Annotated in this window: 40 protein-coding genes and 2 pseudogenes (1 of these 42 running past the window's edge); 23 read left to right on the forward strand and 19 right to left on the reverse strand. The window is 58.2% G+C overall.

All coding sequences use genetic code 11. From position 1 onward, the window contains the following. Nucleotides 1-583, reverse strand: the 5' end (the start) of a protein-coding gene (galA, locus tag B060_RS0113245; protein WP_023447316.1) for a beta-galactosidase GalA. 1,922 nt of this gene lie to the left of the window's left edge; 583 of the gene's 2,505 nt are visible here — the first part of the coding sequence; its start codon is at nt 581-583; its stop codon lies beyond the left edge, outside the window. 370 nt (nt 584-953) lie between these two features. Between galA (B060_RS0113245) and B060_RS0113250 the strand changes: the two genes are divergently transcribed. The 4 genes from B060_RS0113250 to B060_RS24495 all read left to right on the forward strand — a co-directional run bounded on the left by B060_RS0113250 (nt 954) and on the right by B060_RS24495 (nt 7,984). Further along, nucleotides 954-1,904, forward strand: coding sequence for a family 43 glycosylhydrolase (locus B060_RS0113250; RefSeq protein ID WP_018082276.1), 951 nt, complete (start codon nt 954-956; stop codon nt 1,902-1,904). Between the two features lie 65 nt (nt 1,905-1,969). Continuing rightward, on the forward strand, nt 1,970-4,156 hold the full coding sequence (locus B060_RS0113255; RefSeq protein WP_081606850.1) for a GH92 family glycosyl hydrolase: 2,187 nt from the start codon (nt 1,970-1,972) through the stop codon (nt 4,154-4,156). A 304-nt stretch (nt 4,157-4,460) separates the two neighbouring features. Beyond that, a complete protein-coding gene (locus B060_RS0113260; protein WP_236621590.1) occupies nt 4,461-6,776 on the forward strand; it encodes a GH92 family glycosyl hydrolase in 2,316 nt (771 codons plus the stop codon). Further along, a complete protein-coding gene (locus B060_RS24495; RefSeq protein ID WP_018082279.1) occupies nt 6,773-7,984 on the forward strand; it encodes a histidine-type phosphatase in 1,212 nt (403 codons plus the stop codon). The genes B060_RS0113260 and B060_RS24495 overlap by 4 nt, the downstream gene beginning before the upstream one ends. 79 nt (nt 7,985-8,063) lie before the next feature. On the opposite strand, the gene B060_RS0113270 is transcribed toward B060_RS24495, so the two are convergent. Continuing rightward, nucleotides 8,064-9,902 carry a glycoside hydrolase family 35 protein gene (locus tag B060_RS0113270; protein WP_035423176.1) on the reverse strand — a complete coding sequence of 613 codons (1,839 nt, stop codon included), beginning with the start codon at nt 9,900-9,902 and terminating at the stop codon, nt 8,064-8,066. Nucleotides 9,903-10,170: 268 nt separating this feature from the next. Here B060_RS0113270 and B060_RS27185 point away from each other — a divergent pair, with 268 nt between their 5' ends. After that, nucleotides 10,171-10,314 carry a hypothetical protein gene (locus tag B060_RS27185; protein ID WP_155847690.1) on the forward strand — a complete coding sequence of 48 codons (144 nt, stop codon included), beginning with the start codon at nt 10,171-10,173 and terminating at the stop codon, nt 10,312-10,314. A gap of 316 nt (nt 10,315-10,630) precedes the next feature. Here the strand turns inward: B060_RS27185 and B060_RS24500 are convergent, their stop codons facing one another. Both B060_RS24500 and B060_RS0113285 read right to left on the reverse strand, forming a co-directional pair. Next, on the reverse strand, nt 10,631-12,592 hold the full coding sequence (locus B060_RS24500; protein ID WP_018082282.1) for a putative bifunctional diguanylate cyclase/phosphodiesterase: 1,962 nt from the start codon (nt 12,590-12,592) through the stop codon (nt 10,631-10,633). A 166-nt stretch (nt 12,593-12,758) separates the two neighbouring features. Beyond that, entirely contained in the window at nt 12,759-13,106 is a 348-nt protein-coding gene (locus B060_RS0113285) for an SAM-dependent methyltransferase (RefSeq protein WP_155847689.1), read from the reverse strand. 41 nt (nt 13,107-13,147) lie between these two features. On the opposite strand from B060_RS0113285, the gene B060_RS24505 reads away from it, so the two are divergent. The 4 genes from B060_RS24505 to B060_RS0113305 all read left to right on the forward strand — a co-directional run bounded on the left by B060_RS24505 (nt 13,148) and on the right by B060_RS0113305 (nt 19,859). Continuing rightward, a complete protein-coding gene (locus B060_RS24505; protein ID WP_081606851.1) occupies nt 13,148-14,137 on the forward strand; it encodes a beta-galactosidase in 990 nt (329 codons plus the stop codon). Between the two features lie 52 nt (nt 14,138-14,189). After that, nucleotides 14,190-15,773: a GH39 family glycosyl hydrolase gene (locus B060_RS0113295; protein ID WP_155847688.1), complete on the forward strand. Its 1,584-nt coding sequence runs from the start codon at nt 14,190-14,192 to the stop codon at nt 15,771-15,773. Between the two features lie 455 nt (nt 15,774-16,228). Beyond that, nucleotides 16,229-18,415: a methyl-accepting chemotaxis protein gene (locus tag B060_RS28040; RefSeq protein ID WP_018082286.1), complete on the forward strand. Its 2,187-nt coding sequence runs from the start codon at nt 16,229-16,231 to the stop codon at nt 18,413-18,415. Between the two features lie 274 nt (nt 18,416-18,689). Next, nucleotides 18,690-19,859: an alpha/beta hydrolase family protein gene (locus B060_RS0113305; protein WP_018082287.1), complete on the forward strand. Its 1,170-nt coding sequence runs from the start codon at nt 18,690-18,692 to the stop codon at nt 19,857-19,859. Here B060_RS0113305 and B060_RS0113310 read toward each other — a convergent pair. The 4 genes from B060_RS0113310 to B060_RS0113325 all read right to left on the reverse strand — a co-directional run bounded on the left by B060_RS0113310 (nt 19,856) and on the right by B060_RS0113325 (nt 24,539). After that, on the reverse strand, nt 19,856-20,536 hold the full coding sequence (locus tag B060_RS0113310) for a Fe2+-dependent dioxygenase (RefSeq protein WP_018082288.1): 681 nt from the start codon (nt 20,534-20,536) through the stop codon (nt 19,856-19,858). The two genes, B060_RS0113305 and B060_RS0113310, sit on opposite strands and share 4 nt — an antisense overlap. A 73-nt stretch (nt 20,537-20,609) precedes the next feature. Next, nucleotides 20,610-22,961, reverse strand: a complete 2,352-nt coding sequence (locus B060_RS0113315) for a catecholate siderophore receptor Fiu (protein ID WP_018082289.1) — start codon at nt 22,959-22,961, stop codon at nt 20,610-20,612. Between the two features lie 185 nt (nt 22,962-23,146). Continuing rightward, on the reverse strand, nt 23,147-23,992 hold the full coding sequence (locus B060_RS0113320) for a DUF4198 domain-containing protein (RefSeq protein ID WP_018082290.1): 846 nt from the start codon (nt 23,990-23,992) through the stop codon (nt 23,147-23,149). A 13-nt stretch (nt 23,993-24,005) separates the two neighbouring features. After that, complete coding sequence (locus tag B060_RS0113325) at nt 24,006-24,539, reverse strand: DUF2271 domain-containing protein (protein ID WP_018082291.1); 534 nt, start codon at nt 24,537-24,539, stop codon at nt 24,006-24,008. A gap of 167 nt (nt 24,540-24,706) precedes the next feature. Here B060_RS0113325 and B060_RS24510 point away from each other — a divergent pair, with 167 nt between their 5' ends. From B060_RS24510 to B060_RS0113355, 6 genes and pseudogenes are all read left to right on the forward strand, one after another. Next, on the forward strand, nt 24,707-25,483 hold the full coding sequence (locus B060_RS24510; protein ID WP_155847687.1) for a Mu transposase domain-containing protein: 777 nt from the start codon (nt 24,707-24,709) through the stop codon (nt 25,481-25,483). 18 nt (nt 25,484-25,501) lie between these two features. Further along, nucleotides 25,502-26,249 (forward strand): annotated as a pseudogene (istB, locus tag B060_RS24515) (IS21-like element helper ATPase IstB). 204 nt (nt 26,250-26,453) lie between these two features. Next, on the forward strand, nt 26,454-26,759 hold the full coding sequence (locus B060_RS0113345; protein WP_018082295.1) for a POTRA domain-containing protein: 306 nt from the start codon (nt 26,454-26,456) through the stop codon (nt 26,757-26,759). A gap of 94 nt (nt 26,760-26,853) precedes the next feature. Then, the gene (galA, locus tag B060_RS0113350) at nt 26,854-29,298 is read left to right on the forward strand and encodes a beta-galactosidase GalA (RefSeq protein ID WP_018082296.1); all 2,445 of its coding nucleotides are present in this window, start codon (nt 26,854-26,856) and stop codon (nt 29,296-29,298) included. Between the two features lie 23 nt (nt 29,299-29,321). Then, nucleotides 29,322-29,411 (forward strand): annotated as a pseudogene (locus tag B060_RS26545) (ATP-binding protein); the annotation flags it as partial. A gap of 175 nt (nt 29,412-29,586) precedes the next feature. Continuing rightward, the gene (locus tag B060_RS0113355; RefSeq protein WP_018082297.1) at nt 29,587-29,934 is read left to right on the forward strand and encodes an L-rhamnose mutarotase; all 348 of its coding nucleotides are present in this window, start codon (nt 29,587-29,589) and stop codon (nt 29,932-29,934) included. Here B060_RS0113355 and B060_RS0113360 read toward each other — a convergent pair. From B060_RS0113360 to B060_RS0113395, 7 genes are all read right to left on the reverse strand, one after another. Beyond that, nucleotides 29,925-30,749, reverse strand: a complete 825-nt coding sequence (locus tag B060_RS0113360) for a hypothetical protein (RefSeq protein WP_018082298.1) — start codon at nt 30,747-30,749, stop codon at nt 29,925-29,927. The two genes, B060_RS0113355 and B060_RS0113360, sit on opposite strands and share 10 nt — an antisense overlap. Nucleotides 30,750-30,758: 9 nt before the next feature. Then, nucleotides 30,759-31,700, reverse strand: a complete 942-nt coding sequence (locus B060_RS0113365) for a 2-hydroxyacid dehydrogenase (protein ID WP_236621589.1) — start codon at nt 31,698-31,700, stop codon at nt 30,759-30,761. Nucleotides 31,701-31,735: 35 nt separating this feature from the next. Continuing rightward, on the reverse strand, nt 31,736-33,007 hold the full coding sequence (locus B060_RS0113370; RefSeq protein ID WP_018082300.1) for an MFS transporter: 1,272 nt from the start codon (nt 33,005-33,007) through the stop codon (nt 31,736-31,738). A gap of 54 nt (nt 33,008-33,061) precedes the next feature. Then, nucleotides 33,062-33,916: an amidohydrolase family protein gene (locus B060_RS0113375; RefSeq protein ID WP_018082301.1), complete on the reverse strand. Its 855-nt coding sequence runs from the start codon at nt 33,914-33,916 to the stop codon at nt 33,062-33,064. Next, the gene (locus tag B060_RS24520) at nt 33,913-34,854 is read right to left on the reverse strand and encodes an aldo/keto reductase (protein ID WP_018082302.1); all 942 of its coding nucleotides are present in this window, start codon (nt 34,852-34,854) and stop codon (nt 33,913-33,915) included. The genes B060_RS0113375 and B060_RS24520 overlap by 4 nt, the downstream gene beginning before the upstream one ends. After that, nucleotides 34,851-36,026: a mandelate racemase/muconate lactonizing enzyme family protein gene (locus B060_RS0113390; RefSeq protein WP_018082303.1), complete on the reverse strand. Its 1,176-nt coding sequence runs from the start codon at nt 36,024-36,026 to the stop codon at nt 34,851-34,853. Before B060_RS0113390 ends, B060_RS24520 begins: the two co-directional genes overlap by 4 nt. A gap of 191 nt (nt 36,027-36,217) precedes the next feature. Further along, a complete protein-coding gene (locus B060_RS0113395) occupies nt 36,218-36,940 on the reverse strand; it encodes a FadR/GntR family transcriptional regulator (RefSeq protein ID WP_018082304.1) in 723 nt (240 codons plus the stop codon). A 480-nt stretch (nt 36,941-37,420) separates the two neighbouring features. On the opposite strand from B060_RS0113395, the gene B060_RS0113405 reads away from it, so the two are divergent. The 4 genes from B060_RS0113405 to lldD all read left to right on the forward strand — a co-directional run bounded on the left by B060_RS0113405 (nt 37,421) and on the right by lldD (nt 43,143). After that, nucleotides 37,421-40,222, forward strand: a complete 2,802-nt coding sequence (locus tag B060_RS0113405; protein WP_236621588.1) for a TonB-dependent receptor — start codon at nt 37,421-37,423, stop codon at nt 40,220-40,222. Nucleotides 40,223-40,361: 139 nt separating this feature from the next. Further along, nucleotides 40,362-41,087, forward strand: coding sequence for an SDR family oxidoreductase (locus tag B060_RS0113410; protein ID WP_018082307.1), 726 nt, complete (start codon nt 40,362-40,364; stop codon nt 41,085-41,087). Between the two features lie 57 nt (nt 41,088-41,144). Further along, entirely contained in the window at nt 41,145-41,990 is an 846-nt protein-coding gene (locus B060_RS0113415) for a fumarylacetoacetate hydrolase family protein (RefSeq protein WP_018082308.1), read from the forward strand. 13 nt (nt 41,991-42,003) lie between these two features. Beyond that, entirely contained in the window at nt 42,004-43,143 is a 1,140-nt protein-coding gene (gene lldD, locus B060_RS0113420) for an FMN-dependent L-lactate dehydrogenase LldD (protein WP_026172829.1), read from the forward strand. 106 nt (nt 43,144-43,249) lie between these two features. Here lldD and B060_RS0113425 read toward each other — a convergent pair whose 3' ends face one another. Next, nucleotides 43,250-45,379, reverse strand: coding sequence for a right-handed parallel beta-helix repeat-containing protein (locus tag B060_RS0113425; RefSeq protein ID WP_018082310.1), 2,130 nt, complete (start codon nt 45,377-45,379; stop codon nt 43,250-43,252). Nucleotides 45,380-46,160: 781 nt separating this feature from the next. On the opposite strand from B060_RS0113425, the gene B060_RS24525 reads away from it, so the two are divergent. The 3 genes from B060_RS24525 (at nt 46,161) to B060_RS28435 (ending at nt 48,287) form a co-directional block, all read left to right on the forward strand. After that, nucleotides 46,161-47,147 (forward strand): hypothetical protein, encoded by a 987-nt coding sequence (locus tag B060_RS24525; protein ID WP_018082311.1) that lies wholly within the window; start codon nt 46,161-46,163, stop codon nt 47,145-47,147. After that, nucleotides 47,141-47,896 carry a hypothetical protein gene (locus tag B060_RS0113435; RefSeq protein WP_018082312.1) on the forward strand — a complete coding sequence of 252 codons (756 nt, stop codon included), beginning with the start codon at nt 47,141-47,143 and terminating at the stop codon, nt 47,894-47,896. The genes B060_RS24525 and B060_RS0113435 overlap by 7 nt, the downstream gene beginning before the upstream one ends. Before the next feature lie 142 nt (nt 47,897-48,038). After that, nucleotides 48,039-48,287, forward strand: coding sequence for a helix-turn-helix transcriptional regulator (locus tag B060_RS28435; RefSeq protein WP_425303995.1), 249 nt, complete (start codon nt 48,039-48,041; stop codon nt 48,285-48,287). 171 nt (nt 48,288-48,458) lie between these two features. On the opposite strand, the gene B060_RS0113445 is transcribed toward B060_RS28435, so the two are convergent. From B060_RS0113445 to B060_RS24530, 3 genes are all read right to left on the reverse strand, one after another. After that, complete coding sequence (locus B060_RS0113445; protein WP_018082314.1) at nt 48,459-50,189, reverse strand: methyl-accepting chemotaxis protein; 1,731 nt, start codon at nt 50,187-50,189, stop codon at nt 48,459-48,461. A gap of 122 nt (nt 50,190-50,311) precedes the next feature. Beyond that, complete coding sequence (locus B060_RS0113450) at nt 50,312-52,273, reverse strand: TonB-dependent receptor plug domain-containing protein (RefSeq protein WP_162149148.1); 1,962 nt, start codon at nt 52,271-52,273, stop codon at nt 50,312-50,314. Between the two features lie 93 nt (nt 52,274-52,366). After that, nucleotides 52,367-52,744 carry a hypothetical protein gene (locus B060_RS24530; RefSeq protein ID WP_018082316.1) on the reverse strand — a complete coding sequence of 126 codons (378 nt, stop codon included), beginning with the start codon at nt 52,742-52,744 and terminating at the stop codon, nt 52,367-52,369. A gap of 584 nt (nt 52,745-53,328) precedes the next feature. Between B060_RS24530 and B060_RS26550 the strand changes: the two genes are divergently transcribed. Continuing rightward, the coding region (locus B060_RS26550) for a transposase (RefSeq protein ID WP_018082317.1) at nt 53,329-53,530 on the forward strand (202 nt) is incomplete at its 3' end.

The following is a 53,530-nucleotide window of genomic DNA, read 5'->3' on the forward strand; positions in this document are numbered from 1 at the left end:
TGTAACCACTTTCATGCCGCGTCAGCACGTAGCCATTGAGGATAACGAGGGAGTCTCTGAAGACGCCGTCAAATTCTAGGGTCAGAACGCGGTCGGCATCACCCGGCTGCAGTTCGAAACCCTTGCGATACCAGCCTATGCTGTTTTCCGGAAAGCGACGCCCGATGGCCTTGTAGCCATGACCCGCGCCGGGATCGCCATCTTCCGGGTTCTGCGGCGGAATGAAGTAATCGTTACGTGCGAAAGGCAGGCCCACGGCCCAATCGTGCGGTAGATCGACCGGCTGCCAGAGATGATCGTCAAAATCGGCGGTTGACGGCTCCGCAACCTGACCGTTGCCCTGTTTGGCGTAGGTTTTCTGGTCGCGGCCAAAGCCGAAATCACGGTTGACGTCAGCGGCGTGTCCCAGGGCAAAGCGCCAGTCGAAGTCAAATAAGATGCGTTCGCGCGGCGCCAGAGAAGGCGCCGATGCCGTTGTCACGGGCTGGACGACCGGCTGTTTCGGCGCGGCAAGCGCTGACACAGGCAGGGCGCTCAGGGCGGCAGCCGCGGAGAGAACAGAGCGACGATCTGGCTTTTTCATAGGCGTTTCCATTTTTTAGACCTGAACCTGCGGTGGTTGTCCGCCGCTTTTTAGACAATTGGTCTGCCAATGAGGGGAGATTACATGGCTTTTTGCGAATGAATAGCGAAAAATTGCGCGAGGAAAGCACTTTTTGCCAGACTTTCGGCGACCTTAATCCTAAATTTGCAGCCGGCCGAACCTATTGGCAGGCCAATGCGTCACGAAAGATCGCACCTTCTACAGGACAGGCAAGCTCTAGGCCCTGGCTGCCGCCTGCGGGGACTGCGCTTGATGAAGCTTGAGAATTCATTTGCCAATTCATTTTGTGCCTATAAATTAGTCGGACAATTTAAGCGGAGACAATGCGGTGGTAGTGAGAACGACAGGGATGACTTTGGCCAGGGCGGCATGCGCCGCTATCGTCGTAGGTATGATGATGGCCACTCCGGGTTCTGCGGGCCAGCCGATTTCTCCGCGCTTTAACGCAGATCCGTCGCCGCATTATTTCAAGGGGCGCTACTATCTGTACGCCACCAATGATCAGGACAATTCAGGCACCTACTGGGACTCGACCGACTGGCGTCTGTTCACGTCGAAGGATCTGGTCCATTGGAAGGATGCGGGCTCGTTCCTCTCTGTTTCGGTGTTTGCCTGGGCGCGACCAGACGCCAAGGCTTGGGCACCGGAAGCGGCGCATCGAAACGGAAAATACTATTACTATGCCCCCGTGGGTGGAGATAAGATCGGCGTGGCCGTCTCGAACGCGCCTGAGGGGCCCTTTGTCGATGCGCGTGGCGATGCCCTGATCGACAAGGCCCGTGATGGCAATGCCGGCGCAGAGCCTATTGATCCGGCGGTTTTGATTGACGATGACGGGCAGGCCTATCTGCTGTTCGGCACGCGCGTGCCGAAAATCGTCAAGCTGAAAAGCGACATGATCCACACGGAGGGGCCGATCCTGGACCTCATCGTGACCGGCTTTCCCTCGGATGATCCCAAGAAGGCCTATGGCGAGGCGCCCTTCCTGCACAAGCGCAACGGGCTCTACTATTTCAGTTTCTCGACGGGCTGGCCGGGGCAGATCGTTTACGCGACGGCGAAATCGCCCATGGGGCCCTATGCCTATCGCGGCGTGATTCTGGACTATTTGCCCATATCGACCAACCATCAGGCTATCATCGAGCGCAAGGGGCGATCCTGGCTGTTCTATCACGACAACCTCCTGCCCGGTGGCGGTGATCACAAACGCTCCATCGCCATAGAGCCCCTGACCTATAATCCGGACGGCACCATCCGGCAGGTTTATCCGACCAAACCGGCTGTTGCCCCTGCCCAATAGGGGCACGTCCGTCAGACCATAAATCCGAAGCCTGACCAGGCGCGCCTTCCTTCCAGGAGATCCACATGAAGACCATCGGACTTTGGGCGCTAGGGTTTTGCGTCTTGCCGCTCTCCCTGTCGGCCGGCGCCCAAACGCCGCTTTATCCTTACGTCAACCCCATGGTCGGGGTCGGTAACGACAATGAAGGCGATACGGTGCCGGGGCCGGCCCTGCCATCCGGCTCTATCCACCCGAGCCCCGAAACCCTGACCGGAAGCAATGCGGGCTACGACCCGGCGGCGCCGATAAGTGGTTTCGCCCAACTGCACACGCAAGGCTCAGGTGGCGTTACCACCTATGGCACGTTTCTGGTGTCGCCACAGGTCGGTGCGCCGGTGTTTGACGAGACCGATCATCTGTCGGAAAAGCGGGATGAGCGCGCGGCCGCCGATATGTACGAGGTGACGCTCAAGCGTTACCAGACCCATGTCGAGGTGACGCCTTCCCACTACGCTGCGCTCTATCGGTTCACCTTCCCCCAGGGGGATGCATCGCAACTGGTCTTTGATATCACGCGCAAGATCAAGGGCGTGACCGCCTCCGATCAGTCCGACGTCACCCTCTATCCCCTGGAGGGCAAGATCATCGGCCATGTCAAGGCGAAGGGCTACTGGAGTCCGGCTCTGGTCGATATCTGGTTCTGCGCCAAGGTCGACCAGACACCCACCAAATGGGGCGTATTCCGCGACGGCCAAACGGCTGTGGGCGAGACAACCGCCAGTGCGGGGGCGGATCAGCGCCTGGGCGCCTGGTGGACCTTCGATACGCACGCTGACACGCCGGTGATGATGAAAATCGCGGTGTCCTTTACCTCGGCCGCCACGGCTGAAGCCTTGCTCGCGCACGACATGCCCGGCTGGGATTTCGACGCCGTGCGCGGAAAGGCGCAAAATGCCTGGAACACATCGCTGGGCCAGATCGAGATTTCAGGCGTGCCCGAGCCCGACCTCAAACGCTTTTATACGGCGCTGTATCATACCGCCATTCAGCCCCGCGATCGCTCGCTCGATCAGGCCGAAGCCGATCTTGGCACGCCGCACTGGGATGACTATTACACACTGTGGGATACCTATCGCACAGAGTTTCCGCTGTTGTCGCTGATCCGCCCCAAGGACTATGCCGGCAATATCGCCTCGATCGTCCGGGCCTTTGATCGTTACGGCGCCTTCGACACCGCCTTTATCGCCGGCCACAACTATCATGTGGGTCAGGGCGGTGACGAGGTGGACAATGTGATCGGCGAAGGCCTGATCCGCGGGGTGCCCGGTGTCGACTGGGGCGAGGCCTATCGCGTCACGCATTTCAATGCGTTCCAGCGCCGCAGCCCGCGTTATCTGACGCAGTTGTATTTTGCCGTTGGTGATAAAAGCCCCGAACCGGATAATCAGCGCGCCCGTTCCGGCTCATCCACGATTGGCTTCGCCCTCAATGACTTTTATGCCGCCAGACTGGCCACTGCTGCCGGCAAGCCGGAAGAGGCGCAGCTCCTGGCATCGCGCTCGAAGATGTGGCGCCAGGTCTGGAACCCGCAGGCGCAAAGCGACGGTTATAAGGGCTTTATCCTGCCGAAATATCCGGATGGAAGCTTCCAGCCCCTTGATCCCAAGCTGGGATGGGATGGCAAGACCTACAACAATGTCGGCTTCTATGAAGGGACGTCGTGGATCTATTCCTATGACATGCTTCACGATATTCCCGGCATGGTGAAGGCCATGGGCGGGCGTGACATGTTCATTCAGCGCCTGCAGCACGCCCTGTCATCCGGCCTCATTGATATTACCAATGAACCGTCCTTCTCGACCCCCTGGCTGTTCAGCAATGTCGGGCGGCCCGATCTCAGCGCCTACTGGGCCAATGAGATCTTCAAGAAGTTCACCGTGGATACCTATCCGGGCGACGAAGACAACGGCGCCATGAGTTCGCATTATGTCTTTAATCGCATAGGTCTGTTCCCGAAGCTCGGCACCGACCAGTTTTATCTGCACGGGCCGCACCAGCCACGCACCGACCTTCATCTGGAAAACGGCAGGACCTTCACGATCCTCGCGCACCATACCGGGGCGGAGGCCATCTATATTCAGAAGGCGCTCTTGAATGGCCGGCCCCTGAACACGCCGTGGCTATCTCAGGCCGACATCATGAAGGGTGGTGTGCTGGAATTGACGCTCGGCAACCGGCCCGGCCACTGGGCCACCCGGCCTGCCAACTGATAGGCAGGGTTGCGGGCGTGTTGTAAATTTACCAACCAATCGTGAGGAAGGTGTCTAGGCGATTGACTCTGCGGGCTGTGGCTCAAAGCGGTCCATGGTCTTTATGGTTAAAAATATACGCTTAAACAGCAGCTTGCTGAATTTTTGAGCCATCCTTCGCGATTTATAGTGGGCGGCTAGATTGGGTGACCAATTGACGCTGGTGTTGAAACATGGTCCATTGAGGCCCAGCGGGTTCCGGTTTTAAGAGAGCCTTTTTACATAAGAGGATACGCACGTGCATCGGTCTCAGGTCTTGCCCCTCGTGGCGTTATTGACGGTCGCGCTCAACAGTACGGCGCTAGCGGATCCCGCCCTATCGTCCGCACCCCAACCAGGGCTGTCCGCGGCGGTCGATCCTTTCATTGGCGTAGATGGTGGTTCAACCGTCGGCGGCAACACGGTGCCCGGCGCGCAAATACCTTTCGGCTTCGTCACCTTCAGCCCGGATACCACCCGGGGTGACACCCACGGATATGACTCCGCCAGCCCCATTATGGGCCTGAGCCTGACCCATGTCAGCGGCACCGGAGGCGATGGTCAGTATGGCAATTTCCGCCTGTCGCCGACCGTGGGGCCGCTGCGCGCCAATCATCTGGTCTTTGCCAAGAGCCAGGAGACGGCCAAGCCCGGCTATTACAGCGTTGTTTTGGGTAATGCGCCAGACGAAGCCATCAAGACCGAAGTGACGGCCACCCGCATGGTCGGCTTTATGCGCCTGACCTTTCCGCAGGCCGCCGGTGAGCGCGCGTCTATGCCGGGCAATGTCATTCTGAATGTCAGTTCCATTGTTGAAATGGGCGGCAAGGGCCAGCGAGCAACCGCCTCCCATGTCGATATTCTTGACGACCACACCCTGTCCGGTTGGGCCAGTTTCGAAGGCGCCTGGAATCCGACACCTTACAAGATTTATTTTTATGCCGTCTTTGATAGGCCGGCTCAGGAGGTAGGTGCGTGGCGCGCCAGTCAGGGGGCCTTCGAAGCGCATCCCGGCACCGGCAGCATGGACGGCCTTCCGCAAAGCCTGAGCCTGGCTCATAAGCAAAGCGTGATGGTCGATTACGATGTCGATCAGGCCTTTGCCCACAAGTTGGGGGGCTATGCGCGATTTGATATTGCCAAACAACCCGTCGTCCAGGTGAAGGTCGCGGTGTCTTTTATCAGCGCGGAAAAGGCGAAGGCGCATCTGGCCGCCGAGGCGCCGGGTTGGGATTTTGACGCCGTGCGCCTGCGCGGTCAGGGGCTTTGGGATCAGGCGCTGTCAAAAATCACCGTGGACGGCGGCACAGAGGCGCAAAGACGCATCTTCTATACGGCGATGTATCACAGCGAGACTATGCCTCATGATGTGAGCGGCGACAACGCCTGGTGGGAGTCGGCAGAGCCGCATTACGAAGACTTCTACACGCTATGGGACACCTTCCGGACTCTGCATCCCTTGCTGACTCTCATAGAACCCCAAAGGCAGCGTGACATGATACGCTCCTTGCTAGACACCTATAAGCATACCGGCTGGCTGCCGGATGCCCGCATAGCCGGCGCCAATGGCATGACCCAGGGCGGATCGAACGGCGATGTGGTTGTGGCGGATGCTATCGTCAAGGATCTGGGCGGCTTTGACTATGATCTGGCCTATGCCGCGGTGAAGACCGATGGGGAGGTCGAATCCGATAAACCGCTGCTTCAGGGCCGGGTTCTAATGGACTATCTCAAGCTCGGTTATGTGTCCTTAAGCCAGCCGCGCTCGGCCTCGCGTACCCTTGAATATGTCTATAACGACTATGTCATAGCCGAGGTGGCGAGCAAGCTTGGCAAGCATGACGATGCTGCGCGTTATCTGGCGCGTTCGCAAGGATGGAAAAAACTATGGGACGACAAACTCGGCTGTATCCGCCCGCGTTATGCCAATGGAGAGGGCCTTGAGAACTATAGCTGCACCTACGACTATCCTGACAAGTCTACGCCCTGGTGGGAAGCGCCCTATTATGAGGGCAGCGGCCAGCAGTACTCAACCTATGTGCCGCATGATGTCTCCGGGCTGATCAGCAAGGTGGGTGGCGCTGAAGCCTTTACGGGCTGGCTTGATCGCCTGTTCGACACGGGCCACTATTCACAAGGTAACGAGCCGGATATTCTGGCGCCCTATCTGTATATTCACGCCGGTCGACCGGACAGGACCGCAAAACGCGTCCGCCAGATCATGGCGGATAACTACAATCTGAAACGTACAGGCCTGCCCGGCAATGATGACGCTGGCGCCATGTCGTCATGGTTTGTTTGGAACGCCATCGGCTTGTATCCCAATGCCGGACAACCCTTTTATTATATTGGCTCCCCCCTCTTTACCGCCAGCAGGATCGACCTTGAGGGGGGCAAGAGCTTCTCCATCCGCGCCCATAACACGTCTGCCGACAACCTATATGTGGTCGCCGCCCGCCTGAACGGCAAGTCGCTGGATCGCGCCTGGCTCACCCATAAGGAGATCGTCTCCGGTGGCGTGCTTGACCTCGATATGGCGCCTGTGCCCGGTACGTGGGCACAGGCTTTTACCAGCCCCCCAAGCGTTATAAGCCTCAAATGACCCCCTCCCGCATCCTGACCTTCGCTACCCTTTTCGCGTGCCTGGCCGTTGTCACGCCCTGCTCAACAGCGTCCGCAAAGGAGAATACCTTCACGCTGGAAAGGGTGGTCATCCTGATGCGTCATGGCATAAAGCGGCCGAATAACGACCCACCACTGCCGAAGCGTTTCACCGATCAGGCCTGGCCGGTATGGAGCGTGCCGCCCGCCGGACTGACCCCTCATGGCGAGCAGGCCATCGCACGCATAGCCGATTTCGATCGTTTGACGTACGCAGGCTTACTGGGTTCGGATTGCCCGCCGGCGGGCGCCGTACGCGTTATTGCGGATACGGATCAGCGCACGATAAGGACGGCTGAGGTTTATGCCAGCACGGTGTTTAAAGGCTGTGATGTACGGGTGGAGCATGCCGGCGAAGGCCATGCCGATGCGCATTTTTCACCGTTTAACGAGGATGTCGCCTCGCCGCCTCTGGATCGTAAGGCCTTTATGGATGAGGCCCTGACCTCGGGCGGCATGGCCGCCATAGATAAAGCGCATCACGTCGATTACGCGCTTTTGAGTGAGGTTTTGAACCTTAAGGACCTGCCGGGGTGTCAAATCGATAAGGTGTGTAGCCTGAGCGATATGCCCTCGGTTCTTGACGTCAGTGGCCGGGATCCAAAGGTAAGCGGCGCCTTGAAAACAGCGTCCAGTCTGTCGCAGATTCTCATGCTGGAATATGCCAATGGCTTCCCGATGGATGAGGTGGGCTGGGGCAAGGTGAGCGAAAGCCAAATTACCGCCTTGTCGGCCCTCCATGCCGAAGAATTCCGGTTGATTGCCCGCCCGAAGGCTGTGGCGACCTATGCGTCTGGCGGACTTTTGAAAGACATTGAGGCGGCCCTGTTTGGTCCGGATGCCAGTCCTTACACGCTTCTGGTCGGTCATGACGGCAATATCGCCTATGTGGGCGGTGCCTTGGGGTTGCACTGGCAGGCTCAGGGCTTTGCCGCTGATGATCCCCCGCCCGGTGGCGCGCTGATATTTGAACTCTGGCGTGATGGCGCCGGAGAGGCCTTTGTGCGTGTGCGATTCCGCTCGTCATCGCTTGAGGGTATGCGGAACCTCACCCACTTGAAGCGAGCGGCTTCCACCCGCATCCCTATGCCTTTGTGCGACGTAAAGGCCGAGTGCAGTGCGGCTACATTCAAGGCCCTTATCCCTTAGGACAGGCCGGTTGGCCCACCTCACCGTCTTCGGTGCCAAGCCAACCCAAGCGCCGAGCCCGTCAGAGGGCGTGCCCGACTTAAATCCCGGAGCCTGGCAAGTCCCATATTTGCTTGGGCGAGGCCGCGAGGCTGCGATCACTGCCGGGATGCAGATCGAGGACAATGACCTCGTTCTCTCCCGCTTTGAGCCAACTGGCGGGCACGAACAAAGCCTGCTGCGGGCCAACTGACCAGTAACGGCCCAGATTGTGCCCGTTGATCCAGACGTGACCCTTGCCCCAGCCGCGCATGTCCAGGAAGGTGTAGCCGACCTCCGTCAGGCTAAAGCGCGCGCGATAGAAGGCTGGTCCATCTGTCGGCGCGCCGGCAAAGCGTAACTGGGAAAGCGTGTCGAGCGGAAGGCAATAATGCTCCCAGTCGGTCAGGGGTGCGTCTCCGAGCCTCGCCTCGCCAATCAGGCCTTTCTGGTCCTTACCGATATTCTTACCGTAGTTACAATGGCCCATTGTATCGACCAGGATATCGAGTTTATCACCCGATCGGGCGGCAACATCCATGCCTGTCTCATTATAGCGTCTATCTAGAGCCCCCAGCGCCTTATCGTTTATTTTGACGAGGGCATAGTCACGCACATCCTCAAAGTGAAGTTGGCCGCTCGCATCGTTCTTGAGGGTATGGCGATAGAGGACTAGGCCGTTGTTTTGGCCAAGGGCTTCGAGCGTCTGCGGGTTGGCGGCCTTTATGGACGATGGCAGGAGCTGATCCAGAGACGCGCTTTCCTTCAGGCGGAAGCGTGGCAGGCTGATCGCTTTTTCCGCCGCCGGCATCGGGGCGAAGGTGTCGGCGGGCAGGTAGGCTTTGAACAAGGCCTGAACCGACATATATTTCGGCGTCGGACGACCGGCTTCGTCGAGCAGGGCGTCATAGTCGTAGCTGGAAATTTGCGGCTGATAGCCATCCTTGTTCCAGTTGGCGCCCGCGGTAAAGCCAAAGGATGTGCCCCCATGGAGCATGTAGAAGCTGATGGAATATTTGTTTTCGAGCATCCATTTCAGGCTGTCGATGAGCGGCTGCGTCGGCATGGTTTCGTGGATCCGGCCGAAGGAATCAAACCATCCGCCCCACAGCTCGGAGCACATATAAGGGCCTGTGGGCCGCACCTTGGCGCGATCAGAAAATTCCTTTTCCGCCTTGGCCATGGTGCCGAAATTGATCCCACCGACCAAGCCGGGAATGGATCCATTGGCGAAATATTCGGAAGGATCGGCGGTATAGAGCAGGCCGGAGAAGCCAGCTGCGCGCAAGGCCTTCATCTGCTGTTGCAGATAAACCTGATCCTTGCCGAAGGCGCCGTATTCGTTTTCCACCTGGGTCATTATAATCGGCCCGCCCTTGTCGATCAGCAGGGGGCTGAGTTCCTTACCCAGCCGTTTGAGCCAGGCTTCCACCGGCTTGAAATACCGTGGGTCTGTCGAGCGCGGCTGAACATCTGGTGTCGGCAACAACCAGGCGGGGAAACCGCCGCCATCCCATTCCGCGCAAACGTAGGGGCCAGGACGCAGGTTGACCCATAGTCCCTCTTCCTGGGCCATGCGGATATAGGCGGCGATATCCATATTGTCGGCGAAATCGAAATGGCCTGGTTTTGGCTCATGCGCATTCCAGAAGACATAGGTGGTCAGGGTGTTAAGGCCCATGGCTTTCAGCTTTTGCATACGGTCGCGCCAGCAGGCTCTTGGGATGCGCGGATAGTGCATTTCTCCGGCAAGGATTTGGAAGGGCTTACCATCCAGCAGGAAGTGAGTGTCATCCGACGTGAACCGGGCGTTCGCCGCCAGTGCCGGCGAAAGGGGCGAAAGGCCGCCTGCGGCTAGAACAGCGGTTGTACCTGTGAGGAATGAGCGTCTCGTTGTCATAAGATATTCCATAATAGCGAAGTCGCGGTCTGATCACCGAGACGGCAGGGCTGTACCTATTATTTTGTAATACAATTAGGTCCTTGAGCAAGATCTAATGGCACACGATCTTGATGCACTTCATGATCCAGCGCAGGAAACGGAAGAAGGTAGGGTGCCTTTGTGAGCTTATTTTGGATAACCATCTGAAAGATAATACTTTATTTCTGACAGGATAGGACCTGCACCGTATGTCAGGTCAACAGACTTTCACTATAACAAAAATGTGATGTCACGACCTTCTTCGGTGGTACCGATGGTGCCGGCCTGGGTTGGTATTTTGTTTAGGGTGATGTCGAAAGACGTGCTCTTGGCGGAGGTCGGGTTCGATAGGCCCGACACGGCCAACGACGCGGAGAAGGACGGCGACTGAGCCCGACGCTCGGGTGCTGAACGGATGGCTGCCACGGTCGATTGACGCTGTTGCTAGCATGTAATTCAACAATTCTTCGTGGTAGACCCGCTGGGTTTTTACATTGTCTGACAAGTTCGAATCCGAATTATAGTCCTTGACGCCTGCCAGAGCGATGTCACTGCCTCAGTAGCAGTATGAAGGGTTTACGATCAGTATCGCATAAAGCGCTCTCGGTTATCCAGCCAGCGTCATGCTTCTTACCGAAATCCACCACGCACTGTGACAAGACCTTCACCATCCCCGAAGGCAGAGCCCGTTTCGGGGCATCGTGATGTCAGCATGTTTCGATGCTACGCAACAGTTTTGCAGGTCGGAGCTTAAATCGGTCGGAATCGTGGCTGGACAGGTAAGCGGCGATGTCGTCAGCCGGCATCGGCTTGCCGAACATATAGCCTTGTATCATCCTCGCGCCAACCGATCGCATAACCTTGAGTTCGTGTGCGGTTTCAACGCCCTCAATGACGTGTTCCATGCCCAGATTGCCGGCCAGTTCAATCATGGACTTTATGATTTTCTTGGCATGGTCGCCCTGCTCCAGCGCCAGTACAAAGGAGCGATCTATCTTGACCGTATGGACTTTGATCTGGTTCAGGTAACTGAAATTCGTGTAGCCCGATCCGAAATCATCAAGCGCGATCCGGCAGCCTGTGTCGCTGAGACGCGAGGTGGCTTTGAGAGCCTGGGCGAAGTCGGTCAGCATGGCCGTTTCGGTGATTTCCAACTCGATACGCTCGGCCCTGACGCCGGAGGCGCGCACGACATCGAGGATCCTGTCGACCGACCTGGGCGACAGAAGATCTCGTGCCGACAGGTTGAAGGAAATGCGGAGGTCATCTGGCCATGAAGAGGCCGCGTCGAGCGCCTTGGCCAGCAAGGTCGGTGTGAGGCTGGTGATGAGGCCGGACCGCTCAGCGGCGCGTATGAACACATCGGGCGGGACCTGTCCCAGCTTTTCGCTATGCCAGCGCGCCAGCGCCTCAAACCCAACGATTTTGTTTTCTTTGAGATCGTATTGCGGCTGGAAGGCGAGGGTGAGCTCCCGGTCGCGATCGATTCCCCGAAGGGCCTGTTCAACGGCCTTTGTGGAACGAATGAGCTCTTCGTGACCCCGATCAAACAGAACGGCGATGCCGCGACTAAGCTCCTTGGCTTCATAAAGCGCGTAGTCCGAACGCTCAAGGAGCTTCGACGTGTTGCTCTCACCCCGCATCCGCTCCGTAAAGCCGATAGAGGCCGACAAAAAGGCGGTCTCATTATTCAGACTATACGGCTCGGCCAGAGCGACGCACATCGCGTCTCCGAGCGAGCGCAGAGCTGGCTCGTCCACGCCCGGAATAATGACGGCAAATTCATCGCCCCCCAGACGCGCGACGGTTGACTGATGGCCACAGCTTGCCCTGAGGCGTCTGGAGACTTCCACGAGAACCTGATCGCCATAGCTATGTCCGTAGATATCGTTGATCGGCTTGAACCCGTCGAGGTCTACCAGTCCAAGATAGAAGCCAGCGTCGTGAGCCAGATGTTCGTCGAGGGCCTTCAGGAAAGCGCGACGATTGGGGAGCCCTGTCAGGGCATCGTTGGCGGCGAGCAGGATGGCTTGATCGCGGTTCTGGTCCGAGTCGATTTTCAGCTTCACGGCGCGTAACATGGCCGACCGCGTCACACGTGAAATCCCGACCGCTATGACGAGACTGGCAAAGGCGACCCAAGCACAGTTTGTCAATTGGGTCCGATCAAGCCAATAGGTGGCGGCGAGCAGACCTGTGATGGATGCCAGTGAGGTGGAGTAGATCACGCGCGGGCGGACGCCGGAGACGGCGAAGGCCGGCACCAGCAGCACCAGGTACATCAGTTTTATCGACTGATATTGCATGACAATGTCGAGAAGTGCATTGCCGATAAAGGCAAGGCCCACAACGTGTCCGGTCATTTCCAACCTGACGACCGAAGCGCGCTGACGATTATAGGCCCAGAAGAGAACGCAAAGAACCAGGGTCGCAAGGGAAACACCTGGGATAAGGCCTGGATCACCTGGCACACGATAGAAGAGGGTGTTGATGGTGAAATATAAGCCGGCGAACACGAGAAAATAGCACATGCTTGTGCGCATGGTCGTCGCAAAGGCATCGGCAACACTTTTGGTATTGGGCAGGGCATCTTCGGAAGATGGCTCCGCACCCGTCAGACCAACACTGAGGCGGCAGTATAGACGCGATAACGCCGCGGCTGGAGACATCTTATGAACCAAATTAACAAGCCTGATGCACCCAGTTACCGCCAATTCATGAAAGCGGAGATAAGGTAAGTGGTTAACGTACGGCTTAGCATTTTACAGGCCATGACTCTCGACCAGGCTATTTGAGCTCAAGGCTCATGTAGATCGAAGAGTCCTGCGCGCAAAATCACCCCAAACCGGAGCGTGTCGCTGCGGGCAGGGCTTGACGCTGGGCCATGGTTTGGCGGGCATAGCCAAAGGCCGAACCCACGCCCAACATCACCGGACCTGAGAAGGCCGCATGATCGACAAGGCGGGCAAGTTCACCGAGGGCACCCGTTCGCATCTGTCCCTCAGGGCGGCCGGCGTTTTCGATGATGACGACCGGCGTTTGCTTTGAGCGTCCCGCCTTCAGCAGGCTTGATTCGATATGTACGGCATTGTGCGACGACATGTAGAAAACCAGTGAGACTATCGGGTCGCTGATGCTCTCATTGTGCAGGTCGATCGCGCCATCCCTGGTTCGGCCGGTCAGGAAGGAAACCGAGCGCGCCTCGCCGCGATGGGTGAGGGGGAATGAAAACTGCGCCTATGTTGGCCTGGACCTTCAACAGCCATCTGGGCGGTGAGGAGCAGGCTCTGTTTGGCCTGATCGATCACGATGATACCCCGTCGTGGAAGCTAGATGAATGGGGCGCGATGGCCGCGGACTTCAAAAAGCTGCAAAAAATGGGTTTCCCGCGCAAGCTCGAGCCGCAGGCGGCGATTGCCTATTCGTTCGAATCGAGGGTGGCGTCCAGTCCCAATGGTCCGTCCAATACGGTCAAGCAATACATCACCACGCCATACATGGAGCAAAAGCACAACGCCTTCGCCCCGCTCTATAACGACAATATCGATGTAGCCGTGATCAACATCGCCCATGAGGATCTCAGCCCGTACAAGCTCGTGGTCGTGCCGGGTGAATACCTGATGACTCAGGCCTCAGCCGATGCAATCCGTAACTATGTCAAGGCGGGCGGTACGGTCATCATGACGGCCTTCTCGGCCAAGGTGGACGAAACAAACCAGTGGTTCAACACGCCCCTGCCGGGCCGTTTAAGTGATGTTTTTGGCCTGAAAACCAATGCCTTCTATCGCAACACTGCGCCGCTGACGGGCAAGATTGGCGACAGCGCCTTCACGACCACGATCAACTTCTATGAAGTGCTCGAACCCTCGACAGCCAAGGTTATGGCGCGTTTCTCCAATATCGACGGATCGCCGCCGGTCATCACGGTCAACACGTTAGGCAAGGGGCAGGCGATCTATGTCGCCACACCGGCTCAGCCGTCGATCATGCAGCCGCTGTACCGCAGCCTGTACAAGCAACTGAAGATCGTGCCGGGACCGAAAACACCGGAGGGTGTCTATGCCCGGATCGTCGATGGCCGCACGCTTTACGTCAACGCGTCCTACGGTCCGAAGGATGTCGTTCTGGACGGGAAGGGCACCAGCGTTTTGACCGGCAAGACCTGGAACGGAACCCTCCACCTCGATGCCGATGGCGTTGATCTTCTCCAATAAAGCCTACGCTCACCATAATATCCTCTTTCGCCAACCCCCTGGATCTTTCGCCATGACACCTCATCTTTCCCGGCGCTCGCTGGTTTCCGTGATCACGCTCGGCGCGGCCTTGCCGATGACCGGCGCCTTCGCCAAACCGGCTGGTTCGCGCCTTATCGACCTGGATGTCCGCCAAGCCACCCGACCGATCGACCGCTTCTTTGATCTTTCGGTCGGCGCCGACTATTCCGGTACGACGATCCGTGACGCCAATCTGGCGCAGCTCAAAATCACGTGTGATGAGTTGGGCTTCCGCTACATCCGCCTGCACGACATCTTCCATGATGATCTGGGCACGGTGAAGATGGTCGATAACAAGCTGGTCTATGACTGGACGAAGATCGACTATCTCTACGATGCCTTCCTGAAAATGGGCGTCCGGCCGTTCGTCGAGCTGGGTTTTACGCCGTCGGCGATGAAGTCGTCCGACCAGACGATCTTCTACTGGAAGGGCAATACCTCGCATCCGCGCCTCGACCTGTGGGAACAACTGATCGACGCTTTCGCACGGCACCTGATCGCGCGTTACGGCATCGACGAAGTGCGGAGCTGGTATTTCGAGGTGTGGAACGAGCCCAATCTCGACGGTTTCTGGCAGTATGGCGATCAGGAAGCCTATTTCGCGCTTTACGGCGTCACGGCCCGCTCCCTCAAAGCGGTGGATGCGAAATTGCGCGTGGGCGGACCGTCAACGGCCGGCGCCGCCTGGGTGCCGGAGCTTCTGGCCTACGCCAAGGCGACCAACACGCCGGTCGATTTCGCTTCCACCCACACCTACGGCGTCGATTACGGCTATCTCGATGAAGAGGGCAAGATGGATCTTCAGCTATCGAAGAATCCGGACGCCATTATCGCCGATGTCCGCAAGGTCCGCGGCGAGATCGAAGCCTCGCAACTGCCGGGTATGCCTCTGTTCTTCACCGAATGGAGCACCAGCTATAATCCGCGCGACCTGACCCATGATTCCTACGTCGCGGCACCCTATATCCTCAGCAAGCTGAAAGGCACGCAGAGCCTTGCCCAGGGCATGAGCTACTGGGTTTATTCGGATCTGTTCGAGGAACCAGGCCCTCCGGGCAACGCCTTCCACGGCGGCTTTGGCCTCATGACCAAGGACGGTATCCGCAAGGCGTCGTGGTTTGCCTACAAATACCTCCACGCCCTGCGAGGCAATGAAATCCCTGCCGCCGACAAGCAGGTCTGGGCGTCCTATGATGGCATCTCGGTATCCGCCGTCGTCTGGGACTACCAGCTTCCCGATCAGAAGGGCACCAGCAACGGGACCTTCTACAGCAAGCTGGTGCCAAATGCCGCCTCTGCGCCGGTAAAGGTCAGGCTGAGCGGTCTCAAGCCGGGTACATACACGCTGACGCTTCGCCGCACGGGCTACAAACGCAATGACGCCTACAGCCATTACATCGCCATGGGGTCACCCAAGGATCTGACCGCGGCGCAACTGACGAACCTGCAGGATGTAACCCGCGATCAGCCCGAAAGCGCGCGCACCGTGACCATTGGTGCGACAGGAACGGCCGAGGTGACCCTACCGATGAACAGCAATGACATCGTTCTGATTACCCTGACGCCCTTGGCATAAAGCCTTTGTTCGACAGCAACTGCTGCAAGCGGCTGATCGTAGGTGGGGGAAGGTATCATCTTGGTGGCTAGACCGTTGAAGGTCGGGATGCCATCCGTCAGGGGCAAGAAACTAGCCATTGAAGCTGTCTACAGCAGATTGAATTGTCTTGCCGCTTTAAGATCACGGTATAATAGTACTTTGAGCAAGGTGGGACTTATTACGCTACATGTCTGTAGAATGACGAGATTTATTGTCTTTAGCTGAATTTTTTGGAGCGATTTTCACATTTTAGAGGGCGCACATATATGTGTGCGCGGCACTATATTTAAAAAGTGTCGCGCCATGCGACACTATTCTTAAAGATGTTGATTATTTCGCTACCTTTAATCTTATCCATCTAGCGCGCCTTAAGGCCCTATTAATTATATGGGAATGTCCTTCATACACGCACCTAGAGGCGGCTGGAGGAACATATGAATATCCACTCTGTTAAGACCAAGATCGTAGCCCTGTCAGCCCTGTGCCTTTTGGCGGCAACGGGTGCTCTGGTCGGCTATGGTATTTTTTCCTCCGGAAAAACGACGCATTTCGTCAATGAAAACGTGCAGGGACTGCTGGACAAAAGCAGCAGCGAATCCCTGACGCGACTGGCCTCCGCCCAGGCCGGGACGGTTCGCACGGAGGTGGACACAGCCTTTTCCTCAGCCCGAAACATGGCGCGCAGCCTGGAAGTGATCGCAGGTAACGATGGTGCGCCAAAGGCGTCGCGACGCCGCCAGCTCAATGACATTCTTGTCGGCGTTCTTAAGGACAATCCGCGCTTCAACGGCACCTATAGCGCCTGGATGCCCAATGCGCTGGATGGCGCTGACGGCGCCTATGTCAATCGCAAGGAGATGGGCTCCGATGCCACCGGCCGCGCCTTGCCTTACTGGACCAGAAACGCCCAAGGCCAGATCGCACTCCAGCCACTGGTGGAATATGACAGTCGCGAGCTTCATACCAACGGCCTGATGAAGGGCGGCTGGTTTATCGGACCGGAAACGAACGGTCGTGAAAGCATACTGGCCCCCTTGCCCTATATCGTGCAGGGCAAAAACGTCTTCCTGGCCACCATGTCCGTGCCCATCATCGTTGATGGCCAGTTCAAGGGGGTTGCCGGCGCGGACTTTGACTTGACGTTTGTGCAGACCCTGGCCCTGGACGTCAAGAAATCGATCTACGATGGCAAGGGCAATGTCACGATCGTCACCTCCGATGGACTGGTCGTCGCCTCCAGCGCCCACCCCGACGCTATAGGCACTACGGTCCAGAGCCTAGATCCCCTCGCGTGGAACGCCCTTACCGACATCAAGGCCGGCAAATCGTTCGTGAACCTTGATAAGAAGCATGACGATATGCGGGTCTATGCGCCCATAGAGCTTGGCCGCAGCGGGCAATACTGGTCGGTCATCATCTCCGTGCCGCGCACCGTGGTCATGGCGGATGCCGACAGGCTGTCGAATGCCCTCAAAAAACGCGGTGGCAGCGACGTCATGTGGGAAATGATCTGCGCCGGCATCGTCGCGGTTCTCGGAATCGGCGTTATCGCCGTCATGGCGAACAATGTTGCCAATCCGATCGCCCGCCTCACCGAAGCGCTCGGTCGGCTGGCGAAGGGCGAAAAGCTGCTTGAGATCGCCGGAGCGGAACGCCGCGATGAAATCGGCGACATCTCCCGCGCCGTGGATCGCATCCGTGAGGTCACCGAAGAAGAGGCGCTTCAAAAGGCGGCGGGCGCCGAGGCTGAGCGCATCAAGCAGGATCAGAATCGACGCGACATCATGCTGAAACTGGCCAATGAGTTTGAGAAATCCGTCGGCGGTATCGTGACGCTGGTATCGAGTGCCGCCACGGAAATGCAGGCCTCAGCCCAGCAGTTGTCCACGACCGCGCAACGCGCTACCTCCCAGTCCATCGCTGTATCCGCTGCGGCCGAAGAAGCCGGCGCCAATGTCACCTCGGTCGCCTCATCGGCGGAAGAACTTGGCGCCTCCGTCAATGAAATTGGCCGGCAGGTCGAGACCTCGGCTACCATTTCCGCCGAGGCCGTACGTGAGGCTTCGGGCGCAGTACAGATAGTTGACGAACTGAACGAAGTGACGGCCAGCATCGGCGGCGTCGTCGATCTGATCGCGGGCCTCGCCAGTCAGACAAACCTTCTGGCTCTGAACGCCACCATCGAATCGGCGCGGGCCGGTGAGGCCGGCAAGGGCTTTGCGGTCGTGGCGTCCGAGGTCAAGGCGCTCGCCGGACAGACCGCGCGGGCGACCACCGAGATATCGGCCAAGATCGCCCATATCCAGGAAGCCACCGCCAAGGCGGCCTCCGCCATTGCCAACATCTCCGGCACGATCCAGAACATCAATCAGACCAACACCATCATTGCCTCCGCCGTGGAACAGCAGACTGCCGCCACGCAAGAGATCGTCCAGGCCGTCAATCAGGCGTCGATCGGCACGCAGGAAGTGACGTCTAACATTACCGGCGTGGCGACAGCGGCGGAGCAGACGGGCACGTCGGCCGTCGAGGTTCTCAATGCGTCGGCCGAGCTGGCCCAGCAGGCGGAACGGCTGCATCACGAGATGGACAAGTTCCTGGCCACGGTCAGAGCGGCGTGACGGACCTTTCTGATGCTTGCCACCCCTGAAGGGCAAGGGTCAGACGTGGGGAGGCGACCCGATCGGGTGCCGCGTCGAACCAGTAAAAGCGTAGCCTATAGTAAAGCGTACCACCTCTCCGACCGATGACGCATCATATGTGTCATCGGTTTGCCTATGGGCGCCGCGTAAAGACAGCTCGCCTGCGGTTGTGGGCGCCAAAATTCAGACGCAAAGTTGTCGTCACTATCGGTCGAGCGCATTTTCATGCGTCAATTTCCAAGGGGGTGCCTTGATGAAAGAGCAACGTTTCCAGACCCATGCTTATGGATCGTCTCTCCTTATGGCGGTGACCTTGGCGTGTTTTGTGCCGGTGCAGGGGAGCGCCGGAGAGGCCTCACCCCGACCGCAAGAGGCGGCTATCGCCAAAGCCTCCAAGCCTTATCCGACCGAAGAGGTGCGCTTTAGCAATGCAGCGGCCGGCGTAACCCTTGCGGGTTCGTTTAGCGCGCCTGAAGGTAAGGGGCCCTTCCCAACGGTCATCCTTTTGGCAGGCTCCGGCCCCAATGATCGCGACGAAGTCGCTCAGGGCCCGCAGGAGAGAGATACCGGGCACAAGAAATTCCTGGTCCTGGCGGATGCCGTTAATCGCTGTGGCATAGCCGTCTTGCGCTATGATAAAAGGGGTGTAGGCCGGTCTACGGGCGATTTTGCCAGCGCCAGCCTGAGTGATCTCGCCAGCGATGCACAGGCCGCCATACGCTATCTCGCCACACGTAAGGATGTTGACCAAAATCGAATTGGCCTTATTGGCGATTCTGAAGGCGGATATATTGCGCCTATGATCGTAACACGAGAGCCCAGTCTTAGCTTTATGGTGCTCCTTTCAACGGCGGCATTACCCTTTGATCAGGTAAATATAATTCAGAAGGCGGCCATCTCTCGCGCGGAAGGTAAAGGTGAGGCCGATATCGCCAGCGACGAAGCGCTTTATCGACAGATATTTTCGGTCGTTCTTGCCGCCAATAGCCCCGAAGACGCGCGCGCCACCCTCACAGCCATGTCAAAGCCCCTGATTGCCAATGGTCGCTTTTCGCAAGCCGAAGCGGATGTCGGTATAGCTGGCTTAACGAGCCCGCTGGGCTTCGAAATGATGCGTTACGATCCCCAGCCCTATCTTTCACAAATCAACATTCCAGTCTTGGTGCTCAATGGATCTTTAGATACCCAAGCGCCGCCAAAAGAAAATTTGCCCGCCATGCGGTCGGCCTTAAGGGCCAATCAGGACGTCACAATTTTAGAGCTGCCCGGACTTAATCATCAGTTACAATCGGCCAGGACAGGTGCACCGTCAGAGTACGCCTTGATTGACCAAACCCTTGCGCCTTCAGCGATCAAAGCTATCGGTGACTGGTTGATTGTGCACACTCAAAAGAACAAAACGGCTGCTAAACCTGCGCCTTAAACCTCAGCCCACTGGCGGATCAGGTTGTGATAGTGCGCCGTCAGATTGACCACATCCGGCGTATCGCCCATCTGGGCGCGCAGGCGCAAAATCGTCATATCGAGCTCGAATAGCATCTGGCGGCGGAAGGCATCCGGCACCATGGATTGCGTCCAGGTGAAGGACGCCAGGCGCATGCCGCGCGTCACCGGTTCAACGCGGTGGATACTGGTGCCCGGATAGAGGATGGCGTCACCGGCCTTCAGCTTGACCTCGTGAGACCCATAGGTGTCCTCGACGATCAGTTCGCCACCCTCATAATCGTCCGGCTCATTGAGGAAGACAGTTGTGGAGACGTCCGTCCGTGCCGCCTGGCCGGTGACCGGGTCAGGTTGGATAGAGCCATCGACATGATTGCCGAAATGGCCGCCGTCCTCATAGGCGTTGAAGCGCGGGGTCAGCACGGTTTTCGGTAGGGCGGCGGATTGGAACAGGGGATGGCGCAACAGGGCGGCGCGTACCAGATCGGCGAGGGGTTGCGCTTCGGGCGCCAGAACCGGTAGCTGATAGTTCCATTTTTGCTGGGCCGCCTGCGCGCCGGTGGTATGGCGGCCTTCGGTCCAACCGGCCGTGGCCAGCACCCCGCGGATATGCGCCAGCTCGTCTTGGTTCAGAACGTCGGGGATATGCAGCATCATGATCGCTACTCCTTACAGACAGAGCGCCCCGGCGTAAACCGGAGCGCTCTTGGAGGTCAAGGTTTGCCGTCCGTTAGAAACGAACCTTCAGGCTCAGCGTCGCCGATTGCGGCTGACCGAAGACAACCCGCGATCCGCCGCTGTTGAGCGAAGAGATGTAGTCCTCGTCTGTCACGTTATAGACATTCAGTTGCAGGGCGAGGCGCGGGTTGATGTCATAGGCGGCCATGGCATTGACGACCGTGCTGGCCGGGATTTCCGGCAGACCGTTTTGCGTGCCGATCACGACGCCCGGATTGACGACCAGCAATTGCTCGGAGGTGTAGGCAAGGCCGCCGCCGATCGTGAACTTTGGCGTGATCTTGTACGTCGTCCAGACGGTCGCGGTCAGGTCGGGTGACCAGCGTGCCACAGCGCCTTTGCTGTTGTTGCCGGTCGACCCTTTGGTGATTTCGGTATCCAGGGTTTGCAGGCCGGCCGAAACCAGCCATTTCGGATTGACCTGACCGGTCAGGCCGAGCTCGATGCCGCTGACTTTACGTTCACCAAACTGGATATAGGTGGTGGGATCGGTCGGGTCTTGCAGCGCCAGTTCATTCTTGGCCGTGGTCGAATAATAGGCGGCCGTTACGGACAGGTGATTATTGAAGACGTCCCACTTGGTGCCGATTTCAAAGTTTTCCGTCTCGACCGGATCAAAGGCCTTGTTGCCGATATTGCTGGCAGATTCGCTCAAGGAGAAATTGCTGCTGCCCGGCGGGGTCAGTGAGTTGACGAGGGAGATATAGACGCTGCCATTGTCGCGCGGCTTATAGACAGCGCCTACATTCCAGCTCACCAGATTGCCGGACTTGGCCTGGTGGACGGGCAGGAGCGTGCCGACCGCAACGCCTTTATCATCAGCGGTCGAGCGACGCGCGCCATCGGTCGTCGTGGTGTAATTATCAAGGCGTACGCCGCCGCTCAGCAGCCACTTTCCCGACTTGACCGTATCGAACAGATAGCCAGAGACGGTCGTCGTTGCCCCGTCCGTATAGGCGCCGGTGGCGTACAGCGGCGGCAAGGCTTGGCTCGGGTCGGGATTGTAAAGGTTCGCTGCGGGGACGGTCACGGTGGTCGAAACGGGGACGGTCGCTGGGGTGACGGCATAGGTCACCGAATCCTGAGATTCGTAGTTCACCTCAAAGCCGGTGGCGATATCGTGTTCCCACGCGCCGGTGCTGAAAGTACCGGTGAAGTTGGTGGCGTTGGCGAAGATCTTGTTATTCTGATCGACGCGCTGACGCGAACGGGCCACGGTCCAGGTCGTCGGATCGGCAGGCTTAAAGGTTGCGGACGTCGTGTTGAAGGCGTTGACGCCGGTAAGCACGCGATCCATCTGGGTCTGACCGTAGCGTGTGGTGTTGGTCAGATTCCAGCCGTTGCGGAAACCGTGCTCGATCTTTGCCGTCAGCATGCTGGCATCAACCTTTTCATAGTCGTGCGCAGAGCCGTAATAGTTGGCACGATCAACGGCTGGCGCTGCGTTGAGCGCCGTGTTGTTCAGATCGAGTTGCGCCTGCGTTATGGCGGGGTTGCTCGTGGGAAGCGTGGCGTGGCTGTTATAGCCCTTGAGGCCGATCACCGGGACGCCGCCATCGGGGACATTATCCTGATGAACCACCTGGCCGAAAACGTAGAAACGTGTGTCGGTGCCCAGCCCGATCGCATAGGACGGCGCGATGCCCCAGCCGCTGTTCTTGACGTCATTGCGGCCCGGCACGTCGATATCCTGCGCCATCACATTGAGACGGAAGGCGCTGGTGTCGCCAACCGGCAGGTTGACGTCGGCCGTGGCGCGTTCACCGCCCTGGCTGTAAAGGCTGGCGGTCGCGGAGCTGCCTGCACGCAAGGTGGGCAGCTTGGAGACGAGATTGATATAGCCGCCGGATGCGCCGCGGCCGACGTCGCTGCCGGCCGGCCCCTTGGCGACTTCGATCTGCTCGATCGTGAAGACGTCGCGCGACACGGCGCCGAGATCACGAATACCGTCGAGATAGATCGAAGACGTCGCCGAGAAGCCGCGAAGCTGGAAGGTGTCGCCGGCGGAGGTGTTGCCATTTTCGCCGAGTTGCATGGTAATGCCCGGCGTGTTGCGCAGCGCATCGACCAGAGTGGTGGCGTTCTGGTCTTCCAGCAGTTCCTTGCTGATGACGCTCATGGTTTGCGGCGTATCCACCAGCGCTTCGGTTTTCTTCGGCGATGACGCCTTGTCGGTCTTGTAGGGCAGGTGGCGCTCACCCTTGATGGTCACTTCGGTGCCCTTTTGATCGGCGTCGGCCTCAACGTCAGCCAGCGCGGCGACAGGAAGGGCGAGGGCGGAGGCGGCCATGATGAGGGCGTAACGATTGACCGAATGCTTACGGCTGCGGAAAGAGGAGGACATGTTTTTCTCTCAGATGTTACCCGGGGAGAAGGGCTAAAAAGGCCTTAATGAGAATTAATCGCACTTGCAAGTCGAATCTGACACTCATTCGCATTTATTTTGCCCGCGAAGCCCGACAGACACTAAACGTAAAAAGGCCGCGCCCATATTTAGGGTGCGGCCTTTTGAACATATCGATCGTGAGCCTAGTTCGGCAGCACCTGTACGGTAGCCGAATAGCTGTACCGCACCGGCACCATGGGGCGCGGCTGGCCTGGTGCAGGTGGTGGCCCTTCGGCGCGCGGCGGATAGCTGGCGCCGATCCAGTAGCGCTCGGCGATCGGCCAGGTGACGCTGAATTCGCCGTTGGCGTCGGTCATCACGGCGGTTTCCTGCAGGGCATCACGATACCTGACGCTGCCTGGTACGATGGTGACGTTCAGGGACGCGACGGGCTTGCCATCCAGCAACATGCGAAAGCGCGCCGGCTCTCCGGCCATATAGTCGCTCGGGTGGGTGAGGGGCTGCATTTCCAAGCCTTTGCCGACCGGCTGGAGCGCGGTGTCATTGGGCTTGCCGTTGGTGACGAAGGATTCCACGCGCCCGAAGGTGCGCGACACCTGAAGGTTTTCCGCATTGGCCGGCACCTCTTTGGCGAGGCCGTCCGGCGTGCCGCGATAGCGCTTTTCCTCGCCATTCAGCTTGTAGGTCGCCATGACCGACTCGGTCACGACCGCCATGCGGTAGGTGCCCTTCTGGTTCAGTTGTAGGTCGAAGGCGCTACGCAGCTTGCCGGTGTAAGGATTTTCTGGCGTGATGTTGTTGCCATCGGGCCCGGTGATCACCAATCCGTCGAGCTTGAGTGGAAAGGAATCCATCTCGAACAGGCTTTCAGATACCGCGGCATCAACGGTGATGTAGGGCGCCTTGCCCTCAACCTGCGCCGCCGAAGGTGCGATCCATTGACGGTGGGCCTGCGCCGAAAAGGGCAGAAGGCCCACGATAAGAATGCCGACCAGTGCGACAGTCGCGGGAGATTTGATCCGTTTCATAGTCATGCTCCTCCTAAGGCTTGTAGCTGACGCGGACATCGCCGAGTTCGCCCGTGCCCTTGGCGGCGCCAGCGGCGGTCTTGGCCGGATTCCAGGTCAGCGGCACCTTCACGAGGTCATGGCCTCCGCCTTCGCGCGACGCTTCCACCACGAAGAGATAGCTGCCGGCCTTCAGGGCCTTGAGCGCTGTCGCATTGGTGTCGAGACTCAGGGTTTGACGACCGGGCGAGCGCGTCGCGCCGCTGAAACCATCGGTCGAGGCCAGATCACGGCCGCTTTTGCGCCACCAGGCGCGCAAATCCTTGAGCCACTTCTGGCCGGCATTGTCGCGTTTCTTGACGTCATACCAGATGAAAACATTGGCTGCCGCAGCACCGGTCGCATCCTCGACCCAGCCTACGACATAAGGCTTGTGATATTCAGCCGTGCTTTGCTGGGGAATGTCGATCTGGACGCTCAGCGCACCGGCGGATGCGCCAGTGGCCAGACCCGACAGGAGCAGGGGCGCGCCCCAGACAGCGTTTCGCAAGGAAGGATTAATGGGCATACGGGACCTTTCATTGCCAATGGCGGCAGCTATGTTGCGACTAAATCGCAGACGGCAAAAAGTCAACAAAAATGCAAATCATTCGCAAATATTGTGCTTAAAGCCGAAGGAAGGGTCAATTCAAACATAACAGAAACTGGCGGCATCCACTTATCTCGGCCCGCTGCGTGTCCAAACGAACTGAGCCAGATCCCTTTGCCCAGTCTTACATTTTAGGGCGCCTGCGCAATCAAACCTTCTTCTCTCTGGCCGAAGCCAATGAAGCCATTGCGGAGATAATGGCGCGAATGAATGGGCGCATCATGCGCAAGATCGGGCAAAGCCGCCTGGAGCTGTTCGAGGCCGTAGAAAGGCCCGCTTTGGCCCAGCTGCCCGCGACGGACTACGAGTTTGCTGAGTGGAAGCTGGCGCGGGCTTCTCTGGATTATCACATCGAGCTGGCGGGCTTCTTTTATTCGGTGCCCCATAAACTGATCCGCGAACAGGTCGATACCCGCCTAACAGCTCGGATGGTTGAGATCTTCCACCGGGGCAAACAGGTTGCTGTCCATGAGCGGCGGTACAATGGCCGGTCACATGGTACAAATCCGGACCATATGCCCAGCTCCCATCGCAGTTATGCGGAATGGTCACCCGAACGGTTCAGCCACTGGGCTTTGTCCATCGGTCGCGAGACCGAAGGGCTCATCGTCGCCATTCTGGCCCGCCACCGTCATCCCGAGCACGGCTACCGAACCTGCCTTGGGGTCATGAACATGTTCAAAAAACTTGAACCGGCGCGGGCAGAACGGGTGGCTTCCAAGGCCGTTGCCATAGGGGCCTTCAATTACAAAAGCATCGCCTCGATCATCGAACACAGGCTGGATGCCACCGGCACGGATGACGGACCAGAATCCATCCTGACCCATCCCAATCTGCGGGGGCCGCAGTACTTCCTTCAGTAAAAACAAAGGACATAGATTATGCTGACACATCCAATCCACGACACACTCCAGGCGCTTGACCTGACCGGCATGGCAAAAGGCTTCAAGGATCTTGCCAATCAGCCGGAAGCTAACGGCCTCGACCATGCCGAATGGCTGGCAATATTGCTCGAGCAAGAGACCACATTGCGCCAGCAGAAGCACTATGAAAGCCAAAACCGCCAGGTTACGCCAGTCGGCCACCATCGAAGATGTCGACTACCGGGCTGCCAGGGGGCTGGACAAGTCCATGTTCCTGAAGCTCACCAGCGCAGACTGGATCCGACGAAAGCACAACCTGCTGATAACAGGGCCATGCGGGGTCGGTAAAAGCTGGCTTGCCTGTGCTCTCGGTCAGAAGGCCTGTCGGGAAGACATGTCTGTTGCCTATCACCGGGCATCTCGCCTGTTTACGGCGCTCGCCCTGGCAAGGGCAGACGGTCGCTACGCGAAACTTCTGAAGCAAATCGCCCGCGTTGACCTGCTTATCCTCGACGACTGGGGCCCGGAGACCCTGACCTCAGATCAAAGGCGCGATCTGATGGAAATCGTCGAAGATCGCCACGAGGCAAAATTCATCATCGTCACCAGCCAGGTGCCGGTGGACCAATGGTATAAAATTATCGGAAATCCGACCCTGGCAGACGCCATACTCGATCGTCTCGTCCACAACGCCTACCGAATAGAACTCACAGGCGACAGTCTTAGAAAGAGGAAACCAGCACAGCCCGAAACAGCCAGGGCTTGACCCAAACCACGAACCAAACGATCATGAATTACGACCCAACGAAATAAGCCAAGGGCGGCCGACTTCAAATCGGAACCATGGCCGGCTTCAAGTTGGAATGGGTGGCCGACATCATCGGAATACGCAAAGCGAGACGCGCCAGGCATTGGCGCGTCCTGTGCAGCGTCATTGTGCGCACTGGGGCCATATGTCGGGAAGCGTTTGATGACGGTTCTCGGCGCAGGCGTGTTGTTGTTCGTCCTCGTCTCGCCGGCGCTAGCGCAAACCGCTGCGCCGGCCCAGCCTCAGCAGGCGCCTGATCGTTTCTTTATTTCGGCCATTGATATTGTCGGTGTGACCGAGCTGTCGAATGAAGAGATCGAACGTATCGTTTATCCGCACCTTGGGCCTGATCGCACTGGCGCTGACGTAACGGCGGTCCAGAGCGAGCTTCAGGCTGCCTACCAGGCAAAAGGGTATAACGCGGTCGAGCGGCAGCTGACTCATTACGAGGCGAAAAGCCAAATATAGAAAAACGGCGCGCTGTGGGCTTGAAAACGCGCCATTTCCATGTCTATTCTCCGTCAACATACATAATACAAATGATAAATTGCAGGAGCAGGACATGAATCGCCGCGAACTTTTCAAAAGCATCAGTGCCACGGCCTTTGTCGCCGGATTTGCCGGAGCGGCGAACGCGCAAACTGTGACGCCGACGCTTTCGCCCCGGCAGGTCTTGTCGCTCGACAGGGGCTGGCGCTTCTTTGAAGGCGATATTCCAATGCCGCCGATCACCAGCGCCTATGACGCCTCCAAGGCGGGCAATGCGATGGGGGCGGCCTCCGTCAAATATGATGACAGCTCATGGGCGCAGGTCACCCTGCCGCACGATTTTGCCAGTTCCCAGCCGTTTGAAAAAGATGCCCAACCCGCTCAGGGATACCGCAAGCGCGGCATCGCCTGGTATCGCAATACGCTTTTGTTCACTGGGGCCGATCACGGCAAGCATATCGAACTGCAACTGGACGGCATGGCAACCTTTGCCACGGTCTGGTTCAATGGCACATTGGTGGATCGCAACTGGTCGGGCTATGAATCGGCATATATCGATCTGACGCCTTACGCCTATTACGACAAGCCCAACCACCTTGCCGTCCGCGTTGACGCCACGGCCATGGAGGGCTGGTGGTACGAAGGGGCGGGGCTTTACCGCCACGCCTGGATCGTCAAGCGCGATCCCGTGCATATCATCACCGATGGCGTCTTCGCCAACCCGGTCAAGGGCGACGGCGCATGGACGATTCCGATCGAGGTGACGCTCAATAATTCGGGCACGAAGACAGCGCAGGTATCGGTCATCAGTGAATTGCGCGATCCTGACGGCAAAATCGTCAGCACGGTCAGCGGTCAGGCAGCGTGCGACCCTCTGGGGCACGGTGTGGCGACGATGAGTCTGCCGGTGGGCTTTGCGCCCGGGTTGTGGTCGCCCGAAACGCCGGTGGTCTATTGCGTTGCGACGCGGATTGAGCAAGGCGGGCAGGTGCTGGATGCGGTCACCACGCCGTGCGGTTTCCGCACGACAAGATGGGACGCCAACGAAGGCTTTTTCCTCAATGACCAGCACGTCAAGATCAAGGGCGTGTGCCTGCATCAAGATCATGCCGGGGTCGGCACGGCCATACCGGAAAACGTCATTGATTATCGCTTGAAACGGCTGAAAACGCTGGGCTGCAACGCTATCCGCTTTTCGCACAATGCCCAGAACACTTACCTGATGCACGCCTGCGACCGGATGGGCTTTCTGGTGATGGCCGAGAACCGCAATTTCGATGCCTCGCCCGATTTTATAGCGCAATTGCAATGGCTGGTGCGCCGAGATCGCAATCACCCCAGCATCTATCTGTGGTCGGTGTTCAACGAAGAGCCGATGCAGGCCACCGAGCAGGGCTATGAGATGGTCAGGCGCATGAGCGCGGCGGTCAAGGTGATCGATACCACGCGCCCGGTGACGGCGGCGATGAGCGGTGGGCTCGATGCGGCGATCAGCGTGGCTGAGGCGGTCGATGTGGTCGGTATCAACTACCAGCAGGACAAATACGATCTGTTCCACAAGGCGCACCCTGACAAGCCGATGTTTTCGTCGGAAGACGCCTCCGCCTTCATGACGCGCGGCGAATATAAGTCCGACAAGGACAAGCACATCATGGCCTCCTATGATGACGAGACAGCAGGTTGGGGCGAAACCCAGCGCGATGCCTGGCAGGCGGTAGTGGAACGCCCCTTCGTCGGCGGGCAGTTCGTCTGGTCGGGGCTTGACTATCACGGCGAACCGACGCCCTTCCCCTGGCCGTCCAACTCGTCCTACTTCGGCATTCTTGACCTGTGCGGTTTTGATAAGGCCGCCGCCTTCATTCACCGCGCTCAGTGGATCGACGCCACGCCGCAGCTTGATCTGGTGCCGCACTGGAACTGGCACGCGGGTGATAAGGTGCGCGTCATGGCCTGCACCAATGCTGACGAGGTCGAACTGTTCGTCAATGGCCAGTCGGCGGGTAAGCAAAAGGGCGACCGACTGCGTATGAATTACTGGACGGTCGATTACGCGCCGGGCTTTATCGAGGCGCGCAGCTTTAACGGCGGCAAGCTGGTATCAACGGTGCGCCATGAAACCACCGGCAAGGCCGTGGCTTTGCGCCTGACGGCGGATATGGCCGCCATGACCGCCAATGGCCGCGATGCCACGCCGGTAAAGGTTGAAGCTATCGACGCCAGGGGCCGCAATGTGCCTTTGGCGCAGGATATGGTCAGTTTCACTATCGATGGCGGAACGATCATCGGGCTTGGCAACGGCGACCCGACCTCGCTAGAGCCGGAACAGGGCCGTCAACGTTCGCTGTTTAACGGTCTGGCGCAGGTGATTGTTCAGGCCGGAACTGCGGCAGGCAATCTGACCCTGACAGCCTCGGCGGACGGTATGAAGGCGGCCAGTATGTCGGTTAATCTGACGCCCGGCGGCTTTACCGCTCCGTGGCGCGCCCCGGGTGAGATTGCCGATCAGGCGACGGCGTAAGGCGCGGATCGAGAGAGCGGAGCCTTCTGTTCCAACTGATCAGCCGGCTCTACGAACAGACCTCGATCATCATCGCGACCAACCTGACCTTCGCCGAATGGCCAACTGTCTTCGGCGAAATGATGCCAGGTTGGACCTAATATGTTACGGCTCGTTCTATACTCAGACATATCAAATTGACGTGGAGGTCGCTTTATTCTCTGTGGCGACGAAGCGCCGGATAGCCAGTAAATCTTTCCGCCGGAGCGTGGCAATGCTTCAAGATCTATCTTACAGTCAGGATGCAATATGGAACCGATCTACTATATTCTCGATCTGAAAGACGATCCCGCAAAAATCGGAAGCTACAAGGCGTGGCATCAGCCGGGAAAACCGCCTGCGGCGGTGACGCGCGCCATTCGTGAGGCGGGCATCGCCGAGCTGGAAATATTTCTGACCGGCAACCGCATGGTTATGGTGCTGACGCCTGGCCCCGATTTTGACCACAGCGGCAAGAACCAGTCGGAAAGCGCCGACCCGGAAGTGGAGGCTTGGGAAACGCTGATGTGGCAATTTCAGCAGGCGCTGCCCTTTGCCGATCCCGGCGAAAAATGGATCCGGCTGGAGAAGATTTATGCGCTCAGCGATCAGCCCTGAGACGGATTGCGGATAAGGCGCAGTGGCTGGCGCGCCTCATCGAGTCTGACCACCAGATCGGCGCGTTCGGGCATTTCGTGCAGGATATGCCGGGTCAGGCGCTCATAATACTGTGTAAAGCGGACAACTTCGGAATCTGACATGATATGCGTCCCCGTTTGCGCGTGGCGCCGCAAGGCGTGTTCCTGCTCAGTACGCCAACGTGCAACAATGCCGAAATCGGGCGCCGCCAGCAGAACGAGCATGTCGAGCCTCGCAAAAAGATCCTGATAGGCCCCAGCCAGTGCGGCATTGACATAGCGACGCCATATGCCATCTGAATCTTCGCGTCGTTCGAGATCGTTAATCGGCGATTCGAGCTCCGCCGAGGCCTGCGGCCGCGCGCCAGTGCACCAACCTTCGAACAGGACGATATCACATGCGCCATCGACCGGTTTCCATTCCGATGATGACCGCCTGTCGTCAATGGCCTTGTCAAAGACCGGCAGGCATGTGGCCCGGCCCGCTGCAAGGTCGTCGAAAACCGATTGGGCGAGACCCAGATCGTGCGTGCCCGGCGGACCGCGCGTCGTCAGCAGGGGATGGACATCCTGCGACAATCGCTGGCGTGCGTCACGCGTCAGATACAGGTCGTCGAGAGAAAGCGACGCCACACGCAGCCCGTCGCGGCGGAGCGCTTCCCCCATGGCCTTGGTCACCGTCGTCTTGCCGGAGCCCTGCGCACCGCACAGGCCGATGAAAAGGAGGCGGCGGTCACCAGCCTTCAGCCGCTGTGTCACTTCGGCGGTCAGAGCGGGGATCGGGAGTGCGGTCATGCTGAGCCTTTAGATAACCTGATCGATCACCGCGTCTCCGGCGAAGAAGCGGTCGAGATTGGCCACCACCTTATTGCCCATGGCCGTGCGGGCCTCAAGCGTGGCACTGCCGAGATGCGGAAGAAGGACGGCGTTCTCCTGCGCCAGAAGATGGGCGTCAATCTGCGGCTCGCCCTCATAGACATCAAGCCCGGCCGCGGCGATGACGCCATGTTTCAGCGCATCGGCCAGATCGGCCTCGTTGACGACCGTGCCGCGCGCCGTATTGATGAGAATGGCCGAAGGCTTCATCAGCGCCAGGCGACGCCTTTCGATCAGATGGTGGGTTTGCGCCCCGCCGGGGCAATGCAGGGACACAACATCGCTTGAGGCCAGAAGATCGTCCAGGTCGGGCATATAGCGTGCAGCCAGCCCAACGTCCGTTGCCGGGCGGCGGCTGTGATAGGCGATCTTCATGCCGAGCGCTGCCACAGCCAGCTTCGCGGTGGCCTGCGCGATGCGTCCGAAGCCGATCAGGCCGAGCTGCCGACCTCTCAGGCTGCGGCCGAGCAGGTGGGTGGGCCGCCATCCGCTCCATTCGCCGGCGCGTAGCTGGCGTTCGCCCTCGCCGGTGCGCCGACTGGCCGTCAGCATGAGCAGGAGGGCCAGTTCCGCCGTCGCATCGGTGAGAACGTCCGGCGTATTGGTGACGATAATACCGGCGGCGCGCGCCGCTTCGAGGTCGATATGTTCGAAACCGGCGCCATAATTGGCCAGAATTTTTACGCGCCGGTCAGGCCGGTTCAGCATGTCGGCGTCGATCCGGTCGCTGACCGTCGGACAGACGGCGTCGAATCGGGCCATGGCCTCGGCCAGCTGCTGCCGCGTCAGGGGTCTGTCATCGTCATTGACGGTCAGATGATAGCGGGTACGCAATTCGGCCTCGACGGACGGGGGCCAGCGGCGGGACAAAAGGACGGTCGGTCTTTCCAGGGAAGGCATTATGATTATTTCACGGATTTGATGGGCAAAATACAGAGCGAAGACATAAGGACACAGACCATGGCGGCGACGAAGACGACGGCATAATTATTATCGAACGCCTTGAGCAGCGGCACGGCCAGAATAGGGCTCAAGGCCTGCGGCACGACATTGGCGATGGTCATTACGCCCATGTCGCGGGCGGAGGAATTGGCACGCTTTGGCAGAACCCGCGTGATCAGGGCCAGGTCGATGGAGATGAACGCCGCATAGCCAAGGCCGAAGACGGCGGCGTAAATATACATGCCTGTCAGGGTTGGTATCATGATGGGGATGGAAAGCGCGGTGGCCATTACGAGACTGGCAAAGACAACGAAATACTTGTAAACCTTCAACAGGTCGGACAGATAGCCGGAAATCAGGCCGGATATGACGAGTGTCATCGCCGTAATGACCGACAGGATCGCCATGGCGTGGTTCGATGCAGTGACGTCGAGGTGGATATAGTCCTGCAGGATATAGAGTTGCAGCGTGATCACGGACTGTATCCCGAGATACATCAGGAAGCGCCCGATGAAGGCCCAGCCGAAGTCTGGATAGGTTTTCGGATTGACCCAGAAACCGGTGAAGAAGCGTCCGAGATGAAACGGCTCGACATGATCGTGCGCCGACGATTTTTCACGATTGAACACGACAAACAGCAGGCTGGTGGCCACGATGGCCAAGGCGAAAACGGCATAGCCGGTGAACAGGCGGTTGGCCAGATAACCGGCCAGAATAATGCCGCCCATGCCGCCGGCGGTCTGGGCCGCGCCAACAAAGCCCGAACCCTTGCCGCGATTGGCTTCATCGAGCCGGTCGGCGACGATGGTCGTCATGGGGCCCTGCATCATATTGTAGGCGAAAGACATGACGACCATGCAGACGGCGATGGCGGCGACCGTTTTCATCAAAATCAGGCACAGAACCGCCGCCGATCCGACCATGGTCGCAAACAGGATAAAGGGTGATCGTCGTCCCAACGGCGAACGCACACGGTCGGACAGGGCGCCGGCCAGCGGGGTGGCCACAATTGTGAACAACAGGGTCACGAACATAATGAAGCTAAAATTGGCCGCCTTGTGCGCCGGATCGAGCAAGGCGACCTGATTGGGCAGCAGGACATTGATAACCCCGTTGTACAGGGCGAACAGGACGGCGAAATTCACGAACAGCGAGCCCAGCAATATATTGCGCCGTTTGCCATGCACGTGTTCGGCGACGGGCATTTCCGCTGCCCCGGTATTTAGCTCGTTCATGCGTTTCGTTCCCTATTTGCTTTTTAGCGTATTATTTATTGTGGGCCCGGACGGTCAGCCCGGCAGGCTGAGCCGGTAGGCGCGGCAGGCGGTATCGCACCAGATCGCGCGTGCCGCTGCCTCCGGCAGGCCGCTTGTGGCGCTTTCCACAATACCGATCCAGTCCTCCATCCGTCCGGCCAGATTGATGACCGGCCAGTCGCTACCGAACATGCACCTGTCAGGCGACAGTTCGTCGATGGCCAGCTTCAGGTAAGGACTGACCAGATCGGTGCTCCAGGCATAATCCACTGTTTCGGTGAGCAGACCTGACAGCTTGGCGTACAGATTGGGAAAAGCCGCCAGACGTGCCAGGTTCGTGGACCATGCGTGGCGGCCAGGCGTCGCCTCGCCGCCGATTGCTGGTTTGCCGAGATGATCAAGGATGACATGAGCGTCCGGACAGGCCGTGAACAGGCGCTCCAGCAGGGGAAGAACGAGCGGTAGCTGATGGGCGCGCACGCACAGATCAATGCTGAGCCCGGCCTGAGCCACGCAGACCATACCATCGAAATGCGCTGCGGATTCGATAAAGTCGGCCGGTACGTCCTGAAGATTGCGCCTGACGCCCTTGACGAGCGGCCGCACCGCCAGTTGTTCAAGATGGGCCAGCACCGTGCGCCCCCTTTCGAGCGGCGCATAGGCGACAATGCCGATAATACCGGCATCCGCGGCCATGGCGGCCACCCAGTCGGCTTCGTCAAGCGCCTGATCCGGGTGACAGTCAGCCTGCACGAAGATCACGTAATCAAGCTTTAGCGACAAATCTTCGGGGCCGAAGCGGCGGTTAAGCGCTGGAACCTGGTTGAGCCAGGCATAGGGCCGCATATGTGGATCCCAGACATGCAGATGTGAATCGATACGGATCATGGCTGGGTCAGAAAGTCCGGAGACAGCCGAGGCCACGGCGTTTGCGCCGTTTCAGCAAACAGATTTGTCAGAGCCTGAAGCGCCTCTGCGGGCAGTTCAGCTTCGCAGGCATCGAGATTGGCCCGGAGTTCCGCTTCGCTGTGCATACCAATGACTGTTGCGGAGATGCCGTTCTCCCGCGCCGCCTGCATAGCGAAACCCAGTGCCAGCCGCGCCAGGTCGCAGCCCAACTCGTCACACAGACGCGCGGCGGCGCGGGCCTTTTGCCTGACCGCTTCGGGCGCCGGGTGCCAGGCGGGCGGCGCGTTCTGCGTTAGAAGCCCCATGGCGAGCGGCGAGGCGTTGAAAACCGTAATACCCGCCGCATCCAGCCTGCGCGCCACCGGCGCCAGCCGTTGATCCTGTAGGGTAAAGGCGCAAAAAGACATGACGGTATCGATCTCTTCGGCAAGGGCAAGCTTCTCCAGCACCTCAAGATCATAGCCGGTAATGCCGATGGCGCCGATGACGCCATCCTGTTTCAACTGGCGCAGGGCTGGCAGGGTGTGCTCCACTACGTGTGCCCGCTTGCCGTGCTCGACATCGTGGCATTGCAGGATGTCGATATGGTCCGTTTTCAGCCGCTTCAGGCTGGCCTCGACGCTGCGCAGGGTCGCATCGCGCGTGAAATCCCAGTGGCGTTCGCCATAGCGGCCCACCTTGGTCGCCAGAACATAGGTGGTGCGATCGAGGCCCTGGAGGGCCAGCCCCATTTCCGTTTCTGACCGGGTGGCGCCGTAAAAGGGTGATGTGTCGAAGGTCGTGACGCCGTGCGCTACGGCCAGATGCACGGCGCGGCGAATTTCGCCCGCATCCGTGGCGCCATAGCTGCCTCCCAGTGGCGAAGCGCCGAAGGCCAGCCTCGATAGCTTCGCCTGCAGTCGCGCCGCCGGGCTCATGACGCTGGCGTCCTTAAGGCCATGGAGGTGGGGCCATCGCCCGACACGAGGCGCAGGCCCGCCCGCGCCGGGCGCACATGCGGCCCTGCCGCCAGCGCATCCCCTGCCAGCGGCACGGGGGAAATAAACAGGCTTTCGTCGTAACTGACGCCAAGGCCCGGCGCTTCGCCCAGCCAGACGCCGCCATCCTCAAACCGCTGATCGACCCTCAGGCCGACCGGGAAGCCCAGATCCTGGACTTCGATGGTCATCATATTGGGGATGGCTGTGGCGGCATGGGCCAGGGCATTGGCAGAATTGCCGACCGGCGACACCGGCAGATTATGGGCGTGCGCCGCCATGGCGGTGCGCATGAAGTGCGTGATGCCCCAGACATTGCCCGCCTGCACCACATCGACGGCTCCGGCGGACAGGAGCGGCAGGTACTGCTCCAGGCCGGTCAGGTTTTCACCCGTAGCGACGGCGGCCTTGACAGCGCGACTGACAAAGGCCAGGCCCTCCGCATCCCAGCGCCGCACGGGCTCCTCGATCCAGGTCAGGTCGAGGTGCTTTTCGATTTCGGTAATATTGCGGATCGCCTGCTTGCGGCTCCAGGCTTCGTTAGCGTCGAACATCATGGCCGGACGCGGCGAATTGCGCTTGAGGATGTCACGCACCAGCTTCAGACGTCGGATGTCACGGTCGATATCGATGCCGCCCTTCAGCTTCGCCGAGGAAAAGCCGCGTTCGGCGAACCGTTCGTACAGCGCCGCCAGCTCATCGTCTTCGAGGCCGTAGCACAGGCCGGAAGCATAGCCGGGCACGAACGGATCGGCCCCTCCCAGTGTGCGCCACAAAGGCTCGTCATTCAGTTTAGCCTTCAGATCCCATAGCGCCATATCGATCGTGCCGATGGTGCCGAAGGTATGGCCGGCGTGCCCGGCCTTGAACACGTAGGCCAGCATCCGATCGTACAGGGTGGAAACCGCGCGGGGGTCCTGGCCCTCGATCGCAGAAAATACGCGGTCAATTTCACTATGGTCGCCAATGCCTATGCCCGTCACGCCCTCATCCGTGGTGAGCAGCAATATGGGAACTTCGGTGACGCCCGGATTGATGACGCCGTTCACATCGCCGATGGGTCTGCCCCAGACGTGTGAGGTTTTCAGGCTTTTATAGCCAGTGATTTTCATAGCAGGGCCTTCTCGCCACGTTTTATCGTTCGTGTTTATAGCAAGGTGCAAAGGCAACATGCATAATACATATTACCTTAATAACACGCAGAAAAGGCGTGCGCAACTATTCAATATATATAATATGTATAATGATTGAAAAGTGTTTTGGCAAAGCGCTTCATGCTGCCCAGGTAAAGGGCGTAGCGGCTTCAGCTTTCGCGCCGGTTGCTCCAGGCCGATTCAATATGTTCGTGCATGGCGCGCGCGGCGGCATCCGAATCGCCGCCGAGGATAGCATCGACAATTTTCAAATGGCCGAGATGCGTCGCATTCAGCAGGCCGGTGCTGATGCGGCCATTATATTTGGCCGCTTCCCTGGCCTGATCGTGGATGGTCCGGATAATGGCGGCGCTCAGCTTGTCGCCGGAGATTTCCATGATCATTCCGTGCAGGGCGATATCTTCGGCCAGATACTCTGCCGGATTGTCTCGCAACTCTTCGAGGTTCGCCCGCAGACGGATCAGTTGCTGCCGGTCTTCCGGCGTCGCCTTAGCTGCGGCCTTGGCGGCCATCGAGGCTTCGAGCAGGGCGCGGATCTCGATCAGATTGTCGAGATATATTAAACCGTCTTCGCGCTTGAACATATTGGACAGAACCATGGGATCCAGCATGTCCCAGGCTTCTGTCTCGCACACGATCGTGCCGCGCCCCTGCTGCGAATCAACCAGACCTTTTTCGATGAGGGCCTTGGTGGCTTCTCGGATCACAGTGCGGCTGACTTCGAACTGTTCGCAAAGAATATTTTCCGGCGGCAAGGCCGAGCCAACCGGATACAGGTTTTGCACAATGTCGCGGACAAGGATTTCAACAACGCCTGCGGCGAGGTGGGGACGCCTGCGCGTGATTCGTACAGAGGTATTATCAATGGTCAAGACTGGCCTCAAACTACCATGGTCATGTTGTTGTGCGGCGTCGACCCGGCGGCTTTGGAATCGCGCAGGGCACGGAAAATATGAGTATATAGCATGAAGGTCTTAAATTCTAACTTTTCCATCGTATTGAGGTCATGCGTCCGCGTCTTTCAGGCGGGCCTGCCTGCCCATGCCCAGAATTACCGGCCACATTCATCGCATGAATGTGACGCTTTGGCAACACAAGGCCTCTTATGTCATCACATAAATATGGGGCGCTGCTGAAGAAAATTTCAAAGATAGTCTATATATATCAAATTAATAAATTTCCTAGTCACGCAGGATAGCGCCTCGGCCTGATGATAAAATCCGTATTCGCTTTATAAATCGTATTACCTATGATCAATTTATTTGACCTGATGGCTAGAATTCGGCATATATATGTCAACCATAAAAACGGTTAGCGCAAATCTATGCGACAATAAAAGGGAAAGAAACACAATGAACAGGAAGATGTGGTTGCTGTCGGCGGCGGCTATTGCAGCAATTTGCTGCGCCCCCGGCTATGCTTCAGCGCAATCCGCCAATGCGGCTGCCAATGACGATACGATGACAGTTGTCATCACAGGCATCCGCAGGAGTCAGCGCCAGTCGATCGATATCAAGAAGGTGGCGATCAATAGCGTGGATGCCATTGCCAGCGAAGATCTCGGCAAGATGCCCGATCAGAATGTCGCCGAATCGCTGCAACGCGTGCCGGGGATCACCATTGATCACAATCGAGGCGTTGGTAATGGCGTCACGGTGCGCGGTCTGGGGCCCCAGTTCAATACGGTCACCGTGAATGGAAGGGTGATCGCCACGGACGGGGCGGGCCGCGAATTCAATTTCGACATTCTGCCCTCCGAGCTGATTTCGAGTGCCGAAGTGTACAAAAGTCCGCAGGCCAATCTGAACGGCGCCAGCATCGGCGCCACGATCAACATCCACACCCTGCGCCCGCTTGAACAGAAGGGCGGCTTTCAGGCGGGGGGCTCGGCGCGCGCCAATATCGATGATCTCGGCAATAAAACGACGCCTTCGGCGGCGGCCTACATGACCTGGAAGAGCAAATCTGGCCGTGTCGGTGCTTCGGTCGTGCTCTCCTATGACGAAAAATATGAACGCACTGACGATTTTTTCCCTGGTGCCAGCTCTTATCCGCGCAGTTTCGACGATGGCTATTACGGCACGGCAAGCCACAATAATGGCTCTTTATGCGTCGGCAGTGTCAGCGGCGGGAAGTGCAATCCGCGTATCGCCAATAATGTCACGTTGTTCCGTAACGTCGACATGTACCACAATTCCATCAATCAGGTGGAGTTCGATCATCGCAAGCGCACCGGCCTGAACGTGACGTTACAATACGATGTGTCGGACGAACTGAGGCTGACCTTCGATGCCCTGGCCTCCTATAATGACGATCACTATCATGGTTCTGGGATAGGTCCGGATTTCAGCGGCGGCACCCTGGTCAATCAGATTGTGCAAGGCGGAACCGACACGACCGAAATGGTGGCGGGACAGCCGCGAACGGTTCATAATGGCGGCGTCGCCGTATCTGAATCCTTCACCAATGGCACGGTCGACGAAATTGTCGAAGACCGCCCCGCCACGTCCTTGACCGACCTGTTCGGCTTCAATGCGCGCTGGAAGCATGACGCCTTTACGCTCAGCTTCGATGTCGACACCAGCAAGGCTCAGTATCGCGATTCCAAGGGCATGTTCACGACCGTCCGGCTGAAAGGTATGGACTATACCTATGACCGCCGCACCGGATCGCCGCTCATGTCATTAAGCCTCAGCAATCCGAACTATCCGGATGCCTCCACAGATGTCAGCCATCGGAATGCGCACTATATGAGCACAGAGGGTAGCGACCTCGACGACACGATCAATGAGGTCAAGGTCGATGGCAAATGGGACGGAGACGCCATCGCCCTGTATGGCGGACTCGGTTATTCTGAGCGCACGAAGGTCACGACGGGATATGCACAGCCTACTGCCTGTGCCTATTGCGGCAGTGATGTCATCTTGCCGTCATCCATTTTTCACCCCACCAACTACAACTTCATGGGTTCGAGCGGTGTCCCGACGGTGGCGAACTGGGTCGATTACAACACCAATGACCTGATCGCCGCCCTGAAGGCCCTGAATGTGTCGGCGGATCCTTCCACCCATAGCGGCGACTATATGGATCCTGTCAAAGATCCGGCGGGTAGTTCATCCGTGCAGGAAAAAGTGGCCCTTGGCTATGTCATGACCGAATATAAGGGCAATCTCGGCTCCATGCCGCTGGCCGTCAATACGGGCGTACGCATCGAGAGCACTGACTTCACATCGGATGGCGCCGGCCAGACGGTCATCAGCGCCAAGCCCAACGGCACCGGGCAGAATATTATCGTGCTGTCCGATATTGTGCCGCTCAGCTTCAATGGCCATTATCTCGATATATTGCCATCGTTCAACGCCCGCCTGAACCTGACCGACGATCTGATCCTGCGCGGCGCTGCCTCCCGCGTCATTTCGCGTCCGACCCTGACGGATCTCTCTTCGGCCCAGAGTATCAGCAGCAACCCTGGTAATGAACGTATTTCCAAGGGCAATCCGAATCTTCAGCCCTTCCGGGCCTCACAGGCGGAAGCTGGGCTTGAATGGTATTTCGATAAGGATTCGATCCTGTCGGCCACCGGCTTCTACAAGTCGATCGACTCGTTCATCACGCGCGGCGTCACCACCCAGCAGGTCGATCAGGTCACCTTCATCGTCGATCAGCCTGTGAACGGCAAGGGTGCCACCGTCAAGGGCCTGGAACTCGCCTTCCGCACGGTGTTCTCCCGCCTGCCATCGCCGTGGAACGGTCTGGGTACGCAAATCAGCTATACCTATACCGACAGTGACGCCGATTACAGCAATTCTGCCAAGGAGAGCGTCCACTATTCGCTGGAAGGCCTGTCAAAGGACTCCTTCACCTTTGTCGGCTTTTACGAAAAGGGCCCGATCCAGGCGCGGATCTCCTACACCTGGCGCGACAAATATCTGGTGGCACCGCAAACCCAGACGGGGGTTCCGGAATTCAGCGCCAGCTACAATCAGCTCGACGCCGGTCTTCAGTATGCCATCAATGATCATGTCATGCTGACTCTCGATGGAACAAATCTGACCGATTCCAAGGAGTTCCATTACGCTAACTATTATTACGACACGCAGGAATATCGTGATGTCGGCCGACGTTACACCGTCGGTGTCCGCTTCAAGTACTAACCTCCCTGGTGCTTGTTCCATCTGGAAAGATCCTCGACCAGATGTCTTGACCCATGCTCATCACCCCGGTGAGCATGGGCCATTTTTCGCTTTCATACCGTCGTGAGGCGCACGGTTTTTTTTTACAAGAGATGGCATAATGGGCAGACTGACAGGCAAGACGGCTCTGATAACGGCGGCTGGACAGGGCATGGGGCGGGCCGCCGCCGAAGCCTTCCTTCGTGAAGGCGCGACCGTGATCGCCACCGATATTGACGCTGCGCTTTTGCAGACACTTGACGGCGCGGTCTGTCGCGGCCTCGATGTCACCGACCCGGTCGCCGTCAGGGCGCTGGTCGCGGAATTCCCGAACGTCGATGTCCTGTTCAATTGCGCGGGCTATGTCCATGCCGGCGGCATTCTCGATTGTGACGAGCTGGCGTGGGCGCGCTCGCTCGATTTGAATGTCACCTCCATGTACCGGCTGATCCGTGAAGTCCTGCCCCATATGCTGGCTGGCGGCGGCGGCTCGATTGTCAATATGGCGTCGGTAGCGGCGTTCAAGGGCGTGCCACAAAGGCTGGCCTATTGCACCACCAAGGCGGCCGTGGTGGGACTGACCAAATCCGTGGCCGCCGATTTCGTCAGACAGAATATCCGCTGCAACGCCATTTGCCCAGGCACGATCGAAACGCCGTCCCTCCAGCAGCGTATGCGCGACACCGGCGATTACGCCGCGGGCCGCGCCCAGTTCCTGGCGCGCCAGCCCAGCGGCCGTCTGGGCACGCCGGAAGAGGTGGCCGCCCTGGCCGTCTATCTGGCGTCGGATGAGTCGAGCTTTACCACCGGCCAGGCGCATATCATCGATGGCGGCTGGCTGAACTGAAGGTATCCGTCCGCACAACGGATCGGCCGCCCGTAATTTCCCTGTCATGGAGTTTTCATGAAACTGCTTCGTTTTGGCCCGCCGGGTCATGAAAAGCCCGGCCTTCTCGATTCCGACGGCAAGATGCGCGATCTGTCGGGCGTGGTCGATGATATTGCGGGCGAGGCCCTGTCCGATCACGGCCTGGCGCGGCTGGCGGCCATCGATCCGATGACGCTGCCGCTGGCGCCGGAGGGGTCACGCTATGGCCCGTGCGTCGGTCGTGTCGGCAAGTTCATCTGCATCGGCCTGAATTACGCCGACCATGCCGCCGAGAGCAACCTGCCCGTTCCCGATGAACCCGTCGTTTTCATGAAGGCGACCTCGGCCATCATCGGCCCGAATGATGAGGTGCGAAAGCCGCGTGGTTCCACCAAGCTGGATTGGGAGGTTGAACTCGGCCTCGTCATCGGCAAACGCGCCGCCTATATTTCCGAAGCCGAGGCGATGGATTATGTCGCGGGCTTTTGCGTGATCAATGATGTGTCCGAGCGCAATTTTCAGACCGAGCGTGGCGGCACATGGGACAAGGGCAAGGGCTGCGACACCTTCGGCCCGATAGGCCCATGGCTGGTGACGAAGGACGAGATCGACGACGTGCATCATCTGTCGATGTGGCTGGAGGTCAATGGCCGACGCTTTCAGAATGGTTCGACCGCCACCATGGTGTTCCGTCCCGCTCATATCGTAGCCTATGTCTCTCAGTTTATGTCGTTGCAAGCCGGCGACATCATCTCCACCGGCACGCCGCCGGGCGTCGGCATGGGCGTCAAACCAGAGCCGGTCTGGCTTAAGCCGGGGGATGTGATGGAGCTGGGGATTACAGGACTGGGGCGCCAGAAGCAGCGCGTTGGCATGGCGTGACCACGATATGGCCATGATCATCTCGGCTTCGACCGATTTCCGTGAAGCCGCGCGGCGCAGGCTGCCGCCCTTTCTGTTCCACTATCTCGACGGCGGTGCCTATGCCGAGCACACGCTGCGCGCCAATATAGAGGATCTGGGGCATATCCGCCTGCGCCAGAGGGTCTTGCGCGATGTTTCGGCCATATCCATGCAGACGCAGCTCCTGGGTGATGCCTGCAATCTGCCGCTGGCCCTGGCGCCGATAGGGCTGGGCGGCATGTTTGCCCGCCGTGGCGAAACCCAGGTGGCGCGCGCCGCGCGCAAGGCAGGCATTCCCTATATTGTCTCGACGGTTTCGCTCTGTCCGCTTGAAGAGATCGTGGCCGCATCGCAGGGCGGCGACATCTGGTTTCAGCTCTATGTGCTCAAGGATCGCGGCTTCATGAAGGCCATGCTGGAGCGGGCCCTGGCTCTGGGCGTGAGCAAGCTCGTCTTTACGGTGGACATGCCCGCGCCGGGCGCGCGCTATCGTGACCGGCATTCGGGCATGAGCGGTGACGGGGCGGGACTGCGGCGGATATGGCAGGCGATACGTAAACCCGGCTGGGCCTTCGATGTCGGCCTGATGGGCCAGCCGCACGACCTGGGCAATGTGTCGGCCTATCTGGGCCGACACATTTCGCTTGAGGACTATATCGGCTGGCTGGGCGAGAATTTCGATCCGAGCGTCGACTGGAAGGATCTGGAATGGATCCGCAGTTTCTGGCCGGGCAAGATGATCATCAAGGGTATTCTTGATAAGGAGGACGCGCTGGACGCCGTAAGATTCGGCGCCGATGGCATTGTCGTTTCCAACCATGGCGGACGACAGCTCGACAGCGTGCCGTCGTCTGCATATGCGCTGCCGGACATCGCCGAGGCGGTTGATCGCCGTCTGGTGGTTCTGGCCGATTCAGGTGTGCGCACAGGACTGGATGTGCTCAAGCTGCTAGCACTGGGCGCACAAGGCGTGCTACTTGGCCGCGCCTATATCTACGCTCTGGCGGCGGGCGGAGGCGGCGGGGTGACGCACCTGCTTGACCTGATAGAGCGCGAGCTGCGCACGGCCATGACGCTGAGTGGCGTCACCGCACTGGCGGATGTGACGCCTGACATGCTGGTGTGGCGCTGACGGCGCAAAGCCGTGCAAACCGGCTTCATGCAATGGCTCAGCTTCCGTTAAAACACAAGCCCGATATCTGCCGGGCCTGTGTTTTTGGAGTAAAAGCCTTGCCGGGTCACTTTTTGGCCGCCTCCTCCGGTTCGATGCCAGAGCGTGCGATGATCGCCTGGGCAGCGCTGGGCCAGGCCTCACCCTTGACCTCTGTATTGTCGATGAACTGGTTATTCAGATAGTCGGTCCATGAGCCGGAACGCAGGCCGGAATTATACCAGTTGCCTTTGGCAATATTATCCATGGCAGTGCGGCGTGGCGCCAGATTATCCTGGGAGTTGAGGTTCAGCCAGATGCCGACATGGCTGACCACATTGTTGCGCACAGTTACGTATCTCGAACCTTCATCGAGATAGAGGGCGATGCCGCCGGGCACATCATAGACGTAGTTCTCAGCGATCAAGGCGCCCGGATCGGCCGACAGATGATAGATGGCGCCGCCATCGGGGAAGGACTGCTTGACCTCGTGTACGCGGTTGGCGAAGACAACCGTGTCGTGAAGGATGGTGGGCGTATTATAGACCAGATTGCCCGGCTGGTCATAGTAGTCGCGGTTCGCCGTGCGGTATGCGGGCGAACCGCCAGGATCGTTCGCTCCCCAGCCCCAGCCCGTGTCGATGCCGTCATAAGGGGCCAGCGAAACATCGTTGTGGCTGATGACCGCGCCGGCCGCATAGGTCACCATGATGGCGGCCTGTTCGTGATAGTCCTGAGAGATGTTCTGAACCAGATTATTCGAGATCAGGATGTCGGCCACGGTCATTTCCGGGCGGGATGGATGGTGCGCGTCCGGCGTAACGCCGCCTACCATGATCGCGCCCCCGGCCAGATCGGTGAAGCGGCTGCGCACGACATCGATCGTGCTGGCGCCCAAGCCGATGCCGCTGGCATTGGCGTCGGCATTGTTACCGATGCCCAGCCCGATCTGGCCGAGGTGGGTGAACTGGTCGTGCGAGAAGGTGATGCGCTCGGCCGCCGAAACCTGGACGGCGGCGGGTTGCTGACTCCATCTGTTGCGTATGGCCTCGAAAGTCGGACACCCCCAGCTACAGTCACGGATGGGATCCTTCGGATAATTGGGTATCTCGCCCGCAATATAGGCACCGCTTTGCTGGCTGGCATAGCCATTGGGGCCGGAAGGTTGAAGCCAGCTCGTATATTCGAAACTCAGGCCTGTGAAGTCGATATCCGCAACCGGCCTTTCATAGGTGCCACTGACCGACATCAGCCATTCCAGATGCGGCGCCTCGACATCGACCTTAGCCATGTCCTCACCCTTGCGGGGCTTGTAGTAGATTTTCCCGGCCTTCGGATCGGCGAACCATTCGCCTTCGTTGCGCAGGAAGGCCAGGGAATTGACGAACTCAAGCCGTGCATTGTCGGGCGAAACGGGACGGGCTAGTGTATCATAGCCGATGATATTGTCGCGCCAGCCGGGCTGCTGCATGATGATGCGATCGCCTTCGATACGCTGAATGGTGGCGTGGCGGTCGGTGAACCAGCCGAGGTTTTCGATTTCGAGGCGGTTCTGGTCAGGCAGATCGGCTAGGAAGCGCCAGGCCGGATCGACGATCTTCAGGCCCCAGTCGTAGAATTCGAAGGCGGTGCGCGGTGCGATGACGGAGGCGCGGCGCGACAGCTTTTCATTGACCCAGATCTGACGCGGATCCATGCCTTTGGGCATGTCGGCAACCCAGATATTGCGGCCCTGATCAGCCAGGGTCCAGCCCGCGATACGCATGCCCCCCGAAAGTACCGGATGAGCGCCGGGCGCGGCCTGATAGCGCACTTTAAAGCCGTTCTGGCCACCGTCGGCGGCGGTAAAGCGCAGTGGCGCATCGAGGCGATAGACACCATCGTCAAGACTGACCGTAACATCATGATCCTGGTTCAGACTGCGCACAGCCATTTGCGCCCGCGGGAGGGTGGCGAACGGATGGGCCGAAGAGCCGTCATTCTCATCCGAACCCTGGGGCGAAGCATAGACCATGGCGGGGACGGGGGCGGGACGAAGCGCCAGATGCACCCCGCCGGACAGACGATCCGATTTGGGGGGCGCCACAACGGGAATCTGCGGGGCGGGCGAAAGTTCCGCGAAAGTCGGAGCCGCTCTGACGGGCCGGATGAAGACCGGCAGAAGCAGGGCCGATGCAGCGACGGTGCAGAGCAGCGGGCGTAGGCTGGGCTTTTTCATGGTGGCGTTTCCGTTTGCAGATGTACTTTTTTGATTTTTGAAGGAGAGGCGAGCGTGAAGATTTGCCGCAACATCATATGTATGATGTAAAAAATAGCCCTTGTCCACCCTCGTCAGGCGGATGGCAGGGCTTGATAACTGAAGCGAGTGAGATGTGCGCTGCCGGCGCGCGCAGACGGGTCTATGTGGGGGAGACTGACACATCTAATTTGCAGAGGACTGACATTTGCATTTTGCGCGGTAGAATTTAAGTCGGCAGAGCGCAAAGTGTCATATGTCAAAAACTTCCAAGTTTTATCGTCGACGAGGTTTTAGAGAGGATTGCGCCAATCTTTATAGCCGACGAAACGTAGAAATATGCGCAAGCAGTTGATATATAACATTAATTTCCGATAATGCTAACAAAGCGAAAAATTTTCACGCTTCTATCTCGTTGAATTTCCTTATTATTTCAAAAAATGGAACTTCAATCAAGTGTCTCGCGTATTCATGAGACCTGGATAACGGTGCCAGGGCCAGGCCCGGATATCAGTCATCGAGAGGGTAGGGGCCTGCCCCAATTTTTTACTACGAGCTACGGTCTCTAGGGTATGCCTTTCGAAACCAGGCCACGGTGTTTAAGATGGCTCAGGCAGTGCCGGATGCCAATGACGCGATGCTTTTCAAATTGTCCATTTGATCCTCCAAAAAGCATATTTGCGACGCCAACAATAACATTGAATTGAATATTAACTTTGTCAATGATAATGTGCAATTCTGTTGTTATTGAGAGGCTGGATCGGTGGCAAAGAGCGCCCTGCAAAAAGAGATAGAACGCTATGTCGGGGAAACCCTGCATACGCCCGTTCGCTTGAGCGCAATGGAGAATGTCCGGCAGCTTCCGATCTATCTGACATCGGACTATCAGTTTTACGACGTGCTGCTGGGCAACCGGAAACTGGTCTTCATGATCCGTAAGGATGACGCCGGCACACCGGCGGAAATCAGAAAGCACCTGAGCCAGGCACAATCCAAGCTATTTGTGTCGGTCGTTTTTGTGACGGAAAGACTGACCGCAAAGAACCGGTCGCGGCTGATCAAGGACGCGATCCCCTTCGTGGTACCGGGAAACCAGCTCTACATTCCGGAGCTGGCCTTGGACTTGCGTGAACATTTTCGAGCTCAGAAGGTCAAGGCGGGCGAGGCGCTGACGCCGGTCGCCCAGGCAGTGCTATTCCGCCATCTGTTGGGCATCCGCAAGCGTGACGTCACCGCGTCCGATATCGCCGGCAATTTGAATTATACACCGATGTCGATCGGACGCGCCATCGACGTGCTGACGGATCTTGGATTGGCGACTTCCGACAAGGTCGGCCGCGAGCGTCATATTCATTTTGAGCTAGAAGGCGAGGCGCTGTTTGAGCGCGCCAAGCCCCTGTTGCGCAGCCCTGTACGCTCACTGCGCTATTTGACGGGCGCCGAACGGTTTCCGAATTTCAGGCTTGCCGGCGAATCCGCCCTGGCAAAATTGACGCCGTTAAATCCACCGGACGTGAAGCACTTCGCGGCAAGCCTGGCTTACTGGAATGAAATTCAGGAAACTGAGGATGTGGCAGAGGTTGACCCGGAGGAGGCGGAGGCCATTTTAGAAATCTGGTCCTACGATCCGGCGCCACTGGCTAGGAAGATGACGGTTGATTCACTATCGCTCTATGCTCAGTTCATGGGTCATCCGGACGAACGGATAGCGATGGCCACGGACGAACTGTTAGGAACACTGAATTGGTAATTGGCCTCGATAAATTCCGGAAATTCTTCGCCGGGCATGAAGATAGCTACGCCGTTATCGGTGGTAGCGCGTGCGATATCATATTCAACACCGCCGGCATCCCATTCCGGGCGACCAAAGACATCGACATGGTCATCAGCGTCGAGGTCGTGTCGGCTGCGTTTGCGAAGGTGTTCGCCGACTTTCTGGCGGCCGGCGGCTACGAGGTGCTCGAAGGTACTGACGGGCCACGGCAGTTTTTCCGGTTCCAAAAGCCGAAAGATCCGACCTTTCCCTTCATGATCGAGCTGTTTTCGCGTAAGCCTGACCAATTCGCCTTGCCGGATGACCTCCATATCGTGCCCATCCCGGTCGAAGACGCCTTGATCAGCCTGTCGGCGATCCTGCTTGACGATGCCTATTTCGATGCCTTGAAGGCCAATAAGCGTATCGAGGATGGCGTTGCCATCCTCGATGAGCGCCTGCTGATCCCCTTCAAAGCGCGAGCCTATCTCGACCTGGCCGCGCGAAAAGCCGAGGGGGGAGGGGCCGACTCGAAGGACATTCGCAAGCAGATGATGGACGTGTTCCGTCTGGTCCAAGTCCTGCCGGGCGATGAGCGAGTGACCTTGCCCGACACTATCCAGGGCGATTTGCAAGCATTTGTCGACGCCGTGGAAGACAAGGAAACTTACGACAAGAAGCAGTCCAAGCTTCCCTTTACGATGCCGGAAGGCATCGCCTTGCTTCGGTCTATCTATGGCCTGTGAATGCACTAAACGGGTCGAATACGGCTGCGGGGACTCTACAGGCTGGATCGCGGCTGTGCGATGTCTCTGTGTCGGAAAGGTGCTGGCTGCCATCCACCTAAATCCGGACCAGGACTGGAGCATTGAGGCACTCGCGAAAATTATGGGCCCCTCGCGGTCAAGCTTTGCAGAGAAGTTTGCGACTACCGTCGGCGAGACGCCAGCGCGATATGTGGCGCGCATCCGAATGTCCCGCGCGCGGCAGTGGATCGCAAAGGACAATACCAAGCTGTCCGTTGTTGCCCGGAGGCTAGGATACGATTCCGAAGCCTCGTTCAGCCGCGCTTTCAAACGCATCATTGCGCTTGATGTTATATCGCACTCGGGGATTGAACCGGATAGTCAACACTAGGTTTTCGTTAGTCAGCTTTTAGTACCCTGAAGTGATGGCGACGGGCAGAAACTAGGGGTTATCGACGAAACGGTGCCGATAGGCAAAGGGATCACCTCACGTTCCGCGGAGTAGCGAACCGGCTGCCCATGGGAGATGCCGGGTAGGGAAGGGAGCCGTACTCTCTCCGTATCAAATGGCAGCCGCTCGACCTAGAAAGGTTTCGACAACAAGCTTCATATGTTCGGCTTGCCCTGACAGGCTGTGAGATGCCTCATTTACGGCACTGGAAACTTCACCGGACTGCTCGGCGGCGCGATTTAAATCCTCCATAGTGGATGTAGCCTCTCCAGCCCCCTGCAAAGCTTTTGATAAACTTTGCGTAATTTCATGGGTGGCCAGGACCTGCTGTCGTACGGACTCCGATGTATTGTTGGAAATACCCAGCATCTGCGTGATGACCTCGTCGATCGCCGTTATTTCGGTGGTTGTCTGCGACGCAGCGGCCTGAACCTCAGCTATCCGATTGCGAATCTCTTCCGTAGCTTTCGACGTTGCTGAAGCGAGTGTCTTGACCTCGGTCGCCACAACCGCGAAGCCTTTACCTGCATCGCCAGCGCGAGCCGCTTCAATTGTTGCGTTTAGAGCGAGAAGATTGGTCTGACTGGCAATAGTCGCGATCAAATTGACAATGTCATTAATTCCACCCACCGCTTGGCTGAGCTTTTCAACGGCTTTTTGCGTTAATTCGGCATGTTGAGACGCATTTCGAGCAACCTCTGCAGAAGTGGCCGCTTGGCGATCAACTTCCGAAATTGTTGCGCCTAGTTCTTCGGAGGCGGCTGCGACCGTACTCATAGAATCCCGGACGCTAAAAATGGAAGTCACGGCCGAGTGCGCGCGAGATGTATTTTCATTCGCGGTGGAGGTTAAAATGGAAGCGCTCTGCTCCAGATGACTTGACGCCTTTTCCACGCCTCGGATTAGAGTGGCAAACTCCCCATTGAAACCCATTATCAATTGCTCCATTTCTTTGGAGCGCCGCAGCCGGTCGCTGTCTGACGCGTCTTGCGCGACCTTTAGGGCGACACCCTGCTCCGTCATGTTTTTGAACACCGTTAAGGCGTCTACTACCTTTCCGAGCTCATCGCCTCGCGCCAAGGATTCCGGCGTTACACGCATATCGCCTTCAGCAAGTTTCTGCGTTGTCTCGGCGATGTCTTGGATCGACTTCGCTGTGGACCTTCCTATGAGCAGCCCCGAGCCACCGGCCGTTAGAGCAGCCAGGACTGACAAGCTGCCCACAATTAATATCTGGAAACGCGCTTCTTTTTCGCTTTGGGCAGCGAGCGCTTTTGCCTTTTTGTTGGTTCGGTCAATGACCTTCTGGACAATGGCATCGGTGCTCCGTTCCGAGTCGCCATAGGGCCCCAGAAATGAAATCGCTGCGTTGAGGTCAATTTCGAGCATAGATGAGACAAACTCGATTGCGCCTTTTTGGGTATCGATCTCCTTTACCACGGCTTGAAGGCTTTTTTTGTCTTCGGTATCAGTCGTTATAGCGGCGCGGGCCTTGACCTTGTCTTGCAGCAATTTCAGATTTTCGGATATTTTCATGGCATTGGCCGCACTGCCCTTTGTCATGTCGCCACCTGCGCGTGCGGCAAGGGTATTGTAGAGGTCGCGGGCGTCGCCGCGCAATTCGCCACGCACATCGCCCATAAACAAGGCGTTCTGCATGGCGCCATTCACTACCCCGTCCATCAATCTTGTTTGTGCATTCAATGCCAAGGCTGCTGTCACGGCCAGAACGGCGATCAGCGCGACCGCCGCCATAGCAGGCACCAAGAACTTCCAGATGAACGGCCAGTCCGCGGGCCTGAAGCCGCCCTTGATCGCTACGAATTTGCCGGTCTGTGTCATGCGTTTATTCCTATAAAGGCTTCTCGCCGGCGGCACTCTCATGCGCGGGCTCAAGCGTCGAAATAACTCCGAAGAAAGAGTTTTGCCTGGAAGGGGCGCCCCCATTAGGAACACCCCATAGGCTACCAAGTCTTGGTGATGGTGAACTGCATACTCCGCTCGGCTTCCAGTCCGGTCGTCTGCTTTTGACGATTGCTGCCAAGGTTCTGTCCGCTCAGCGCGAGTATGACACCGTCGTCCATCTTGTAGCCGATGCGGCCTGACAGGGCGGTATAGGCCTTGACCGGCACTAGGGCACCATTGAGCAGGCTGTAGAACTGGTAGTCACTGACATAGTGAAGGTTGGCGTCGGCCTCCCAATGGCCCTTTTCCCAGTCCCCGCCGATATTCCCGCGGAACTTGGGCGTGGTGTCCTGGAAGGCGACGGAACGGGCGACGGCGTTCACGCCGGTCGTCAGCTTGTCCTTGACGTCCGTATAGGTCGTGTCGGCGCGCCAGCTCAGGCCGTCCGCGATCTTGCCGGTCGCGGTAAGCTCGACGCCCTTCTCGTGGGAGGCGCCGACATTGATGAAGCTGAAGGCGCCGTTGGTTGTCGCCGTCGGCAGATAATCGAGCGCGGTGACCTGAGCGTTGCTCTTCAGGTCGGTCCAATCCTGCACGAACAGCCGTGCGCCGATCTTAGCGATCATGAAATCATGATCGTAAGCCAGCTCGTAGTTGGTCACGATCGAAGGATTGAGTTTCGGATTGCCGAGCAAATTTAGGGTGAACCCAGGGGCCACCGGGATGCCAGTCTGGACGCCGCCCAACTCGATCAGGCTGGGCGCCTGGATGCCCCGGGCGAAAGAAAGCTTGACGGTGTCATAGGCTGTAGGTCGCCAAGCGCCCGTCAAGTTGATGCTGGGCTCGACAATATCCCGGTTCCAGTGGTTGTTGTCGGCGAGCGCGACGTTCGGCGCGAAGCTCCCGCTACGGCTCAGCTTAAGGTCATCAACTCGAAGCGCCGTGGTGAGGGTGAGTTGTCGATTGATGGCCCAGTTCCACATGCCCGAGCCGGACCAGACGTCGTAGCTGATATTGGCGCCGCCGATCGGAGCCACGTTCAGCGTGTTGTGGCGGTACTCGGCGGCCACCCGGAAGGTGTGGTCAGCGCCGATTTTGAACAGATCTTGCAGACTGGCCACGGTGATGGCGTTGTTCCATTCAGTCACGCCAAGACGGCTCGCATACTTGGACGTCAGCTGGTTCTGATAGGCTTGAGCTTGGATAAGACCCCAACGGGTCTCGGAGATGAGGGTCGCCTTTTCGGAAGCGTTAATCATCTTGATGACGCCATATCCCACGCCGAGGTTGTTATCCTGTTGGATGTTCGACCAGGAGCCCTCGACCCTCAGCTCTGTCTTGGGCGCGAGCTGGGCGACAATATCCAGATTGGACTTCACGCTTGCTGGATCGTACAGGTCGCTCGCCAGTGGCAGGGCGCCGGTGGGCTTCCACTCGTCCCGGGAGGTGCCGCCTACTGAAAGGCGGGCGGAGACGTTCGGGCCGATCTTGAAGGTGGTGACCAGGGAGCCCTCGCGCTGGCCGTTGAGGCCGCCTCGCAGGGTGGCAATGTTGGTGTCGTCGTACTTGGGGTTATAGGTGATAATATTGATCACCCCGGAGGCGGCGTTGAAGCCGAACAGGGCGGAGTTGGGCCCCTTGACCACCTCGATCTGACGAATTTCCTCAAGTTGGACCGGGATGGCTGCCCAGGTGGTCAGCCCATAGTGGTCCAGATAGACTTGGCGGCCGTTGACCAGCACCAGCAGGCGCGGGGAGGCCAACTGGTTATAGCCTCGGACATTGACTTCCGATTGCCCGGCCGTGGTGTTTAGCACATCGATGCCGGCCGCACGTTGCAGGATGCCTGAGATCGTCGTCTCGCCCGAGCGGCGGATCTCGTCGGCGGTGATGATCTGCATATCGGCCGGGGCTTCGGTGGAGCGCTGCGGCGAACCAGTCGCCGACGTCGTGACGGGTTCGTTGAATAGAGTTTGTAAGGATCCATAATCAACCGACTGGGCGTGTGCAGTTGCCGCCAAGGCAAGTGTCATTGCCGTCGAGACAAATAGAATGCGGTAGACAATTTTCGTTTTCATGATTTGTGCTCTGTACTGTTATATTACTTTGTACTGTTATATTTCTTTGATCATCATTTTGAACGCCGCCTTAAAGGCGGCACCGATGGCGGCGGCAGCGGAATGATTGACCGTGATGCCGACCTTCGGATCGGCGGCAACGCCCATGACGCAGGCGCCAGAGTTTACGCAGCCCATATCTGCGCTGATCGTCAGTACTTTCTTCGCCTTGCCGGCCGCGCCAACAGCCGCATAATTGACGCCGTGGGTAAGATAGAGTGCATATACATCCCCGGCGGCGCCGAGGGACGAGGCATCTACTGGTTTACCAACTATCGTCGCTGAACCCGCTGTCATGCCGGCGCCAATCGAACCCATGATTTCGTCCTTTTCGGCGACCGAACCCGGCTTCGACGGATCATATACAATACCCATCACAACACGCCCTGATGGTGGGTTTTCCAGGAAACCCAGCGTACGGCCCGCAACCTGAATCTCGCGGGCGCCTTCTGCGAAACAAATTTGCGGTAGTCCAAGGGCCGATATAACCATGGCGGCAGACAATAGACTACGGGTGAACTCTACTCTCACATTAACCTCACTATTAAATATTACTTGGTCAAGTGATGCTCCCTATGTAATAATTAATAGTTAAATCTATATTTATAACGGCTATTTCAAAGCTTAATAGATACAATTGCCATTGCCGTGGTGCAAATTTGACAAATATTATAGTCGAAATTGATAACTTAATACCGTACAATTGACAATTATCAATTGTCAGTTACAAAAAATTTACTTATAAGATACAGCGCTATAAAGAATTTAGACTCATTCCAGCCATTGTCATGAGCATCTCCAAAACTGCCGACCATTATGTAGTCTCCGGCGATGGCGTGAAATTCCCAAATCCCCATCTCAGTGCCATGCAGTGGTTGTCCACAGTCCGGTGAAATAGCCCCATAATTGACCGGACAGGATCTCCCACTTAAATAAGAGGTAGGAGCAATGTCGTCATTATGACCAGCCACAATCCAAAGATAGAAATTCTGGGACAGGAACGGCGCCGCCGTTGGACAACAGCTGAGAAGCTGTCGATGGTTCAGGAAACGTATGAGCCAGAGGTCACGGTGAGCCTTGTGGCCAGGCGCCACGGTGTTCAGCCCAATCAGTTATTTGCCTGGCGCAAATTGGCCTCTCAAGGGGCGTTCACGGCGACCG

This window comes from Asticcacaulis benevestitus DSM 16100 = ATCC BAA-896, from assembly GCF_000376105.1.
Taxonomy (GTDB): domain Bacteria; phylum Pseudomonadota; class Alphaproteobacteria; order Caulobacterales; family Caulobacteraceae; genus Asticcacaulis; species Asticcacaulis benevestitus.

What these genes read in the sequence shown, in the direction of transcription:
- B060_RS0113250 (WP_018082276.1), top strand. Translation starts at nt 954, where the DNA reads ATGACTTTGGCCAGGGCGGCATGCGCCGCTATCGTCGTAGGTATGATG.
- B060_RS0113255 (WP_081606850.1), top strand. Translation starts at nt 1,970, where the DNA reads ATGAAGACCATCGGACTTTGGGCGCTAGGGTTTTGCGTCTTGCCGCTC.
- B060_RS24495 (WP_018082279.1), top strand. Translation starts at nt 6,773, where the DNA reads ATGACCCCCTCCCGCATCCTGACCTTCGCTACCCTTTTCGCGTGCCTG.
- B060_RS0113270 (WP_035423176.1), bottom strand. Translation starts at nt 9,902, where the DNA reads ATGACAACGAGACGCTCATTCCTCACAGGTACAACCGCTGTTCTAGCC.
- B060_RS27185 (WP_155847690.1), top strand. Translation starts at nt 10,171, where the DNA reads ATGTCACGACCTTCTTCGGTGGTACCGATGGTGCCGGCCTGGGTTGGT.
- B060_RS24500 (WP_018082282.1), bottom strand. Translation starts at nt 12,592, where the DNA reads ATGTCTCCAGCCGCGGCGTTATCGCGTCTATACTGCCGCCTCAGTGTT.
- B060_RS24505 (WP_081606851.1), top strand. Translation starts at nt 13,148, where the DNA reads ATGAAAACTGCGCCTATGTTGGCCTGGACCTTCAACAGCCATCTGGGC.
- B060_RS0113295 (WP_155847688.1), top strand. Translation starts at nt 14,190, where the DNA reads ATGACACCTCATCTTTCCCGGCGCTCGCTGGTTTCCGTGATCACGCTC.
- B060_RS28040 (WP_018082286.1), top strand. Translation starts at nt 16,229, where the DNA reads ATGAATATCCACTCTGTTAAGACCAAGATCGTAGCCCTGTCAGCCCTG.
- B060_RS0113305 (WP_018082287.1), top strand. Translation starts at nt 18,690, where the DNA reads ATGAAAGAGCAACGTTTCCAGACCCATGCTTATGGATCGTCTCTCCTT.
- B060_RS0113310 (WP_018082288.1), bottom strand. Translation starts at nt 20,536, where the DNA reads ATGATGCTGCATATCCCCGACGTTCTGAACCAAGACGAGCTGGCGCAT.
- B060_RS0113315 (WP_018082289.1), bottom strand. Translation starts at nt 22,961, where the DNA reads ATGTCCTCCTCTTTCCGCAGCCGTAAGCATTCGGTCAATCGTTACGCC.
- B060_RS0113320 (WP_018082290.1), bottom strand. Translation starts at nt 23,992, where the DNA reads ATGAAACGGATCAAATCTCCCGCGACTGTCGCACTGGTCGGCATTCTT.
- B060_RS0113325 (WP_018082291.1), bottom strand. Translation starts at nt 24,539, where the DNA reads ATGCCCATTAATCCTTCCTTGCGAAACGCTGTCTGGGGCGCGCCCCTG.
- B060_RS0113345 (WP_018082295.1), top strand. Translation starts at nt 26,454, where the DNA reads ATGACGGTTCTCGGCGCAGGCGTGTTGTTGTTCGTCCTCGTCTCGCCG.
- galA (WP_018082296.1), top strand. Translation starts at nt 26,854, where the DNA reads ATGAATCGCCGCGAACTTTTCAAAAGCATCAGTGCCACGGCCTTTGTC.
- B060_RS0113355 (WP_018082297.1), top strand. Translation starts at nt 29,587, where the DNA reads ATGGAACCGATCTACTATATTCTCGATCTGAAAGACGATCCCGCAAAA.
- B060_RS0113360 (WP_018082298.1), bottom strand. Translation starts at nt 30,749, where the DNA reads ATGACCGCACTCCCGATCCCCGCTCTGACCGCCGAAGTGACACAGCGG.
- B060_RS0113370 (WP_018082300.1), bottom strand. Translation starts at nt 33,007, where the DNA reads ATGAACGAGCTAAATACCGGGGCAGCGGAAATGCCCGTCGCCGAACAC.
- B060_RS0113375 (WP_018082301.1), bottom strand. Translation starts at nt 33,916, where the DNA reads ATGATCCGTATCGATTCACATCTGCATGTCTGGGATCCACATATGCGG.
- B060_RS24520 (WP_018082302.1), bottom strand. Translation starts at nt 34,854, where the DNA reads ATGAGCCCGGCGGCGCGACTGCAGGCGAAGCTATCGAGGCTGGCCTTC.
- B060_RS0113390 (WP_018082303.1), bottom strand. Translation starts at nt 36,026, where the DNA reads ATGAAAATCACTGGCTATAAAAGCCTGAAAACCTCACACGTCTGGGGC.
- B060_RS0113405 (WP_236621588.1), top strand. Translation starts at nt 37,421, where the DNA reads ATGAACAGGAAGATGTGGTTGCTGTCGGCGGCGGCTATTGCAGCAATT.
- B060_RS0113410 (WP_018082307.1), top strand. Translation starts at nt 40,362, where the DNA reads ATGGGCAGACTGACAGGCAAGACGGCTCTGATAACGGCGGCTGGACAG.
- B060_RS0113415 (WP_018082308.1), top strand. Translation starts at nt 41,145, where the DNA reads ATGAAACTGCTTCGTTTTGGCCCGCCGGGTCATGAAAAGCCCGGCCTT.
- lldD (WP_026172829.1), top strand. Translation starts at nt 42,004, where the DNA reads ATGATCATCTCGGCTTCGACCGATTTCCGTGAAGCCGCGCGGCGCAGG.
- B060_RS0113425 (WP_018082310.1), bottom strand. Translation starts at nt 45,379, where the DNA reads ATGAAAAAGCCCAGCCTACGCCCGCTGCTCTGCACCGTCGCTGCATCG.
- B060_RS28435 (WP_425303995.1), top strand. Translation starts at nt 48,039, where the DNA reads ATGGGCCCCTCGCGGTCAAGCTTTGCAGAGAAGTTTGCGACTACCGTC.
- B060_RS0113445 (WP_018082314.1), bottom strand. Translation starts at nt 50,189, where the DNA reads ATGACACAGACCGGCAAATTCGTAGCGATCAAGGGCGGCTTCAGGCCC.
- B060_RS24530 (WP_018082316.1), bottom strand. Translation starts at nt 52,744, where the DNA reads ATGGGTATTGTATATGATCCGTCGAAGCCGGGTTCGGTCGCCGAAAAG.